Consider the following 44,366-nt stretch of genomic DNA (forward strand, 5'->3'; position numbering starts at 1 on the left):
GGATTATGTGGTATTAATATAGAAACAGGGTGTATAAGTACGATTAATCTAGAAGATGGAAATACAAAAAGAACTATAATTGAATGCTCTAATAAAAGTTATTTAGTAATGGAAAATGAAAAATTCAATTATGATGAATTTTATAAGTTTGCTAATTTGGATGAAGTAACAAGTATAATAACTGAAGATAAAATAATAAATCAAAATTAAATATTTAGAGATTGATATATTTTAATTATTATTAGCTTTTTTATTTTAGTTGATACAAAGATATTATATACAAATATAAAAATGGGGAAAATAAAATAGGTCAACTTAAGAAAAGGGTAGATGTCAAAATTTAAAATATTAGAATAATTAGATAATATGAAAGTTTTAGGTAGGTGTTTATATGGAAATATTTGCGATAGGACATTCTAATTATCCTTATGATAAGCTTATTGAAATGATAAAAAGGTATGGTATAAACTGTGTAGTGGATATAAGAGAGACACCATATTCTACATATAATACTCAATATAATAGAGAAGCATTAGGGGAAAATTTAAAATCTAGTGGATTTACATACGTATATATGGGACATGAATTTGGAGCTAAAAGGCAGACTAAAGAATCATATAACGATGATGGATATGCTGATTTTAAAAAAGTAATCAAAGAAGAATTATTTTTGAAAGGAATTGAAAGAATTACAAAAGGACTACAAATGGGTTATAAGATAGTTTTATTAGGAGCTATGCAAGATCCTATAAGATGTCATAGGAGTATTATGTTAGGTAAATATTTAAATGAAAAAGGTTTTAATGTAAAATATATAATGCATGAAGGTAATATAGTTAATCAAAATTATATTGAAGAAGATTTACTCAATAAGTATTTTAGTGATAGAAACCAATTGAGTATAGATAGTTTGTTAGGAACTGACAAATCAAGAGAGGAAATGATAGAAGAGGGCTATAAGTTAGCTAATAAAGAAATTGGATATAGGACAGAAAATATAGGAAAATAAATTTATATAAAATTAAAGTTTATAGATAAAAGATATAATGATTGGAAAATAAAAAATGAATAAATTTAAGTAAAAAGACTATCTTAATATACTTATGTTAGAAGTAATTATTAAGATAGTCTTTTTTGTTAATTAAGCATGTTGTAAGTTTTCTTTACCTATACCCTTTTCTCCTAATTTTTCTATCATATCAGTAGTCATTTTACTTAAATCATAATCAAATTTAAATCCCCATTCATTTATAGCACAAGATGCATCAATAGAATTTGGCCAAGATTCAGCTATAGACTGACGTACTGGATCTACATTGTATCCAAATTCAAATTCAGGTATATGTTTTTTTATTTCAGCAGCTACCTCCTCTGGAGAGAAGTTCATAGCAGTTATGTTAAATGCATTTCTATGAATTAATTTAGAACTATCAGCTTCAAGTAAATCTACAACAGCTTGAAGGGCATCAGGCATATACATCATATCCATTTTAGTTCCTTCTGCTATAAAAGAGTTATATTTTTTATTTTTTAATGCTTCATAATATATATCAACAGCATAATCAGTAGTACCACCACCAGGAGGTGTTACATAAGAAATAAGACCAGGGAATCGTACACTTCTTGTGTCTACTCCAAATTTATTAAAATAATAATCAGCTAATAATTCACCAGCTACTTTAGTTACTCCATACATAGTATTAGGTCTTTGAACAGTATCTTGAGGTGTTAAATCTTTTGGAGAGTTAGGACCAAAAGCTGCTATAGAACTAGGTGCAAATAAAGTAGCTTTAGTTTCTTTAGATACTTCTAAAGCATTTACTAAGCCACCCATATTTAATTTCCATGCAGATTGAGGCTTTTGCTCCCCAACAGCAGAAAGTAAAGAAGCTAGATGTATTATAGTATCTGCATTATGTTTTTTGGCCATTTTCCCCATAGCTTCTATATCCATAACATCTAGAGTTTCGAATAAGCCATTGTTTGAGACCTCACTATCTTCTAATATGCGTATATCAGTAGCTAAAACATTATCTTTTCCATATTCCTTTCTAAGCTTAGCAGTTAACTCTGAACCTATTTGACCTAAAGCACCTGTTATAAGAATTTTTTTCATTTAATTCACCCCTATAAAATATAATTAAAATATTTATTTTATAACTTCTAATTCTTTACCTACCTTTTCATATATAGATAAAGCTTTATCTAACATTTCCTTCGTATGAGCGGCTGTTGGCATATTTCTAACTCTTCCGGTTCCTTTTGGAACAGTAGGAAATACTATAGATTTAGCATATACTCCTTCTTCTAATAACCTTTTACTAAATAGCTGAGTTTTAGTTTCATCACCTATGATACAAGGAGTTATAGGTGTTTCACTATTTCCTATATTAAATCCTAAAGATTTTAAACCGGCTTTAAGGTAATTTCCATTTTCCCACACCTTATTAACTAAAGTATCATCATTCATTAGTATATGTATTGCTTCAGTACAAGCAGCAGCAGCACCTGGAGTTAAAGATGTAGAAAATAAGAAAGGTCTTCCTCTAACTTTTAACCAATCTATTAGATCCTTAGAACCTGCAACATATCCACCAACAACACCTATAGCTTTAGATAAAGTCCCTATTTGAAAATCCACTTTATCTGACAAACCAAAGTGTTTACAAGTTCCAGCTCCTTTTCCAGTTACTCCTGAGCCATGAGCATCATCGACATAAGTAATTAAATCAAATTCTTCAGCTATTGCAACTATTTCAGGAAGTTTAGCAATATCTCCATCCATTGAGAAAACACCATCAGTTATAACCATAATTTTATTATAAAGTCCACTTTCTCTAGCTTCTTTAGCTTTAGCTTTTAAGTCATTCATATCTGAATGTTTAAATCTTATTACTTTAGAACCAGATAGTTTACAACCATCTATTATAGAAGCGTGATTTAATTCATCTGATAATATTGCATCATTTTTATCCATTACACCTTGGATAGCACCCATATTGCAGTTAAATCCAGATTGAAAAGCTATTACAGCTTCAGTACCTTTAAATTTGGCTATAGTTTCTTCTAAAATATCATGTATTTCTAATGTTCCATTTATTGTTCTTACGGCACCGGCACCGGCACCGTATTTTTTTGTAGCATCTATACTTGAATTTATTAATCTTTCATCTGTAGCTAAACCAAGGTAATTATTTGAAGATAAGTTTATCAATTTTTTTTCATTTATTGTTATGATAGGTCCGTTTGAACTTTGAAGAGAGTCGATTTTATTATATAGGCCTTTGGATTTTAAATCATTTAGATTTTTGTTAAGAAAATTAGACAAAGCTTTATTTTTTACACTTTTATCTGAAATCATTTATTATCCTCCTCAATTTAATTACTATACTAATATAATTTTAAGTTTTAAATTTAATAGTTGTAAATAATAATCGAAAATCAAATAATTGTAAAAAGAAACATAAATGACAATTAAGAAACACAATCATAAAATAAAAGCTAAATTAACAAAAAAAGTATATAAAATATTCATCCTTATACTATTAAAAATATAAAAAATTTGATATGCTATTAATTGATTTGCAAAAGCAACATTAACAATAAAGGAAGGACATTATAATATGAATAAATTTAATTTTATTAAGGGATTAAAAGAGTATGCTATTGTAACTATAGGTGTAATTTTAGTAGCTATTGGAATACAGTATTTCTTTGCACCAAATAATATAGCTGGGGGAGGGTTAAGTGGTTTAGCACTTATAATAAACTACTATATACCGAAACTATCTATAGGTACTATAATATTTTTAGGTAACTTAATATTATTTGCAATATCATTTATAGTAATAGGTGGAGATTTTGGATTAAAAACTATATATGCAAGTTTTATGTTATCAATAGTGATAGAGTTTATGGATAAAATATTAAAATCAACAGCTTTAACAACAAATTTATTAGCTGCTGTTATATTTGGGACATTAGTAACAGCAATAGGTTTAGCTATGGTGTTTGCTATTAATGCATCAACAGGAGGAACTGATATACTAGCTAAAATATTAAACAAATATACAACATTTAACATAGGAATATCACTTTTAATAGTAGATTTATTTGTAGCTATTGTAGGTGGATTTACTTTTGGATTAGAAAAAGGTGTATACTCCCTGCTTGTTATAGTTTTAAATGGATTATTGATAGATAGAGTAATAGAGAAGATAGAAAAAAACAGAAAAAATAAACCAATTAAAGAAGAAGAAACTATAAAAAAAGTAGCATAGTTTAATAACTATGCTACTTTTTTTATAAGTAACTTTTGTTAATTTTAAATTTTCCTGGGAAATATTTAAATAATGAAAGTAAATTTGTTTCACGAAAAACCATAATATAAATAAAAAATTCTTAAGTTAAATTTTAACTTAAGAATCAACATAACTAGTTTTTTGTATAGGAGATATTAAAACTGTGTAAATATGTATTACTTAGTAAGGATATATAAAAGATATTTTCAAGAACGTTAATAAATATATATCTGTATTTAGTATAAATTACACAGTTTTTAATCATAGAATATCTCCGCAAATTAACTAGAATTACTTGAATAAATATTATCACAAAAATTTTAAAAAAAGTGAAAATTGGACTAACATTGCTTTTTTATGGAGTGAAATGATTAAATATTTTTTATCTTATTTTTATCCCATATAAACAATTGATTTGAATTATTTAATGATTTAAATAAATTTCTTTTAACATTAGGTATATCAACATTAAGTTTTTTTATTAATTCTTTTATATTTTGTCTATTAGTATGACCATCAGCAGGGCATGGATTTTCAATAACTGGATAATTAAAATCTCTAGTTACTTTTTTTATCATATACTCATCTATATATACCATAGGTCTTATCACAGTTAAACCTTGTCTATCAAGGTATGTTTTGGGAGAAAAACAACTAACTCTGCCCTCATAAAACATTGACATTAAAAAAGTCTCAACAGCATCATCTTTATGATGACCTAATGCAACTTTATTACATCCTAATTTTTTTGCTGTATCGTTTAAAGCACCACGTCTTAAGTTTGCACATAGTGAGCATGGATTTTTTTCTTTCCTTATGTCAAATATTATTTCCTTTATATTTGTTTGGATTTCATGAAACTCAACTTCTAAATTCTTACATAAATCATGTAATGGAGAATTATCAACTCCACCAGGATTTAAAGTTATTGCTATAAGTTCAAACTTTTGAGGCGAAAATTTTTTATAATTATTTAAAATATGAAGAAGTGTCAAGCTATCTTTACCGCCAGATAGACCTATTGCGATTTTATCTCCATCTTGTATCATGTCAAAGTCATTTATTGCTTGTCTTGTTTTGCTAAGTAGTTTTTGCATTTATATATTCCTCCTAAGAATATAGATTATTCATTAAAAATTTATTATATCAGACTCGAATTTTTATAACAATTTAAATAATATAGATTTAATTTAAAGTATGTTTTTTATTAAATATTAAAATAATAATAGTAAAAAATTAAGACAATTAAATTTATTATAGTATATACAATTCAATAAATAAATTTTTAAAAATATATATCAAAAAAATTAGAAAACGATATCAAAAATTTAAAATAATTAAAATTTTCTAGAAAATATTGCAAAACGTCAAAATATGTGCTTTTTTGTCTAGAAAAGGTATGTATTTTTGTGTTAAAATATGAAAGTGATTCTTATGGGAGGGCGAAAACAAAAATGGCAAATAATACACAACCGTATGCTTTAGTTTTTGGAGTATCAGTATTTGATATCTTCGGATTTACGCATAATAATTATAGATGTAATGATTCAAATCCAGGAAAAGTTAAAACTTCTTTTGGTGGAGTTTGCAGAAATATAGCAGAAAATATGGCAAGAGTAGGAATAAATACAAAGTTCATATCTATATTAGGTGATGATGAAACAGGAAGAAGAATGATGGAACATTCTAAAGTTATGAACTATGACATGCAAGATTCATTGATAATTAAAGGTGAAAGTACTCCTACATATATGGCAGTTTTAAACCATGAAGGAGAATTAGAATCAGCAGTTGTTGATATGAAAATAACAGATATGTTTACTACAGAATTTATAGATTCTAAAGCTGATATAATAAGAAATTCTGAGTATATGTTTTTAGATTCGGATAAACCAGATATACTTGAATATATATTAAAAACATTTAAAGATGAAACTAAGTTTGTATTAGATCCAGTATCTGCATGCAAAGCTAAAAATATAAAACACTTAATAAAATATTTCCATACTATAAAGCCTAACAGATATGAAGCTGAAATAATGTGTGGATTTGAAATAAAATCTGAAGAAGATTTAAGAAGAGCAGGTAAGTATTTTATCGACTTAGGAATAGAAAATGTATTTATAAGTTTAGATGAAGATGGTATATACTACAATAATGGAGTTGAAGAAGGAACTATAAAAGCTAATAATGTTCCTGTTGTAAATGTTACAGGTGCTGGAGATTCATTTGTAGCAGGATTAGGATACGGATATATGAAAAATATAAACTTAAAAGATACTGTTAAATATGCAGTAGCTATGTCTGTTTTAACAATAGCTCATGAAGAGACTATACATCCTGAAATGAATGATGCCATTGTTTTAGAATATGTAGAAAAACTTGATTGGACGGAAAAAGAATACTAAAATTTATATAATCAAAATGATAAAAGCTATAGATTTATGCAATTACATAAACCTATAGCTTATTTATTTATTTACTAAAGATTAAACTAGAATGCCCAGTTTCCATCTTTGAATATTTGAACTTTTTCACCATTAGCTTTTTCACCTATGATATTCATGTCAGCAGAACCTATCATAAAGTCAACGTGAGTTATACTAAAGTTTATACCGTGTTTATCTAATTCATCTTGTGGTATATTTACTCCATTTTCTACACAACTTTTATAAGCTGTACCTATTGCAAAGTGACAAGATGCGTTTTCATCATATAAAGTATTGTAAAATACTATATTTGTATCAGATATTGGTGATTTAAATGGAACTAAAGCTACTTCACCTAAGTAGTGAGAACCTTCATCAGTATCTATTAATTTAGATAAAGTCTCATATCCTTGTTCAGCAGTAAAGTCTACTATTTTTCCATCTTTAAATGTTAATGTAAAGTTATTTATAACATTTCCACCATAAACAAGTGGTTTAGTACTTGCAACAACACCATTAACACCAAATTTATGAGGTAGTGTAAATACTTCTTCAGTTGGTATATTTGGATTGAAGTTTACACCATTAGGGTCTTTAGAAGCACCACTTGCCCATATATGACCTTCTGGTAATTCCATAGTTATATCTGTTTTACCTGATTTAAAATATAAAGTTTTAAATTTACTGTCATTTAAAAAGTTCATTCTAACTTTTAAGTTTTTATTGTGTTGATTCCAAGCTTCTATAGGATTTTCTTGGTCAACTCTTGTACAATGGAATATTGCTTCCCACATTTTATCTATTGCTTCTTCTTCAGAAACACCAGGGAATACTTTTTTAGACCAGTTTGCTGTAGGTACAGAAACTATACTCCATTTTGATTTATCTGATAGAGTATAAGATCTCCATTCTTTAAGTGCTTCAGCAGAAGCTTTTTGGAAATTTGCTACTCTTTGAGGGTCAACATCTTTTAAAAGATCTGGGTCTTGAGCATATATTGTTAAGAATGCTCCTCCATTTTTAGCTATATCAACATATTGGTCAGATACCCACGTTGGGAACTCATTGAAAGTTTCTTCTGGAGCATTTAAATATTTTATAAGAGTACATTCTTCATCAGACCACTCTACAAATACTTCTTTAGCTCCTAAATCATAAGCTTTTTTAACAACTTTTCTTACAAAAGGAGCACATTCAATAGGAGATCTAACTAATAACGTTTGTCCGGGTTGTATATTTACCCCAACTTTAACTGATAATTCAGCATATTTTTCTAGATTTCTTTCTAAATTCATAAAGGTCACATCCTCTCAAAAATTTACATTAATGTAAAAATATATTCATTCAATTTAAGTATAGCACCATTTTTCTATTACTCCAAAATACTTTTTGTGATTAAATAAAATTGTATTTTGGAGTAATAGAAAAAAGAATTCAAAATATTTATTTGTACTATTTAGTAATATACTTTTTTAAATACCCATTTTTAAAAAATTTAACAAAATAAAGTAAATAATGTAACCATTTAAAGGGTAATGAAAGATAGTATAAGGTATTAAATTTTGATATAATATTACTTATTATATTGGTAGTTAGGAGGCAATAGATGGAGTTATATGACGCTATTTTTTATAGAAAATCTACTAAAAAATACTCAAAGAATAAATTAAGTATAAGTATGTTTGAAGAAGTTAGGAATATATGCAATGATATAGAAAGTTTAGATGAAAGTATAAAAGTCAAAGCTTATCCTATATTAAAAGGTGATAGTTTAAAGTTTATAATAAAAAAAGGTCATAGAATAGTAGCACCACACTATATTTTATTAACAGTTCAATTACCAGAGGAAACTAACCAAGAAGAACCAATAAATTACTTTGACAGTGTTGGATTTGCTGGAGAAAAATTAGTGTTAACATTAACTGAAATGGGATTAGCTACATGCTGGATAGGAAATAGTTTTAATAAGGAATTGATTTTAGATTTTGTTATCTTAGAAGAAAATGAAATTCCAGCAATGCTTATAGCTTTCGGATTTCCAGAAGGAAAAGATAGTTTGTTTAGAAAAAAAGAAGAAAAGTTAGATAGAAAACCATTAAAACAAATAGCTAAAAATATAGATGAAAAATGGGAAGATATAATAGAATGTGTAAGATTATCGCCATCATACAAGAATTCGCAACCATGGAGATTTTATCAAAATAATGAATCTCTTGATATATATATGAAAAAAGATTCTAACGAGGATATAAACCGAGTAAATATGGGTATTGCTTTAAAACATTTTGAAATAGGATGTAAATACAATAATATAGATTTTGAATATATAAAGCTAAACCTTAAAGATAAATTAAGAAAAGAATATTATATAAGTGTCGTATAATTAAAAAGTAGCTCTATCGATAATGTAGAGTTACTTTTTAATTTTTTGCATAAATTTATCACAAAATGTAAAAATTTAACAATATTCTAATTTGTGTTATAATATTGTTAAATTAATTAGAAAGGTATATGGGATATGTTTCATTTTTATATACTTTTAACAAGCATTGGAATTTGCTTAAGTTTTATAAATATTTATGATTTTAAAAGAAACAGACTTAAGTTAGCTATATACTTTTTAATTTTATATATAAGTATATGTATGGTATCTAAATGTTTGAAGATATCACCTTTATATGGATTAAATATAATAAATGCTATTTTTGTTTATAAGCTTACAAAGAAAACTTTATTGACTGTTATAATTCCCTTAATATCTACAGTATTATACATAGCAGTTAATATTTTTTGTTACTATATAGTTTTATTTTTAACAGGTGAAAACATATATAAAATAAGCTCAATAGTATATTTAATTTTATACTATTTAATTACATATTTAATTATTATTATTGTTTCAAAATTTTTAAACTGTAAGTTTATGAAAAAACTCGAAGATTTTGAAATGCTATATAAATCTAAAATTAAAATCTTAATTATATTAATAAGTATACTTTCTATATGCATATATTTTGAGACTATTAGACAAATAGATGTATCATGTATAACTGGATTAGAAGTTAAGCATAGCTTAATGTTGTCATTTTTAAATTTTTTAACATTTTTATCAACTATGTCTTTAATTATGTTAATGAATAATCAAAACCGATTAAAAGAGATACATGAATATAATAAAAAATTAGAAGATATGACAAATGAAATAAAAAAATTTAGACACGATTATAAAAATATTATTTTATCTATGAGTGGATATATAGAAGAAAATGATATGGAAGGATTGAAAAAATTTTTTTATTCAAATATAGAATGTTCAACAAAAAATTTGGATTTATACAATCTAAGTCTTGCATCAATTGGAAATATAAAATACATAGAAGTTAAAGGGGTAATAGCTTCAAAATTAATAGAGGCTCAAGAAAAAGGAATAGATATTAAGGTATATATTCCAAATGTTATAGAATATATAAATTTTAATAGTTTAGATTTATGCAGGATTTTAGGGATTGCATTAGATAATTGTATAGAAGCTTCTTTAGAATCTGAAAATCCATTAATAACTTTATCTATTATAGATGAAAAAGATTTAACTTCAATAATAATTTTAAATACATATAAAAGTAATATAAAGAATACATCTAAGTTGTTTAAAAATGGATACTCCTCAAAAGGGGAAGGGCGAGGAATTGGACTTAGTAATTTAAAAGAAATTTTGAGTAATTATAATAATGCTTATTTTACTATAAAAGCAGAAGGGGAATTTATTCAAAAGTTAGACATATATAAATAAGGAGGAGTTAGGGTGAGAATATTTATATGTGAGGACAATGACGATCAAAGGTATAGTCTTGAAAAAGCTATAGTATCTGTTTTAGAAACTGAAAATATACAAGGTGATATAATATTATCTAGTGACTCATCTAAGAAAATTATAGATTATGTATCAGAAAACAAAGGTAGAGGGGTGTACTTTTTAGATATAAACATAGGTGAGGACATAGATGGAATCGAATTAGCAAAGCAAATAAATAATATTGATAAAAATGCAATAATTATTATGATTACATCTCATAAAGATATGAGTCATCTTGTTTTTAAGTATCACATAGGTGCAATTGATTATATTATTAAAGAAGATTACGAAGAAGTAAAACATAGAATAAGAGAATGTATAATATGTGCTAATAATAAAATAAAAGATAGTTTAAATAAAGACTATTTTTTCATTGAGAGATTGGACTGTGTAGATAAGATTAAATATGAAGACATTCTTTACTTTGAAACTTGTAAAAAAAGATTTATAGGACTTAATACTACTAAAAGTTACATAGAGTTTAATGGGACACTAAAAGAATTAGAAAAAAAATTAGATGACAGATTTATAAGATGTCATAAGTCTTATATTGTAAATAAAAATAAAGTAAGCAATATCAATAAAAAACAAAGAATTATTACTATGGAAGATGGAAGTAAGTGTTATGTATCTTTGTTGCTTTTAAAAAAGACAGTAGAGAGTATTGTATCTTAAAATACTAGGACAATTACAATATATAAAATAGTTGACATGTATATAAATAAGTGTAATAATTATACACAAGAGAGGGCTTTAAATTATCCCGAGAGGATACTAAGCAATCTTATTTATAAATTAAAAATAAAAACTTCCTTGAAAGTAGTCCAGAGAGGCTAGTAAGGTTATATAAATAAATTTAATTTGCATACATATAACCTCTAACTGGATTAGTTAGAGGTTTTTTATATATAAAAAATAAAATAAAGTCTTTTAAACTAGTCCAGAGAGGCTGCGAAAGATATCGTCATGACAGAAAGTTATGAAGTATTGAATCCTTATACCTCTAGGTATAAGGATTTTTCTGATATTAGGGGCTTTATATAAAAAGGAGAGAGTAAAATGATAAATGGAAAAGACAAATTAATCGTAGCAATTGATACTAACGACTTTGATAAAGCTAAGGAATTAATAGATAAGTTGGAGGATAGTGTAGATATATTTAAGGTGGGATTAGAACAATATGTAGCAACAAGGGGTAAAACAGTAGATTATTTGAAAGAAAAGAGTAAAAAAATATTTTTAGATCTTAAGTTTCACGATATACCAAATACGATGCAAAGTGCAGTAAGAGCAGCGGTTAGAGATAACGTTTGGTTAATGACAATACATGTTTCAGATATGGAAGGAATGAGACAATGTGCATTAGCTGCGAAAGAAGAAGCTGAAAAATTAGGAATAGAAAAACCAATAATAGTAGGAGTTACAGTATTAACTTCATTAAGTGATAAAGATTTACAAGATATAGGTTGTAATATGACTGCAGGGGAATTAGCAATAAAAAGAGCTAAATTAGCTAAAGAAGCAGGAATAGATGGAATAGTTTGTTCAGCACAAGAGGTTGATAAAATAGTAGAAGCTTGTGGAAGTGAATTTGTAACAGTTTGTCCAGGAATAAGACCTGAAAGTGCCGATAAAGGAGACCAAAAAAGAGTTGTTACTCCAAAAGAAGCAATAAATAAAGGAGCTCATTACTTAGTAGTTGGAAGACCAATAACTAAGGCTGAAAATCCAATTCAAGCAGCAACAAATATAGTAAAAGAAATTGAAAATGCCTAAGGGGGAAGTAAGTTATGAAAGCTAAATTAATATTAGAAGATGGAACGATACTTGAAGGTAAAGCTTTTGGTTACTTAAATGAAAGTGTAGGAGAAGTAGTATTTAATACTTCTATGACGGGATATGGAGAAGTTTTAACAGACCCATCATACTATGGTCAAATAGTAACAATGACTTACCCATTAATAGGAAATTATGGAATAAATCTAGAAGATGTTGAGTCAAGAAGAGTTCATGTAAAAGGATTTATAGTAAGAGAAAAGAGTGATAATCCAAATAATTTTAGATGTGAGATGGATATAGACACATATTTAAAACAAAATAAAGTTATAGGACTTGAAGGTATAGATACTAGAGCATTAACTAAGATATTAAGAAACAACGGAACTATGAAAGGTATAATCACTTTAGAAAATAATACGACATTAGAAAATGTTGTTTCAAAAATAGATAAATTTTCAAATACAGAAGCAGTAAAAACTGTAACTAGAAAAGAAAAAGAATATATAAAGGGGAATGGTCCAAAGGTAGCAGTTATGGACTTTGGAGTAAAAGAAAATATATTAAGATCTTTTAAAGCAAGAGGATGTGATTTAGTAGTTTTACCAGCAACAACAACAGCTGAAGAAATACTAAATGAAAATCCAGATTTAATATTCTTATCAAATGGACCTGGAGATCCAGAAGATTTAGAAGATGTTATAGAAAACATAAGACAATTAATAGGCAAAAAACCTATAGCAGGTATATGTTTAGGACATCAACTTTTAGCCTTAACACTAGGTGGAAAAACAGCAAGGCTTAAGTTTGGACATAGAGGTGGAAATCATCCAGTTAAAGATTTGGAAGATGGAAAAGTTTATATAACATCTCAAAATCATGGGTACTATGTTTCACAAATGCCATCAAATATGAACATAACCCATGTAAACTTAAACGATAACACAGTAGAGGGTATGAGACACAGTGAACTACCGATATATAGTGTTCAGTATCATCCAGAGGCTTGTCCAGGGCCGAAAGACAATGATTATATATTCGATAAGTTCTTAGAACTAATATAATAGATCGTTTAAATTAATTGGATAAGGAGATTGAGAGTATGCCTAAAATAGATAGTATTAAAAAGACGTTAGTATTAGGGTCAGGACCTATAATAATAGGGCAAGCAGCAGAGTTTGATTACTCTGGAACACAAGCGTGTCAAGCTTTAAAAGAAGAGGGAGTAGAAGTTATTTTAATAAATAGTAATCCAGCTACAATAATGACGGATGAAGAGGTAGCGGACAAAATATATATAGAACCATTAACAATAGAATTCATAGAAAAAATAATAGAAAAAGAAAGACCAGATAGCATATTAGCAGGTATGGGAGGTCAAACAGGACTTAACTTAGCGGTTGAACTTTATGATGCAGGTATACTTGATAAATACAATGTAAAAGTATTAGGAACTTCTATAGAGTCTATAAAAAAAGGTGAAGATAGAGATTTATTTAGAGAAGTTATGAAAGAAATAAACCAACCAGTAGTAGTAAGTGATATAGTAACTAACCTAGAAGATGGATTAGCTTTTGCTAATAAAATAGGTTATCCAGTAGTAGTTAGACCTGCATATACACTAGGTGGAACTGGTGGAGGTATAGCTGAAACAAAAGAAGAATTAACAGAAATACTTTCTCAAGGATTACAATTAAGTCCAGTTAGTCAAGTATTACTAGAAAAGAGTATAAAAGGTTGGAAAGAAATAGAATATGAAGTAATGAGAGATGGAAACGGAAACTGTATAACAGTATGTAATATGGAAAACATAGACCCTGTTGGAGTGCATACTGGAGATAGTATAGTTGTTGCACCAAGTCAAACTTTAAGTGACAAAGAATACCAAATGCTTAGAAAAGCATCTATAGATATAATAAATGCCATAGAAGTTAAAGGTGGATGTAATGTTCAGATAGCTTTAAATCCACATAGCTTAGAATATGCAATAATAGAAATAAACCCAAGAGTTAGTAGGTCATCAGCTCTTGCATCAAAAGCTACAGGATATCCAATAGCTAAGGTTGCTGCAAAGATAGCTTTAGGCTATACACTAGATGAAATACAAAATGCAGTTACAAAGAAAACTTACGCATGTTTTGAGCCAACACTTGATTATGTAGTTGTAAAAATACCTAAATGGCCATTTGATAAGTTTAAGCAAGCGAATAGAAAATTAGGCACAAAGATGATGGCTACAGGAGAAATAATGAGTATAGGAAGTAACTTTGAGGCAGCTATCCTTAAAGGTATAAGATCTTTAGAAATAGGAAAATACTCTTTAGTTCATAAGCCTTCTGAAAACAGAAGTATAGAACAATTAAAAGCTAGAGTAGTTGTTCCTGATGATGAAAGACTGTTTGACCTAGCTGAAATGATAAGAAGAGGCTATAAAATAGAAATGATAGAACAAATCACTGGAGTTGATAAGTGGTTTATAAATAAATTTAAATGGATAGTAGAACAAGAAGAAAAATTAAGAGGAATGCATATAGAAGATTTAAGTAAAGACTACTTATTAGAACTTAAGAAAAAAGGATTCTCAGATAAAGGTATAGCTGACTTAATGAAAATAAGCCCAGAAAAAGTTTATGAATTAAGAACTCTATACAATATAACTCCATCATATAAAATGGTAGATACTTGTGGAGGGGAGTTTGATGCATTATCTCCATACTATTACTCAACTTATGAAGAATATGATGAAGTAGTAGTAAGTGATAAAAAGAAAGTTATAGTACTTGGCTCTGGACCTATAAGAATAGGGCAAGGAATAGAGTTTGATTATTGTTCAGTTCACTGTGTTAAGTCATTAAGAGCACAAGGAATAGAAACTATAATAATAAACAATAACCCAGAAACAGTAAGTACAGATTTTGACACATCAGATAAGCTATATTTTGAGCCATTAACAGAAGAAGAAGTATTAAATATAATAGAAAAAGAAAATCCAGATGGAGTTATACTTCAATTTGGAGGGCAAACAGCTATAAAACTAGCTAAGTTTCTAGATGAAAAGAAAATAAAAATATTAGGAACAAGTTGTAAAGATATAGATGAAGCGGAAGATAGAGAAAAATTTGATGAATTATTAGAGAAGTTAGATATCAATAGACCTAAAGGTAAAGCTATATGGTCAGTAAATGAAGGTATCGAAGAAGCTAAGAAGTTAGGATACCCAGTACTTGTTAGACCTTCTTATGTACTTGGAGGTCAAGGTATGGAAATAACTTATGATGAAAATAAGTTAACTCAATATTTAACAGATGCTTTCTTAAGAGATAGCAAAAATCCTGTGCTTATAGATAAGTACTTAACTGGTAGAGAAATAGAAGTAGACGCTATATGTGATGGAGAAGATATATTAATACCAGGTATAATGGAGCACTTAGAAAGAGCTGGAGTTCACTCTGGAGACAGTATAACAATGTATCCAAGTCAAAATATAAGCGATGAAATTAAATCTAAAATATTAGATTATACTAAAAAAATTGCTTTAGAATTAAATGTATTAGGAATGGTAAATATACAATTTATAGAGTTCCATGGAGAACTATATATAATAGAAGTTAACCCTAGAGCAAGTAGAACAGTTCCATATATAAGTAAAGTAAGTAAGGTGCCTATAGTTGATTTAGCTACAAAATGTATGTTAGGAGCTAAATTAAAAGATTTAGGATATGGAACAGGAGTTTATAAAGAACCTAAATTAATATCTGTAAAAGTGCCAGTATTCTCAATGTCTAAACTTGCTAGAGTTGATGTAAGTCTAGGTCCTGAAATGAAATCAACAGGAGAAGTTTTAGGAGTTGGAGAAACACTAGAAGAAGCTTTATATAAAGGATTTTTAGCTGCTGGCAAGAAGATGTCTAATAAGAGAGGTGTAGTATTAGCTACTATAAACAACTACGACAAAGGAGAGTTTATAGAAATTGCTAAAGACATGAATGAATTGGGATATACCTTTGTAGCAACTGAAGGAACGGCAAAAACTTTAAGAGAAAATGGAATAGATGCAGAAGTAGTAAATAGAGTAGAAGAAGCTAGACCAAATATACTAGATGTTATAAGAAACAAACAAGTTGATATAGTTATAAATACACCTACTAAAGGAAATGATTCAACTAGAGATGGATTTAAAATAAGAAGAACTGCTACAGAGTTCTCAACAGAAGTAATGACATCACTAGATACTTTAAAGGCTTTAGTAGAGGTTAAAAAGAAAGAAATAAATAGAGAAAAATTAGCTGTTTATAATATAGCTGATTAATAAGATTGTTTAATTAAAAAGTGCCTCAAAAGTGATTTTTATAATCATTAGAGGTGCTTTTTTGTAAATTTTCAATTTTACTCCATAATATAGACATGTTAGTCCAAAATTATTGTTTTTAATAAGAATAGTGATAATATCATAGGAAAGATAAAGTGGTAAAACCTTTTCATACTATATATTAGGGAGGAAAAGTGATGAAAAATAAGATTTTTAAAAAATCAATTAATGCATTTTTTGTATTAGGGTTATGTACACTTATGGGGGGAACATCTTATGCCTGGGATGGTAAAAAAGATGGAACTGGTACTCATGCACTTATTGCAGAACATGGATTAACTATGTTGAACAATGATTTAAATCAAAATGAACCACAATCAGTAAAACAAAACATAGAAATATTAAATAAATATCTAAAAGATTTGAAATTAGGGTCAACTTTCCCAGATTATGATCCTAATGCATATGATTTATATCAAGATCATTTCTTTGATCCAGACACAGGAAATAACTTCACATTAGATAATAAATGGTATGTAGCGTCACCTATTTATGATACAGCTGAAACACAAGTAAGAAAATTTGCTACTTTAGCACAAAATGAATGGAAAAAAGGAAATTATAAAGAAGCTACATTTTTACTAGGGCAAGGAATGCATTATTTAGGGGATTTAAATACACCATATCATGCAGCTAATGTAACTGCAGTAGATAGTCCTGGACATGTAAAGTATGAAACATTTGTAGAAAATAGAAAAGAAAATTATGCCTTAAATACAACTGGAAATGATACAACTCAAGGTGTATATAAAGATGCAATAGCTAATAAAAATTTTGATCAATGGATGACTCAAAACTCTGTAAAATATGCTAAAAAGGCAAAAGATTTATATTATAGTCATTCAACTATGAAACATAATTGGGATGATTGGGATTACTCAGGAAGAGAAGCAATAAAAAATTCTCAAGTATGTACAGCAGGATTTTTATATAGATTTATAAATGAGGTTTCAGAAGATCAAATAACAAATAGCTTATCAAATGAGTTTAATGTAGTTTTAAAAACAGCAGATAAGGAATATGCAGGAACTGATGATAATGTATACTTTGGATTTGAGACTAAAGATGGAAATAAGTATGAATGGAACTTAGATAATGCAGGAAATGATTTTGAAAAAAATCAAACAGATAATTATATATTAAAAGTAAAAGATGATATAAAAGTTAATACAAATGATATAATAAAATATTGGGTTAGAAAAGAAAATAGAACACCTATAAGTGATGATTGGGAGTTAAGCAATATAAAATTAATATCAAATGGAAAAGTAATTCTTCAAAAAGATATTAATAAAGTATTTAAAGGAAATGAAAGTTATTTTATAAATAAATAAAATAAAAAAGCCGTTTGTAGATTACAAATGGCTTTTTTATTTAACTATGCATTTTGAACTGGTGGAACATAAGCTCTTTGAGCTAGTTCTTGGTCAATCATTAAAAGACCAGCAGGATCATTTTTTAATAATCTTAACTTTCTAACAACCTTTTCCATGTTCTCTTCTTCTTCTGATTGTTCATCGATAAACCATCTTAAGAAAGATGAAGTAGTGTGATCTTTATCAGAAATTGCTAAATCAACTAATTCATGAATTGAATTACTTATAAGTTTTTCATGCTCTAAAGCTGCTTCAAATACATCTAAAGGACTTTCAAAATCTGATTTAGGTTTTTCAATAGCTTGTAGAATAATTTTACCCCCAGCTCTACTTATGTAATTGAAAAATTTGTAGGCATGGTCTCTTTCTTCTTTAACTTGAACATTAAAGAAATTTGCAAAACCATCTAAATTATTTTCTATAAAGTAAGCTTCCATTGACATATAGAAGTACTCAGAGAAAAGTTCCATTTGAAGTTGATTGTTTAATGCATCTATAACTTTTTGACTTGCCATAAAAACCCCTCCTAAAATTTATAGTAATTTTGATTACAATACTATTATACAATAGTATTGCTAAAATTTGATAATAAGTATATAAAGTATTTAAAATACTCAAAATATCAAGTAATAATATGGTATAATACATAAATTGAGATTAAATTTTAGGAGGAAACCAATGTTATTATTAGCTGATAAATGGAAAGATTATGAACTTATAGATATGGGTAACGGAGAAAAATTAGAACGTTGGGGCAAGATTGTATTAAGAAGACCAGATCCACAAGTTATGTGGCCAATATCTGAAGAAAAAGGATTATGGAAAAATCCTCATGGACACTACCATAGAAGTAGTAGAGGTGGAGGTCAATGGGAACATAAAAAGAAATATCCTGAAAGATGGACAATAAGTTATAAAAATTTAAAGTTTAATATAAGTCCAACAGGATTTAAACATACAGGATTATTCCCAGAACAAGCGGCAAACTGGGATTGGGCGATGGATAAAATAAAAAATGCAGGAAGACCTATAAAAGTATTAAATTTATTCGCATATACTGGAGGAGCTACTGTTGCATGTGCATATGCAGGAGCGGAAGTATGTCATGTTGATGCATCTAAAGGTATGGTAACTTGGGCTAAAGAAAATTTACACACATCAGGTCTTCAAGATAGAAAAGTAAGATTTATAGTGGATGATGTTGTTAAATTTGTTGAAAGAGAAATAAGAAGAGGAAATAAATATGATGCTATAATAATGGACCCACCTTCTTATGGAAGAGGACCAAAAGGAGAAGTATGGCAAATAGAAGAAAAATTATATGGACTAGTTGAATTATGCACTAAGGTATTATCAGACAATCCATTATTTTTCTTAATAAATTCATATACAACAGGATTATCTCCAATAATACTTGAACATATATTAGATGCTACAGTTGCTAAGCAAGCAAAAGGTGGAAAGATATATGGAGGAGAAATAGGAATACCTACATCTAAAGATGGAAAAGTTCTTCCTTGTGGAATATTTGGAAGATGGGAGTCTAAATAATGATAAAAGTCATATATGAAGATAACCATTTATTAGTTGTAGAAAAACCTGTTAATGTACTATCTCAAGGTGATGATACTAATGATAAAGATATGGTTAATTTATTAAAAGACTATATAAAAGTTAAGTACAATAAACCAGGGAATGTATTTATAGGTCTTGTTCATAGATTAGATAGACCAGTAGGCGGAATAATGGTTTTTGCAAAAACTTCTAAAGCTGCATCTAGATTATCTGAACAAGTTAGAAATAAAAGTTTCAAGAAAACTTATAGAGCTGTTTTAAATGGAAATATGAGAAAAGATAGTGATACATTAAAAGATTATCTTTACAAGAACAAAAAAACCAATATGGTAAGCGTAGTAAATAAAAATCATAAAGATGCCAAGGATGCAGCATTAAGTTATGAAACAATAGCTAAGAATGAAAAATTTAGCATGGTTCAAGTTGATTTAAAAACAGGGAGACCTCATCAAATTAGGGTGCAATTTTCAAGCAGAAAGCATCCTTTATTTGGAGACCAAAGATATGGTCAAGATATAAATAAAAAAGGAGACCAAATAGCTCTTTGGTCTTATAAAATAGAAATAACTCATCCTACTACAAAAGAAAAAATGGAGTTTATATGTGAGCCTCCAAATAAATATCCATGGAATTTATTTGAGGTTTAAAATGGATAAATATACTGGGTTTTATATAGACAAACCTCTGGGAAATAATGTGTTTTCATATGATGAGAGAAAGAATAAAAAAATTTATGTTCCTAAGCTTATACAAGGAGATTTAAGTGATGTAAAAGTAGGAAATGAGGTAGTATTTAGTGAAATAGATTTTGAAGAAGAAATAAATGCTATAGGTCTAAAGAATATGGTTAAATTTAATTATAAAGACAAAACTGTATATATTTTTGATAACCATAATCATTCTTTCTATTTTTGGATAAAAAGTCTAAAAGAAGGTTTATTCAATAAAGGGTGTAAGTTAGTTCATATAGATCAACATAAGGACATGAGAGAGCCAGAAAATTATGATGTAGATATAGAAAATATAGAAGATGTTTTTATATATACAAACTATGTATTAAATGTAGGGAATTTTATAAAGCCTGCATTATATCATAATATTTTCTCAGGGGCTGTTATAATAGATAGCACTTATGGATTAGAAATGGATGTAGAAGGTGAGATAGTTTTAGATATAGATTTAGATATTTTTTCAAAAGACATGGAGTATATATCTTTTGATTTAAGAGTCAATAAAATTAGAGAATATATAGATAGAGCTAAGGTTATAACTATTGCAAGTAGCCCGTTTTTCATAGAACAAGACTATGCTATAAAAGTATTAAAAGAATTATTCAATTGTGATATAATATAAGAGTTAATTATTTATAAATTAAACCATGACTTAGTCATGAATAGGAGGAAATAAAAATGAGTTTATACACTACATGGAGATCATTAAGTGAAAATCATAATAGCCAAGAAGAAGAAGTTAAGTTTTGGGAAGAATATTTAAAGAAAGAAACAGAAATATATAATGAAATATTAAACACTAAAAAAGACGTTATAGAAGGAAAAGTTAGTGATTTAGCTACAGCTTACAATACATCAGTAGAATATATGATGGGATTCATAGATGGAATAAGCGAAAGTTTAAAAGAAGATTTAACAGAAGAAAAATTAGAAACTATAGAAGCAGATACAGAAGTTAAGTTAGAAATAGATTGGGAAAAGTTATACTACAATATGGTAGCTGTAGAAGCTCACTGGTTATATAACTTACAAGGGTGGAACAACATATTATCAGAAGATAAGAGAAAAGAATTACAAAAAGCTTTCAAAGCTACTAAAACTGTAGTTAAGGACGAAAAAATAGGAAGAAATGAACCTTGTCCATGTGGAAGTGGTAAAAAATACAAAAAATGTTGTGGAAAATAAGGAGATAACATGTTTTTACTAAAATTCATTGATGAAGATGATAATCTATCTACGAAAGAATTTAATTCATTAAGTTCTTTGAAGGATTACGTTAAAGATAACGACATCGATAAGACGTGGCATCAAGTGGAAGAAGTAAAAAAAGTAATTCCTAACCTAAAAGAAGATTAAAAAAAGGAGCTTAAGCTCCTTTTTTATTTATATTATTATTTTAAATTAGATAGATCTTTAGCTATTTGAGCAGCCACTTTGGCATTGTTGTAAACTAATTCTATATTAGCATCTAAACTTTTACCAGCAGTAATAGTTTTTACTTTATCCAGTAAAAAAGGAGTAACTTTTTTACCTGTTATATTTTTCTCATTAGCTTCTTTTAAGGCTGACTCTATAGCATTATTTATAGTACCATAATCCATTTCGAACTCTTTTGGTATTGGATTTCCTATAACCATACCACCTTTTAAATCTAAATCCCACTTAGCTTTTAAAGCATTAGCAACTTCCATAGAAGAATCTACTTTATAATCAACTCCAAATCCACTTTGTCTAGTGTAGAATGCAGGGAACTCTTCTGTGCCAAATCCTACAACTGGAACTCCGTTAGTTTCTAAATACTCTAGAGTAAGACCTATATCTAGTATAGATTTAGCACCAGCGCAAACAACAGCAACGTTTGTATTAGCTAATTCTTGTAAATCTGCAGATATATCAAAAGTTTCTTGAGCACCCCTATGTACTCCACCTATACCACCTGTAGCGAATACTTTAACTCCAGCTAAGTTAGCTAATATCATTGTAGTAGCTACTGTAGTAGCTCCATTTAGTTTTTTTGATATAATGAAAGGTAAATCTCTTCTACTAGCTTTTAAAACATCCTTGCTAGTGCCTAGAAACTCTATTTCTTCAGTTGTAAGACCAACTTTTAAAATACCATCTATTATTGCTATAGTAGCAGGTATTGCACCATTTTCTCTTATTATTTTACTAACATTTTTGGCCATTTCAATATTTTTAGGATAAGGCATACCATGAGATATTATAGTAGATTCTAAAGCAACCACTGGTTGACCTTCGGATAAAGCTCTCTTAACTTCTGGGTGTATATGCAAGTATTTTTCTAACATTAGATCATCTCCTTTAATATTTTTTTAACACTATCAACAGACATACTTGGGTTGATAGTATTTTTGTGTAGTAATGTAAGTATTGAAGCAGCTGTTGAAAACTTAGCCGTATCAGTCAAATTGTAATTTTTTAAATAACTGTAAACTAATGCTGCTATAAAGGCATCTCCTGCGCCTGTAGCGCTCACTATATCTATTGAAACCCCTGGCAGTAGTAAAGATTCATCTTTATTAGCACAGAATACACCGTCATGTCCTAGAGTTATAAATACATTTTGAACCCCTTTATCTAAAAAGTATTTAGCACATGTGTGTAAATCATCATTGTTATTTATTTTTATACCTGATAGTATTTCAGCTTCTAACTTATTAGGCTTTATAGTAGCAAATCTACCTACTATATCTTTTACCTTAAGACTTTTTTGTGTAGAAACAGTATCAATAAATATAGGGATATCTTTATATGTTCTACTTATATAATCTATAACTTCAAATGATAAGTTTGTATCTAGCACGATAGCTAAAGAGTCTTTAATTGAAGTATGTTTAGATACTATATAATCAATATCGATTTTTTCCATAACATCCATATGAGATATAGCTAATTGCATATCATAGTTATTGTTAAGTATTGATAAATACATAGAAGTTGGATATAAATCTGATACATAACAATCAGAAGTATCTATATTTAATTTTTTGCATTCTGATAATATTCTATCTCCATAGACATCATTTCCAACGGCTGATATAAGTTTCGTATTTATACCTAGTTTAGAAATATTTTCACATATATTTCTACTTACTCCTCCAAGTGAAATATCAACTTTGCCTGGATTTGAATCAAACATAGTAAGTTCATCATTAGGTGATCCTTGGATATCAACATTGGATCCACCTATAACAGTGACAAAATTACTTTTACTTATAATGTAACCTTTTCCTTTAATATAGCCTTTTTTCATTAAGTTCGTTATATGTACTGCCACAGATGAACGAGTTATGTTAAGCATATCTGCTAAAGTTTGTTGAGAAACCATAGGGTCATCTCTTAAAATTTCTAAAATTTCTTTTTCTCTATCAGTCATTAATATCACCATAAATAAATATTTGCTTATATAAATAAGCATTTGTTAAGAAAGATAATAACATTTACATAAAATAATTTCAATAGTAAATTTTAATTTTGAGTTACAAAAATTGGACAAATTAGATATGGGAGGAACAATATTTTGTCGACTTTCATAATATAAATTAAGAAAACTAATATTTGTTAGGAGGACATCTATGTTATGAAGATAGGAGACACTGTAGTAAGAAAATCCTACAATAAAGATATTGTTTTTAAAATAATAGGCTTTGAAATAGATGAGAATAATCAAAAAATAGCTATTTTAAAAGGTATTGCGTTTAGAATAATTGCGGATTCTAATATTGATGATTTAGAAAAAACAAATTCTTATGATATGAGAAATGTTCTTATAGATAAGGATGTTGAAAATATTTTATATAAGAGTATAAAAAAAACTAAAGAAAGAAATAAGAAATTAAGTAGAGCTACTCAAAAGGCTCAAAGTTATCCAAAACAAGCTCAAATTCAAAGTCAGGTACAAAATTCATATGGTATGCCGGGAAAGGTACTTCATATAGATGGAGATCCTGAGTATTTAAAGATTTGTTTAGATGTTTACACAAAATTAGGTATACCAGCAATTGGTAAGGCAATACCTGAAAATTTACAATATAAAGAAGTTAGAGCTTTATTAGAACAACATAATCCATCCATACTAGTAATAACGGGTCATGATGCAATTGTTAATAATAAAGGAAGTCTTAAAGATTTAAAAAATTATAGAAATACTTCTAACTTTATAAAAACTGTTAGAGAAGCAAGAAAATATGATCCATCATTAGATAGTTTAGTTATATTTGCAGGAGCATGTCAATCAAACTATGAAGAGATAATTAAAGCAGGAGCAAATTTTGCGAGTTCTCCAAGTCGTGTAATGATACATGCTTTAGATCCATTGTTAGTGGTTGAAAAAATTGCTTGTTCAAGGATAGATAAAGTGGTTCCTTTAGAAGAGATTTTAAGTCACACCGTAACAGGTATCAAAGGTGTTGGTGGAATAGAAACAAGAGGTAAATTTAGACTTACAATGCCTTTATCTATATATAATAACTATTGACAATATTCAAAATTAGAGGTATAAATTATAAAATAAAATTTAGGAAAAAAACAGTATTGACTTTTTACTAAAAAATATATAAAATAATTAGTTTGGTTTGACAAAAAAGGTTAAGTGTGGTAGTATATCATTATGTGAACATATAATGTTAAAGAAGGTGATATAATGGCCACTGTTCAAACTTTGAATAAAATAAGACAGACTTTAGAGAAGCACCTGGGAAAAAAAATTGTATTAAAAGCAAACAAAGGAAGAAAGCAAATAGTTACTAAAAGAGGTATATTAGAAAAAGTATATCCAAGTATATTTGTTGTTAAGTTAGATGATGAGGATAATGGATACTCTAGAGTGTCATATAGTTATTCAGATTTATTGACTGATAATGTTAAATTGAAAGTAATTAAAGAAACAAATAAATTAAATGTAAGCTAAAAAATTATGCCTATTAAAAATAGGTGTAATTTTTTTTTTGTTTCCTAAATATAAATATAGTGTGATATTTATATTTAATTTAGGAGGGGTAACGTATGAATCTAATAAAGGATATATTACAAGTTGACAACAGGATAGATTTTGGGAGATTTCAAACTTTTATAGAAACAGAAGCTGTTGTGTCAGATAAGAAAGATGATGTATATGAAATTATAAAAACTGAAGGGTACATAGCTTTAAAGAAGCAAGAAGTATTAGATGGAAAGATAGTATTTAGAGGAAACTTCAATTACAATGTAATTTATTTAACAGAAGATAAAAATACTGTATCAAATGTAGAGGGAAGAATAGAGATAAATGAAGTAGTAGAAAAAGATAATATAGTTGCAGACATGGAAAATATGCTTTTTTATGATGTAGAACATATAGATTGCACAGTGATAAATGAAAGAAAGATAAGAGTAGGAGCACTTTTAAATATAAGAGGTAGTTTATTTGAAAAAAATACTATAGATATAATAAAAGATGTTTCTCAAATAGAGAATGTTCAAAAGCATAGAAAAGAAGTTCAATATGAAGATATAGTTGGCATAGAAAAGTCAGAAAGTGTTATAAAAGATACTATAAATATAAGTACAGAGGACATAGCTAATATAGTTTCAATAGGACCTAGAATAAAATTAAAGGAAACTAGGGTATCTGATAATAAAGTTATAGTAGGTGGAGTTTTAGATTTAAACCCTGTAGCTTATACTTATGAAGGAGAATTAGTTGAATTAGATAGAGTTGGATTAGATTTTACTCAATTTATAGAAGTACCAGGCGTATCTGAAGGCATGAAAGAAGAAGCTATAGTAGATATAGTAGATTTAAACTATGTATTTAAAAGAAATGAAGAAAATAATACTGGAACTTTAGAAGTTGATTGTACAGCTAGAGCAAAAGTTAAAGTTTCGGAGGATGTTACTAGAGAAGTTTTACAGGATGCATATTCACCTGATAGAACTTTAAAATTTGAAAGTAGAAATGTAGAACTTAATAAAGTTGTAAATAGTGGAAGTGAATTTTTTAATATAAGAGATACAATAAAAAGCAATAGTGACGATATACAAATAAAAGATGTAGTAAGTGTTGATTCAAATATAATAGTAGAAAATTCCTTCTTTGAAGGAGATAAGAATATAATAGAAGGTGTAGTTCGTGTAGATGTTTTATATACTCCGGTAGAAGGCTTAAGACCAGTATATAAAATAACAGAGGAAATTCCATTTACTCATGATATAGAAATTGGAAATATAAAAGATACTACAAATGCATTTAATAATGTAACTATAGATAGAGTAGAATTTGATTTAAATAGAGATCAAATTGATGTAACAGTAAAAGTTAGAAGATATTGTGAAGTATTAGATAAAAAGAAAGATAGTTTTATAATAAAAGGGGAAGATCAAGGTCCTGTAGATTTATCTCAAAGACCAAGTATAACTCTTTATATTGCTAAAGATGGAGATAAGTTATGGAACATAGCTAAAAAATATAATACTACAATAGATGATATAGCTGAAGTTAATGAAATAAAACCGGATGATGAGTTGCTTACAGGTCAATGCCTGATAATAGAGAAAAAGGTTAATGTAGAATAAAAAAATATATGCAAAATAAAATAATAGGGAATTATAATTCCCTATTATTTTATTTTTTGTAGTATAATGTATACTGTAAATATTTATGACCGTTTTAGCATAAGTAAGGAGGTAATAATGAACTCTATAGATTTAAAAAGCAGAGCTAAAATAAACCTATCAATAGATGTACTTGGGAAAAGGGATGATGGATATCATATAGTTGATATGATAATGCAAACCATAGATTTATATGATAATTTGAAAATTACTAAAATAGACGGTGACTTTATAAAAATAAAAAGCAATAGCAAGGATATACCTTTAAATCAAAATAATATTGTTTATAAAGCTGCTGATATCTTAAAAAAGAGATTTAATATAAAAGATGGAGTAGAGATTTATATACAAAAAAATATACCTGTAGCAGCAGGAATGGCTGGAGGAAGTTCTAATGCAGCTGCAGTTTTAGTAGGATTAAACAAGGTTTGGAATTTAGGGTTAAGTGAAAGTCAGCTAAAAGAAATCGGTTTACAATTAGGAGCAGATGTGCCGTTTTGTATAACAGGAGGAAGTGCATTAGCGCAAGGTATAGGGGAAGAATTGACTAACATACATGGTTTAAGTGAAAATGTAAATATATTAGTATGTAAGCCTGATATTTTTGTATCAACTAAAGAAGTATATCAATCTTTAGATATGAATAAAGTTCAAAAGAGACCAAAAAATAAAAAGCTTATAGAGAGTTTAAAAAATGATGATATAAAATATGTATGTGAAAATATGGTTAATGTTTTAGAAGAAGTTACAGCTTCAAAGTATAAAGAAATAAAGCAAATAGAATCTGTTATGATGAAAAATAAAGCATTAGGATCTATGATGAGTGGAAGTGGCCCCACAGTTTTTGGGTTATTTGACAATAAAGAATATGCAATAAAGGCCAAAGAAGAGTTACTAATAAACTATAATCAAGTATATTTAGTTAATAGTAGCAATAAAGGAGTTGAAATTTATGGATAGTTTAACAAAGTTAAATCTAGATAATTACAAACCCCTGCGAGATGTAGTTTTCGAAAATTTAAGGGAAGCTATTTTAGAAGGGCATTTAAAACCAGGGCAAAGACTTATGGAAGTTCAATTAGCAGAACAATTAGGGGTTAGTAGAACACCTATAAGAGAAGCTATAAGAAAATTAGAACTAGAAGGTCTAGTAGTTATGTTACCTAGAAAAGGGGCTTATGTAGCTAATATGTCATTAAAAGATATTATTGATGTATTAGAAATTAGATCAAGTTTAGAGGGATTAGCTGCATATTTAGCGGCAGAAAGAATACATGAAGATGATGCCAAGAAATTAAGGGAAATAGCTGAGGATTTTAAAAAAAGTATAGAAAATAAAGATGATATAGATATACTTCTTAAAAAAGATGTAGAGTTTCATGAGTTTATATTCAATGCTACTAAAAATAAAAAGTTAAGCCAAATTATAAATTCACTTTGGGAACAAGTTCATAGATTTAGAGCTACTTATATATCAGATTTTGATACATCGTATAATCTTGTTATTGAGCACAATAATATATTAGAAGCAATAATTTCTGGAAATAATGAAGATGCTAAAAAATATGCAATAGAACATATAGAAAAAGCAGAACACTTTATAATAGAAAAAGCTATAAATAATAAAGACTTATAAATAAAAAAGAGACTGTTAAATTTAACAGTCTCTTTTTTATTTATATAGATGAGGAATAAAATTGTTTATTTTGGAAATAATCAAGATATTAAAGTATATTAGGGGGATATATATTATGAAAAATTTAAAATTAAGGATAGCTGGATTGAGTTTGTTATTATTATCTATACTTACAATAAGTACAGTATATATATATGGGGAAGTAACTAAAGTAGAGAAGGTTTCAAGTAATTATAAAAATAAATTAATAAGATTTCATGTATTAGCAAATAGCGATAGTGAAGAAGATCAAAAACTAAAATTAAAAGTTAGAGATGAAGTGATAAAGTATTTACAACCACTTTTAAAAGAATCTAACAGTATAAAAGAAAGTGAAAAGATAATACTATCAGAGAGTGAAAATATAAAACGAATATCTAAAAATATTATTTCGAAAAATGGTTATACTTATGAAGTAAAGGTAAATCTTGAATACAGTAAATTTCCTGCAAAACAATACTCAAATATTGTTTTGCCTGCTGGAGAATATAAAGCTTTAAGAATTATTATTGGAGATGGAGAAGGTAAAAATTGGTGGTGTGTTATGTTTCCACCACTATGTTTTGTAGATGAAAATAATGGTGTTATAGATAAAGAAACAGATAAAAAGTTAAAAAATGTATTAACTGAAGAAGAATATAAATTAATATCTGGTAAAAATGCAGATAAAGCTACTAATAAAAAATTTAAATTTAAAATACTAGAGATACTAGAATCTTTTAGTAAAAATGATAAGTAATATTTTAAAAGGAGTGAATTATATAGTATGAAATACCACGCCAAACTTTTTTTAGTAATTTTTACTTTATTATTTGCCAACATTAACTTAAGTAACATATTTGCTGCAAATGAGATAAGATTAAACTATAAAAATTATGAGGAAAAAATAGCAGATAATAAAGAATCTGAAAAGAAATCTAAAGAAGTTATAAGTATTACAAATGATGAATTATATTTATTATCTAAATTGGTATCTAGCGAAGCTAGAGGTGAAAGTTACGAAGGTCAAGTTGCTGTTGCTGCAGTTGTTATAAATAGAGTTTTAGACTCAAGATTTCCTAATAATATAAAAGATGTTATATATCAAAAAAACGCATTTTCAGTAGTAAATAATGGAGAAATATATAAAAACCCTACAGACAGTGCTTATAAGGCTGCTAGAGAAGCTTTATATGGAAGTGATCCTACTAGTGGAGCTATATATTTTTGGAATCCAGAAATTGCAACTTGTAGTTGGATAAAAACGTTAGATCCATATAAAAGAATAGGTAATCATGTATTTGCAAAATAATTAAATATTAAAAAATAAAGGAGTTTATACTCCTTTATTTTTTTTGTCAAATGCACTATAATAATCACTTAGATAATAAAAACGCATATAATTATAAAAAAATATAAGTGAGATAGAAGGGTGAGCAGGATGGAAAAATTAAGTGTAGCATTAATTTTCGGTGGAAAATCTGGGGAACACGATGTTTCTAGAGTTTCAGCTTCATCTATATTTAAGCATATAAATAAAGAAAAATACGATGTTCATACAATAGGTATAACAAAAGATGGAAATTGGATTTATTATAATGGTTCGGCTGAAGATATGGCCAATGGAGAATGGGAAAACTTAGCAGATAATGATGTTAAAATAAATTTAATACCTAATGGGAATTATAAAGTTGGTCTAGAGTTTAAAGATGGAAGTTTTAAAAAGATAGATGTTTTATTCCCTGTGTTACATGGACCATATGGAGAAGATGGCAAGATACAAGGGGTATTTGAAATAAGTAATATACCTTATGTTGGATGTGGGGTTTTAGCATCTAGTGTTGGTATGGATAAGCTTATATGCAAAAAAGTATTTTCACAAATAGGACTGCCACAAGTAAATTATACTTACACGAATAAGTGGGAATTTAATTTAAACAAAGAAAAAGAATTAGATAAAATTGAAAGTGAATTAAACTATCCTATATTCGTTAAGCCTGCTAATATGGGTTCAAGTGTAGGAATATCTAAAGCTTGTAATAGAGAAGAACTTTTAAAAGGTATAAATGAAGCCTTAAAGCATGATACAAGAATAGTTTTAGAACAAGGTATAAATGCTAGAGAAATAGAAGTAGCTGTTTTAGGGAATGATGATGTAAAAGCATCTATAGCTGGAGAGATAATACCTGCAAAAGATTTTTATGACTATGAAGATAAATATGTAAATGGAGCTTCTAAACTAGAGATACCAGCAAAAGTAGACGAAATAACAATGGAAAGTATAAGAAATATGGCAATAAATGCATTTAAAGGAATAGATGGTAGTGGACTTTCTAGGGTAGACTTTTTTATAGATAAAGAAACTGATGAAATATATATAAATGAAATAAATACATTACCAGGATTCACTAATATAAGCATGTACCCAAAACTTTGGGATGCTACAGGAATTCAATATACTGACCTTATAGACAAATTAATACAATTAGCCATTGAAGGTAAATAATAAAGAAGGTGTATATTATATGAATAATAATCCGATTGGAGTTTTTGACTCAGGACTAGGTGGGCTTACAGTTTTAAAAGAAATAACTAGTATATTGCCTAACGAAAATATAGTGTATTTTGGAGATACTGCAAGGGTCCCTTATGGATCAAGATCTAAAGAAACAGTTATAAAATACACTTTTCAAGCTATAAATTTTTTAATATCTAAAAATGTTAAGGCTATAGTTATAGCTTGTAATACAGCTACAGCAAGAACTTTAACTTTAGCTCAGGAAAAGTATGATATTCCTATAATAGGAGTTATCGAAGCTGGAGCTAGAACAGCTGCATATACAACTAAAAACAAATTAGTGGGAGTTATAGGAACAGAAGGAACTATAAACTCTAAGGCTTATGAAAAGGAAATAAATAAGTTAGATAGTGAAATAAAAATCATAGGTAAAGCATGTCCACTATTTGTACCAATAGTTGAGGAAGGGTGGGCAGATACTGAAGTAGCTAGATTAACTGCTAAAAAATATTTAGAAGAATTACAGGCATCAAATATAGATTCTTTAGTTTTAGGATGTACTCATTATCCTCTTTTAAAAAATACAATTAATAAAGTTGTTGAAGGGAAAATAAAACTTGTTAATCCAGCAAGAGAAACAGCAAAAGATTTAAAAGATGTATTAACCCAAAATAACTTATTGGCTGAAAGTTCTTCAGACCAACCTTATTACAAATATTATGTGTCTGATATACCAGAAAGATTTGCAACAATAGGAAGAGAGTTTTTAAATACAGAAATAGAGGACATAAATCAGATTGAAATACAAAAGTATTAAAAATATATAAACTTTAGGATTAATTCCCTAAAGTTTATATTATTATGGAGGTTAAAAATGATAGATGTTAACATATCTATGAACACAAAGCAATATGATAGTTTAGGTAATGAAGATTGTATAGAGGTTGTATCAGTAGGAAATATGTATGAAAAAAATGGAGATACATATATTGTATATAAAGAAGAATTAGAAAAAGGATCAGTTCATGTTACAACCACTATAAAGATATCAGAAAAAGAAATTTTAATAAAAAGATTTGGAGTAGTTAACTCTAATATGAGATTTATTTTAGAAAAAGAAACTTTTACTAACTACAAAACGCCTCAAGGCTTATTTAATATAAAGATAAATACTACTAAATTAAATGTAGAAAAAACAGACAAAGTGATAAATATAGATATAAATTATAATATGGAAATTGTAGGATTATTTGAAGGTGTAAATAAAATAAGAATAGAAGTTGAAAAAAAGAATTAAAAAAGAGCTGACTATATACTTAATTATTATTAGTCAGCTTTTTAAACTTTATTAATTTTAAGTTAGTAAAGAGCTTTATTCCACCAATTCATAGGAGGTTGCTCTTGATTTATAGGTTTACAATTAAAATTATTATCTTTAAGATGAGATAATATATAAGGTAATGAATTTACTGTAACTTGTTTATCATGAAACAGTATAATAGGAGTATTATAATTATTTAATTCTTTTAAAGTGTTTGATACTATTGAAGAGGTAGTACTACCTTTATGAGTATCTGTACTATCTATATTCCAATCCCAAACTTTATAACCATAGTTTATTAGACTATTATACTGAATCTTAGTTAAATGAGGCTTACTTCCGTAAGGAACTCTAACTAACTTTATATTATAACCTATTAAATCTTTTAGGGTATGATTTGTACTATTCATTTCATTTAAAGCGGATGAATTATCAGCATAAAAAACAGTTTTTTCATGACTTTGACCATGTAAGCCAATAGAATGACCTTCACTTAAAATTCTTTTTACTATTTCAGGATAAGCATTAATTCGATCTTCTAATAAGAAAAATGTTGCTTTCATGTTATATTTTTTCAATAAATCTAATATTTTTGGTGTATATTTGTTTGGTCCATCATCAAAAGTAATATAAGCTACTTTACTTTCAGGTATAGGACTTTGAAAACAATAACTGTTGGTTGTCATGAATGAAATAAATATAGACAACATAACTAAGGTTGATATAAATTTTTTCATATTAGATGCTCCTTGTTTATAAATTTTAAAAATTATATTTTATATTGTTATTGTATGATATTATTTAAAATATATTTAGGATAAAGTAATTTTATATAACTAAAATTAAATGTATATAAAAAACTATCCCTAGATTAATTTATTTGGTATTATATTACTTGACGAGGTTATAAAATAAATTAATTTATACAAGGATTTGAGAAGTTTTTATAGAAAGTATACTTGAGTTAAAAAACTAAGTGTAAGAGGTATAGTTTATGATAGTAGATAGAGTACGAAGTACTATAAATAAATATAATTTATTACAAAAAGGCGATAAAATTGTATTAGGTTTATCTGGAGGGCCTGATTCAGTATGTTTATTACATGTACTAAAACAGCTTGAAAAAGAGTATGATATATCAATATATGCAGCTCATTTAAATCACCAGATAAGGGGTATAGAGGCTCAAAAAGATGTAATGTATATATCGAATTTATGTGATAGCTTAGGAGTTAAGCTTTTTGTTAAATCAATAAATGTTCCAGCATACTGTAAAGAAAATAGCTTATCAATTGAAGAAGGTGCAAGAAAATTAAGATATGAAATGTTTTATGAAATAAAACAAAAAACTAAATCAAACAAAATTGCAATTGGGCATAATTTAAATGATCAAGCAGAGACTATTCTTATGAGGCTTATGAGAGGTACAGGTTTACAGGGATTAAAAGGAATAGAATATAAAAGAGATGATACTATAATAAGGCCTATTCTTGATATAGAAAGAAGTAGTATAGAAAAATATTGTGAAGAATATAATTTAAACCCAAGAATAGATAGCACGAATTTAGAAAATATATATACTAGAAATAAAATTAGATTAGATTTAATTCCATATATGCAAGAAAATTTTAATGCTAATGTTGTTGAATCTATATGTAGAATGGGTAATAATTTAAAGCTAGATAGTGATTATATTGAACAAGAGGGTATAAATAAATTTAATGAGGTAACCAAATCAAGTGATAATGAAAATATAGAAATTGTATTAGACAAATATATTAATTTGCATAAAGCAATAAAAACTAGAATAATTAGAAATTCTATTAAGTATATTTTAGGAGATACTAATTTCGTAGATCAAAAACACATAGAAGATATACTAGATTTAGAAGATGATAGTAAAGTAAATAAAAAGTTAGTGTTACCTAGAGGTTTATTTGTTTATAGAAATAGCAATAGCATATTATTTACTAATAAAGAAATAACTTATGAAGAAATTGAGTTTTCTTATAAAGTTCCTAAAGAAGGTATGATAAAAGTAAAAGAATTAGGACTATTTATAGAAACTCAAGTAATGAGTATTGAAAGATTTAAAAGTATGAAGGTTGATAAATCCTCTAAAGGATTTGATTTAGATAAATTTAAAGGAGGGATAATTGTAAGAAATAGAGAATCTGGGGATAAAATAAAGCTTACTGGAGGAAGTAAGAAGCTAAAGAATTTATTCATAGATTTAAAAATACCAAGGGAAGAAAGAAGTAAGATTCCTGTATTGGTGGATGATAATGAAGTTGTTTGTGTTGGAGATTATAAAATCAGTGAAAATTATAAAATTAATGCAAATACAAAAGAAGTCTTAAAGATTACCTTTAAGAAACTATAAATTAAAACAACTTACGAAAGGAGGGCTTCTTTTGAATAAATTTTTAAAGGGAGCAGGTTTTTATCTACTTATATTTATCATTATAGTAGGTATAGTACAGTTCTCAGGTAGTTCTACAGATAAAGTAGAAGAAATGAAGTTTTCAAGCGTCTATAGAGAATTAATGAAAGAAAATATATCTAGTATAAAGATTGTAGAAGACACAGTTCTAGAAGGAACTATAAAGAGCACTAACAAAAAGTTTAAAACATACATACCAGAAGAAATTCAGTCTCAACAACTTGCAAATGAGCTATTAAAGCAAGCTGACGAAGGTAAATTACAGTTAACAGGAGCGCCAAAACCAACTACACCATGGTTCTTTGAGATATTACCATCATTATTCATGCTATTCTTTGTATTAATATTATGGTTTGTTTTCATGAATCAGTCTCAAGGTGGAGGCGGAAAAGTTATGAACTTTGGGAAATCTAAAGCTAAAGTTCATAAAGATGATGAAAAGACAAGAGTTACATTTAAAGATGTAGCTGGACTTAATGAAGAAAAAGAAGACTTACAAGAAGTTGTTGACTTCTTAAAAAATCCAAAGAAATATATAGATTTAGGAGCTAGAATTCCTAAAGGTATATTAATGGTTGGACCTCCAGGGACAGGGAAAACATATTTATCAAGAGCAGTTGCAGGAGAAGCGGGAGTACCTTTCTTTAGTATAAGTGGTTCAGATTTCGTTGAAATGTTCGTTGGGGTAGGGGCTTCAAGAGTTAGATCTTTATTTGAAGATGCTAAAAAGAATGCTCCAGCTATAATATTTATAGACGAGATAGATGCAGTTGGTAGAAAAAGAGGAGCAGGTCTTGGTGGAGGACACGATGAAAGAGAGCAAACTCTTAACCAGTTATTAGTTGAGATGGATGGTTTCGGTGTTAACCAAGGTATAATAATAATGGCTGCTACAAACAGACCAGATATATTAGACCCAGCACTTTTAAGACCAGGTAGATTTGACAGACAGGTAGTTGTAGGAGCTCCAGATGTCAAAGGTAGAGAGGCTATATTCAAAGTTCATTCTAAGAATAAGCCATTAGAAGATGATGTTAAGGTTGATGTATTAGCAAGAAGAACTCCTGGATTTACTCCAGCTGATATAGAAAACTTAATGAATGAAGCTGCAATACTTACAGCTAGAAAAAGAGAAAAGAAAATAAAAATGGAAACTATAGAAGAAGCTATAACTAAGGTAATAGCAGGTGTTGCTAAAAAATCTAGAGTTATAAGTGAACCTGAAAGAAAACTTACAGCTTATCATGAAGCAGGGCATGCAGTTTGTGCTCATGTACTTGAACATGTAAGTCCAGTTCATCAAGTAACAATAGTTCCAAGAGGTAGAGCTGGTGGATTTACAATGCAACTTCCAGTAGAAGATAAGTTCTATGCTACTAAGAATGAAATGAAAGAAAATATAATTGTTTTACTTGGTGGTAGAGTTGCAGAAGAATTAACTTTAGATGATATATCTACAGGAGCTTCAAATGACTTAGAAAGAGTTTCTGCTACGGCTAGACAAATGGTTACTAAGTATGGAATGAGTTCTAAGTTAGGTCCTATGACTTTCGGTGATAGTGAAGAAGAAGTATTCTTAGGTAATAGTATAGGAAATAAGAGAAACTATTCTGAAGAAGTTGCATTTGAAATAGATAGTGAAGTAAAAGATATAGTTGAGGTAGCTTACAAGAAAACTAAGAAATTACTTCAAGATAATATGGATAGATTAGAGTATGTAGCTCAAGCTCTATTAATATATGAGACTTTAGACGCAGATCAATTTATAAAAGCATTTAATAAAGAGTTACCTTTAGATGTTAAATCAGAAAATGCAACAACAGAAGAAGTTGTTGATACAAAAGAGGAAAAAATAGATTTATCAAAAGATATAAATAAAGATCAAAATGATGATCAAATAAATGATTAATAAAAAATCAAAGGCTAGGGTTTACCCTAGCCTTTAGTTTAATTATTATTAAGACAGAGGTGTTATTGTTGAGAGAAAAAATTATTAATATATTACTAGATAATAATTTGGGGTTTATATCAGGGGAAGAAATATCTAAACGATTAGATATTTCTAGAACTGCTGTATGGAAGCACATAAAAGCTTTAAAAGAACAAGGTTATGATATAGAATCTGTAAACAGAAAAGGTTACAGATTAAAAGAGATACCTAATGACATTCTTAGCAAAGAAAATATTATGTATGAAATAAAAACTGAATTTATTGGAAAAGATATAATTCATTTTGATTCTATAGATTCAACAAATAATTATGCTAAAAGTGTTGCAGTTGATAAAGAAAATGGAACGATAATTATAAGTGAAGAACAATTAAATGGAAGAGGTAGAATAGGAAGACAATGGCAATCTAAAAAGTATGACGGTATATGGATGAGTATTATATTAAAACCTGATATACTTCCTATGGATGCGCCATTTATAACATTAATCGCTGGAGCAAGTATAGTAAAAGCTCTTAATAATTTAGGGATAGATGCGAGTGTAAAATGGCCAAATGATGTAATAATAAATGGAAAAAAAGTATGTGGTATATTAACAGAACTATCAGCTGAAATTGAAAGAGTAAATTATATAGTTTTAGGTATAGGGATAAATGTTAAAACATTAGATTTTTCTGAGGATATAGTTAATATTGCGACATCGATTCAAAAGGAAGGCTACAATATATCTAGAGTAGATATAATTAGAAGTTTTATATTAGAATTTGAAAAAAATTATATAGATTATATATATCATAATGATAATAGTAAAACTTTAGATATTTGTAGAAAATACTCTGCAATTATAGGACATAATATATATATTATAAAAAATAATAGAAAAGAAAAAGTTAAATGTATTGATATAAATCAAGATGGAAATTTAGTTATAGAAGATGAAAAAGGAGATATAAAAGAGATTATATCTGGAGAAGTATCTATAAGAGGGGAGAATGGATATGTATAATAATATTTTAGATGTAAAAGGGATTAAAGTAGGACAAGTACAGCAAATGGAAGGCCTAACTGGGTGTAGTGTTATTATATGTGAAGAAGGTGCAGTATGTGGTGTTGATGTTAGAGGTTCAGCACCTGGGACAAGAGAAACTGATTTGTTAGATCCTATTAACATGATTCAAAAAGTGCATGCTGTAGTATTATCTGGTGGTTCTGCGTTTGGATTAGAAGCTACATGTGGTGTAAGTAAATACTTAGAAGAAAATGGGATAGGCTTTGATGTTGGAGTTGCAAAGGTACCTATTGTAACTGGTGCAGTATTGTTTGATTTAGGGGTTGGAGATTCAAAATGTAGACCAGATATTGATATGGGATATGAAGCTTGTAGGGTAGCTAGTTATACAAAGCTTGAACAAGGTAATTTTGGTGCAGGGTGTGGAGCCACTGTTGGGAAGATAAAAGGTGGTGATTATTGTACTAAAGGTGGGATAGGAAGTTACTCTATTAAGTTAGATAATGGATTGGTTGTAGCTGCTTTAATAGCTGTAAATGCTTTTGGAGATGTATATGAAGAAGGAAAAGTAATAGCTGGAGTTTTAAATGATAATAAAGATGGATTTTTAAATACTTATGACCTTATGAAACAAGGTGTAAACAAAGGTGGATTTAATATTGATAATACAACTATAGGTGTTGTGGCCACTAATGCTAAGTTGGACAAAGCTCATTGTAAAAAAGTATCTCAGATGGCACATAATGGATTTGCAAAAACAATATTTCCGATACATACTCCACATGATGGGGATACTATATTTACGCTAGCAACTGGTGAGATTGAAACAGATATAACATTACTAGGTTCTTTAGCTACGGAAGTAGTTGAAAAGAGTATAATAAATGCAATTAAAAATGCAAAATCAATTAATAATATACCTTCATACAATGAAATTAATTTAAAATAAGAATTATTGACAATGTTATTACCTATTGATAAAATTGTTTTTGTTGCAGCTGGCATCCTTATAAATTAGGAGCCTGACTGATTATGATATAGATAAATAACAACTAAAAATTTTAATGAAAAGTCCGGCATCTTTTAAGAGCTGGAACGGAGGTGTATTTTAGAAATGAAAACACAAGTAGGAGTAGAGAAAAAAATTAATGTTAGGCAAATGGCTATAATAGGTATGTTATCAGCTATATCTATAATGTTATCTATGACGCCGCTAGGGTTCATACCGATCGGACCTGTTAATGCAACTATAATGCATATACCAGTTATAATCGGATCTATAATTGAAGGGCCTATGGTTGGGGGAATATTAGGATTAATATTTGGGCTAACTAGTTTCATGAGAGCCATAACTACGCCAAGTCCAACTAATTTTATGTTTATGAACCCGATAGTTTCGATACTTCCAAGAGTTTTAATGGGTATTGCTACATATTATATTTATAAAAGTGTATTTAAAGTAACCAAAAATCTTTCTGTTTCAGGTTTATGCTCAGGTTTTTTAGGTTCAATTATAAATACATTTGGAGTTTTGGGGCTTGTATATTTACTGTATGCACAAAGATATGTAGAAGTTATAGGAGGAGATACATCTACAGCTGGAGCTGTAATATTAGGAATTGCTGCTACTAATGGTATACCTGAAGCTATTGTTGGAGCTTTAGTTGTATCTGGAGTTGTAATTATACTAAAGAAAAGCAAAAAATAGAAAGAAGGTTAGATTAGATGCTTTTAGTATTTGACGTTGGAAATACCAACATGGTATTAGGTATATATGAGGGAAAAGAACTAAAAAAGTATTGGAGAATTAGTACTGATAAAGCAAAAACATCAGATGAATATGGAATGTTGATAAATAATTTATTTCAATATGATAATGTAGACATAAAATCAATAAAAGATGTAATAATATCATCAGTTGTACCTAATGTTATGCATTCTCTTGAGAATTTTTGTATAAAATATTTCAACAAACAACCATTAGTAGTTGGGCCTGGAATAAAAACAGGATTAAATATTAAATATGATAATCCTAAGCAAGTTGGGGCAGATAGAATAGTAAATGCCGTGGCTGCAATAGAGAAGTATAAAGCACCTATGATAATAATCGATTTTGGAACAGCTACAACTTTTTGTGCTATATCAGCAAAAGGTGACTATTTAGGAGGAACGATAGCACCTGGTATAAAAATATCAAGTGAAGCTTTATTCCAAAGAGCATCAAAACTTCCTAGAGTAGAACTTTTAAAGCCTGGAATGACGATTTGTAAAAATACAGTTTCGGCTATGCAATCTGGGATAATATATGGATATGTAGGTTTAGTAGATAAAATTGTAAAGATGATGAAGGAAGAGTTAGGCAATGAAGATGTGAAAGTAGTCGCTACAGGAGGACTATCATCATTAATAGCATCTGAGACTAATAGTATAGATTGTGTAGATAAGTTCTTAACTTTAGAAGGATTAAGAATAATCTATGATAAAAATAAAGAATAGTAACAAGGAATTGGATATTAAATCCAGTTCCTTTTTTATGATAAGATATTATAGGAAAATGGGTATAGATATAAGTAAAACTTTAAAAGAGGAGACTATATATGAAAATAGGAAATGTTACACTAGACAATAAGGTATTTTTATCTCCTATGGCAGGAGTAACAGATTTACCATTTAGATTAATATGTAAAGAACAAGATTGTGGTATGTTATATACAGAAATGATTAATGCAAAAGCTCTTTGCTATGATGATAAGAATACTAAAAAAATGTTAAAGATAGAGAATGAAGAACATCCTGTTGCTGTTCAAATTTTTGGTTCAGATCCAGAGTTTATGGGAGGAGCAGCAGAAATATTAAATGAATATCCAAATGAAATATTGGATATAAATATGGGATGTCCAGCTCCTAAAGTTGTAAAAAATGGAGACGGATCCGCTCTTATGAAAAATCCTAAATTAGCTGAAGAAGTATTAAAATCTGTTGTTAAAAAATCTAAAAAGCCTGTTACTTTAAAAATAAGAAAAGGCTGGGATGATAATAGTGTGAATGCTGTTGAAATTGCAAAAATTGCAGAAGCATCAGGTATAAGTGCATTAGCTATACATGGAAGAACGAGAGAACAATATTATTCAGGAAAAGCTGATTGGGATATAATAGCTGAAATAAAGAAAAATATAAATATACCTGTAATTGGTAATGGTGATGTATTTGAAGTAGAAGATGCTATAAATATGATAAATAAAACTAATTGCGATGCAATAATGATAGGTAGAGGTGCTCAAGGTAATCCGTGGATATTTAAAAGAATAAATCACTATATGAAAACAGGAGAAATATTACCAGAACCTACATGTGAAGAAAGAATAAATACAGCTTTAAAGCATTTAAAATTAGCAGTAGAGGAACATGGAGAATATGTTGCTGTAAGAGAGATGAGAAAGCATATTGCATGGTACCTAAAAGGGCTTAGAGGATCAGCTAGATTAAGAGATGAAATTAACAAGATAGAAAGCTGTGAAGAAGTAGTAAACAAGCTAAGTGACTACCTGGACCACTCCTTGACATAAGGGTGATAGTAATTTATAATATAGCGCATAAATGCTTAAGATATAAAATAAATTTTGTTTAAATTAAATAATAATCAAAGAGAAGGAGTTGTAGGGGTTATGGAAGATAATAAGGAAATATTATTAACTCAAGAAGGTTACCAAAAGTTAGAGGACGAGGTAGAGTACCTAAAGTCAGTTAGAAGAAGAGAAGTTGCTGAAAGAATAAAGATAGCTATATCTTTTGGAGATATATCAGAAAATGCTGAGTATGATGAAGCTAAAAATGAACAAGCTCAAGTTGAAGAAAGAATAATAAAGCTTGAAAACATGCTAAGAAAAGCAGTTATAATAGATGAATCTAAAATAGATTCAAATATAGTAACTATAGGATCTATAGTTAAAGTTAATGATATGGAATTTGAAGAAGAGGTAGAATATACAATAGTTGGTTCTGCTGAAGCTGATCCATATGAAGGTAAAATATCTAATGAATCACCTGTAGGGAAAGCTCTTTTAGGTAGAGCAAAAGGCGAAATAGTAGATGTTCAAGTTCCTGACGGGATTGCTAAGTTCGAGATATTAGAAATAAGAAGATAATCTGGAGGTATACAAATGAACAATGATCAACAACATGCTAATGATCAAGCAAAAGAAGAACTTACTGAAGTACTTAAAGTAAGAAGAGATAAATTAGCTAAGTTACAAGAGATGGGAAGAAATCCATTCCATGTAAGTAGATATGATAGAACTAATTACTCTACAGATATAAAAGATAATTTTGAAGCTTTTGAAGGAAAAGTTGTAAAATTAGCTGGACGTATAATGAGTAAAAGAATCCAAGGTAAAGCTGGATTTATAGATATACAAGACCAAGAAGGTAGAATCCAATGTTATGTAAGATTAGATAGAATAGGTGAAGAAGAGTATGCTGTCTTTTCTACATATGATATAGGTGACATAATAGGTGTTGAAGGTGAAGTATTCAAAACTAAAAAAGAAGAGATATCTATAAAAGCTAATGATGTAAAATTATTAACAAAATCTCTTCAAGTACTTCCAGAAAAGTATCATGGACTAAAAGATCAAGATTTAAGATATAGACAAAGATATGTTGATTTAATAGTTAATCCAGAAGTTAAAAATGCTTTCGTTACAAGAACTAAAGCTATGAAGGCTTTAAGATCTTACTTAGACGAAAGAGGATTCTTAGAAGTTGAGACTCCTATATTAAATACTATAGCTGGTGGAGCTAATGCTAGACCATTTATAACTCACCATAATACTTTAGACATACCTATGTACTTAAGAATAGCTAATGAGCTATATTTAAAGAGACTTATAGTAGGTGGGTTTGATAAAGTTTATGAAATGGGTAGAATGTTTAGAAATGAAGGTATGTCTATAAAGCATAACCCAGAATACACAGCTGTAGAATTATATCAAGCATATGCAGATTATACTGATATGATGGAAATAGCAGAAAATATGATAGCTTACATGGCAGAAGCTGCTACTGGAAGCATGAAGATAAACTATCAAGGAACTGAAATAGACTTTACTCCTCCATGGAGAAGAATGACTATGGAAGAATGTGTTAAGGAATATGCTGGAGTGGATTTCTCTACTATTAACACAGATGAAGAAGCTTTAGCTGTAGCTAAGGAAAAAGGTATAGAAATAACTCCTGGAATGAGAAGAGGAGAAGTTATAAATGCTTTATTTGAAGAGTTTGGTGAAGATAAATTAATCCAACCTACATTTATAACTCATCATCCAGTTGAAGTATCTCCATTAGCTAAGAGAAATGTGGAAGATCCAAGAAGAACTGACAGATTTGAAGCTTTCGCAAATAAATGGGAATTAGCAAATGCTTTCTCAGAACTTAATGACCCGATAGATCAAAAAGAAAGATTTATGGATCAATTAAGAAAGAAAGAATTAGGAGACGACGAAGCTTGTGATATGGATGAGGACTTCGTAAATGCCTTAGAGGTAGGTTTACCACCAACAGGTGGTCTAGGAATCGGTATAGACAGAGTTATGATGTTATTAACTAACTCTCCATCTATAAGAGATGTTATATTATTCCCTACAATGAAACCTATAAAAGAAACTTCTAATGATGAAATAGAAGAATAATATAAATAAAAACCTTTCTGATTTTAAAATCAGGAAGGTTTTTTTATTATTAATTCAACATTAAAATTATAATAATGATATAAAAATATGTAGTCTAAAATTAAATGTTGGGGTAAGGTGATAAATAAAAATATAAAACCAAAATGTATGGGGAAAAACAAAGAGAGGAAGTATGAATAAAAAATAGAAATCTATAATAAATAAAAATATTGGAGGTAATTAAATGAAAAATTTAATAAACTGGATGTGTTTAATTTCTATAATGATTTTAGTTTTACAAGTTATGATTTATATAAATAGTGAAGTTATAAATGATTATAATAAAATTTATAGAAAAAGAAAGTTAGTAAAGAAAAAGAATGTAAGTGTTGGAAATCCTAGATTTGTAGAATGTGAAAATTATTATACACAAAAAATTGCAAAATAAAATGAAAAAAGTTTGAAAAAAGTATTGACGGTATTAAAATGAGATGGTATAGTATTACTTGTCCTTAAGAAAAGGGCAAACGAAATAACAAAAAAGAGTTGACAAGAAAGAAAAAACTTGTTAAACTAATGAAGTTGTTAAATGAACTTTGAAAATTAAACAGTAGGTTAATTATAAAAATTCTTTTTAAAGAATTAAACAATAAACAACCAAGCCAGATATTCAGATAATGATTAACTGAGCGATGGACAACTTTTATTTGAGAGTTTGATCCTGGCTCAGGATGAACGCTGGCGGCGTGCCTAACACATGCAAGTCGAGCGAACCCTTCGGGGT

General features: G+C 28.2%; 43 protein-coding genes and 1 rRNA gene (1 of these 44 only partly in view). 36 read left to right on the forward strand and 8 right to left on the reverse strand.

The window, feature by feature from the left end:
- Together ABFX13_RS10375 and ABFX13_RS10380 are read left to right on the forward strand one after the other, a co-directional pair.
- Nucleotides 1-210: the 3' end of a DeoR/GlpR family DNA-binding transcription regulator gene (locus ABFX13_RS10375; RefSeq protein ID WP_346045650.1), read on the forward strand. Its footprint begins 516 nt before the window's first position; only the last 210 of its 726 coding nucleotides appear in the window; the start codon falls outside the window, past its left edge; the stop codon is at nt 208-210.
- A 181-nt stretch (nt 211-391) separates the two neighbouring features.
- Nucleotides 392-1,009: a DUF488 domain-containing protein gene (locus ABFX13_RS10380; protein ID WP_147547592.1), complete on the forward strand. Its 618-nt coding sequence runs from the start codon at nt 392-394 to the stop codon at nt 1,007-1,009.
- 132 nt (nt 1,010-1,141) lie between these two features.
- On the opposite strand, the gene ABFX13_RS10385 is transcribed toward ABFX13_RS10380, so the two are convergent.
- Together ABFX13_RS10385 and ABFX13_RS10390 are read right to left on the reverse strand one after the other, a co-directional pair.
- Nucleotides 1,142-2,116, reverse strand: a complete 975-nt coding sequence (locus ABFX13_RS10385) for an L-threonine 3-dehydrogenase (RefSeq protein WP_346045653.1) — start codon at nt 2,114-2,116, stop codon at nt 1,142-1,144.
- Between the two features lie 33 nt (nt 2,117-2,149).
- Complete coding sequence (locus tag ABFX13_RS10390; protein ID WP_346045655.1) at nt 2,150-3,361, reverse strand: glycine C-acetyltransferase; 1,212 nt, start codon at nt 3,359-3,361, stop codon at nt 2,150-2,152.
- A 262-nt stretch (nt 3,362-3,623) separates the two neighbouring features.
- Between ABFX13_RS10390 and ABFX13_RS10395 the strand changes: the two genes are divergently transcribed.
- Nucleotides 3,624-4,280 carry a YitT family protein gene (locus ABFX13_RS10395; RefSeq protein WP_346045657.1) on the forward strand — a complete coding sequence of 219 codons (657 nt, stop codon included), beginning with the start codon at nt 3,624-3,626 and terminating at the stop codon, nt 4,278-4,280.
- Between the two features lie 392 nt (nt 4,281-4,672).
- On the opposite strand, the gene ABFX13_RS10400 is transcribed toward ABFX13_RS10395, so the two are convergent.
- Nucleotides 4,673-5,398 (reverse strand): tRNA 2-thiocytidine biosynthesis TtcA family protein, encoded by a 726-nt coding sequence (locus ABFX13_RS10400; protein ID WP_346045659.1) that lies wholly within the window; start codon nt 5,396-5,398, stop codon nt 4,673-4,675.
- A gap of 357 nt (nt 5,399-5,755) precedes the next feature.
- On the opposite strand from ABFX13_RS10400, the gene ABFX13_RS10405 reads away from it, so the two are divergent.
- Entirely contained in the window at nt 5,756-6,709 is a 954-nt protein-coding gene (locus tag ABFX13_RS10405) for a carbohydrate kinase family protein (protein WP_346045661.1), read from the forward strand.
- Between the two features lie 86 nt (nt 6,710-6,795).
- On the opposite strand, the gene ABFX13_RS10410 is transcribed toward ABFX13_RS10405, so the two are convergent.
- A complete protein-coding gene (locus ABFX13_RS10410; RefSeq protein ID WP_346045663.1) occupies nt 6,796-8,025 on the reverse strand; it encodes an aminopeptidase in 1,230 nt (409 codons plus the stop codon).
- 311 nt (nt 8,026-8,336) lie between these two features.
- On the opposite strand from ABFX13_RS10410, the gene ABFX13_RS10415 reads away from it, so the two are divergent.
- The 7 genes from ABFX13_RS10415 (at nt 8,337) to ABFX13_RS10445 (ending at nt 18,062) form a co-directional block, all read left to right on the forward strand.
- Complete coding sequence (locus ABFX13_RS10415; protein WP_346045665.1) at nt 8,337-9,113, forward strand: nitroreductase family protein; 777 nt, start codon at nt 8,337-8,339, stop codon at nt 9,111-9,113.
- A 540-nt stretch (nt 9,114-9,653) separates the two neighbouring features.
- On the forward strand, nt 9,654-10,520 hold the full coding sequence (locus tag ABFX13_RS10420) for a sensor histidine kinase (protein ID WP_346045667.1): 867 nt from the start codon (nt 9,654-9,656) through the stop codon (nt 10,518-10,520).
- Nucleotides 10,521-10,532: 12 nt separating this feature from the next.
- Nucleotides 10,533-11,258 carry a LytR/AlgR family response regulator transcription factor gene (locus ABFX13_RS10425; protein WP_346045668.1) on the forward strand — a complete coding sequence of 242 codons (726 nt, stop codon included), beginning with the start codon at nt 10,533-10,535 and terminating at the stop codon, nt 11,256-11,258.
- A gap of 384 nt (nt 11,259-11,642) precedes the next feature.
- A complete protein-coding gene (gene pyrF / locus ABFX13_RS10430) occupies nt 11,643-12,359 on the forward strand; it encodes an orotidine-5'-phosphate decarboxylase (RefSeq protein ID WP_346045670.1) in 717 nt (238 codons plus the stop codon).
- A 14-nt stretch (nt 12,360-12,373) separates the two neighbouring features.
- A complete protein-coding gene (carA, locus tag ABFX13_RS10435; protein WP_346045672.1) occupies nt 12,374-13,423 on the forward strand; it encodes a glutamine-hydrolyzing carbamoyl-phosphate synthase small subunit in 1,050 nt (349 codons plus the stop codon).
- 38 nt (nt 13,424-13,461) lie between these two features.
- Complete coding sequence (carB, locus tag ABFX13_RS10440) at nt 13,462-16,668, forward strand: carbamoyl-phosphate synthase large subunit (RefSeq protein ID WP_346045675.1); 3,207 nt, start codon at nt 13,462-13,464, stop codon at nt 16,666-16,668.
- Between the two features lie 197 nt (nt 16,669-16,865).
- Nucleotides 16,866-18,062 (forward strand): phospholipase C, encoded by a 1,197-nt coding sequence (locus ABFX13_RS10445; protein WP_346045678.1) that lies wholly within the window; start codon nt 16,866-16,868, stop codon nt 18,060-18,062.
- Between the two features lie 44 nt (nt 18,063-18,106).
- On the opposite strand, the gene ABFX13_RS10450 is transcribed toward ABFX13_RS10445, so the two are convergent.
- The gene (locus ABFX13_RS10450) at nt 18,107-18,619 is read right to left on the reverse strand and encodes a ferritin (protein ID WP_147547562.1); all 513 of its coding nucleotides are present in this window, start codon (nt 18,617-18,619) and stop codon (nt 18,107-18,109) included.
- Between the two features lie 163 nt (nt 18,620-18,782).
- On the opposite strand from ABFX13_RS10450, the gene ABFX13_RS10455 reads away from it, so the two are divergent.
- From ABFX13_RS10455 to ABFX13_RS10470, 4 genes are read left to right on the forward strand one after another with little or no spacing between them, the layout of a single operon-like run.
- The gene (locus tag ABFX13_RS10455; RefSeq protein WP_346045680.1) at nt 18,783-19,655 is read left to right on the forward strand and encodes a class I SAM-dependent methyltransferase; all 873 of its coding nucleotides are present in this window, start codon (nt 18,783-18,785) and stop codon (nt 19,653-19,655) included.
- Nucleotides 19,655-20,326, forward strand: a complete 672-nt coding sequence (locus ABFX13_RS10460; protein WP_346045682.1) for an RluA family pseudouridine synthase — start codon at nt 19,655-19,657, stop codon at nt 20,324-20,326. The genes ABFX13_RS10455 and ABFX13_RS10460 overlap by 1 nt, the downstream gene beginning before the upstream one ends.
- A gap of 1 nt (nt 20,327) precedes the next feature.
- Complete coding sequence (locus ABFX13_RS10465; RefSeq protein WP_346045684.1) at nt 20,328-21,032, forward strand: peptide arginase family protein; 705 nt, start codon at nt 20,328-20,330, stop codon at nt 21,030-21,032.
- A gap of 56 nt (nt 21,033-21,088) precedes the next feature.
- The gene (locus ABFX13_RS10470; RefSeq protein ID WP_346045686.1) at nt 21,089-21,595 is read left to right on the forward strand and encodes an SEC-C metal-binding domain-containing protein; all 507 of its coding nucleotides are present in this window, start codon (nt 21,089-21,091) and stop codon (nt 21,593-21,595) included.
- A 206-nt stretch (nt 21,596-21,801) separates the two neighbouring features.
- On the opposite strand, the gene ABFX13_RS10475 is transcribed toward ABFX13_RS10470, so the two are convergent.
- On the reverse strand, nt 21,802-22,719 hold the full coding sequence (locus tag ABFX13_RS10475; RefSeq protein WP_346045689.1) for a pseudouridine-5'-phosphate glycosidase: 918 nt from the start codon (nt 22,717-22,719) through the stop codon (nt 21,802-21,804).
- Complete coding sequence (locus ABFX13_RS10480) at nt 22,719-23,807, reverse strand: PfkB family carbohydrate kinase (protein WP_346045691.1); 1,089 nt, start codon at nt 23,805-23,807, stop codon at nt 22,719-22,721. The genes ABFX13_RS10475 and ABFX13_RS10480 overlap by 1 nt, the downstream gene beginning before the upstream one ends.
- Before the next feature lie 204 nt (nt 23,808-24,011).
- On the opposite strand from ABFX13_RS10480, the gene yabG reads away from it, so the two are divergent.
- The 10 genes from yabG to ABFX13_RS10530 all read left to right on the forward strand — a co-directional run bounded on the left by yabG (nt 24,012) and on the right by ABFX13_RS10530 (nt 32,491).
- Complete coding sequence (gene yabG / locus ABFX13_RS10485; RefSeq protein WP_346045694.1) at nt 24,012-24,908, forward strand: sporulation peptidase YabG; 897 nt, start codon at nt 24,012-24,014, stop codon at nt 24,906-24,908.
- Nucleotides 24,909-25,073: 165 nt separating this feature from the next.
- Nucleotides 25,074-25,340, forward strand: a complete 267-nt coding sequence (locus ABFX13_RS10490) for a Veg family protein (protein WP_147547546.1) — start codon at nt 25,074-25,076, stop codon at nt 25,338-25,340.
- Between the two features lie 95 nt (nt 25,341-25,435).
- Complete coding sequence (locus ABFX13_RS10495; protein ID WP_346045697.1) at nt 25,436-26,983, forward strand: DUF3794 and LysM peptidoglycan-binding domain-containing protein; 1,548 nt, start codon at nt 25,436-25,438, stop codon at nt 26,981-26,983.
- Nucleotides 26,984-27,100: 117 nt separating this feature from the next.
- Nucleotides 27,101-27,982, forward strand: a complete 882-nt coding sequence (gene ispE / locus ABFX13_RS10500; protein WP_346045699.1) for a 4-(cytidine 5'-diphospho)-2-C-methyl-D-erythritol kinase — start codon at nt 27,101-27,103, stop codon at nt 27,980-27,982.
- On the forward strand, nt 27,975-28,658 hold the full coding sequence (locus tag ABFX13_RS10505; protein WP_346045701.1) for a GntR family transcriptional regulator: 684 nt from the start codon (nt 27,975-27,977) through the stop codon (nt 28,656-28,658). The genes ispE and ABFX13_RS10505 overlap by 8 nt, the downstream gene beginning before the upstream one ends.
- A 115-nt stretch (nt 28,659-28,773) precedes the next feature.
- Nucleotides 28,774-29,436 carry a stage II sporulation protein R gene (spoIIR, locus tag ABFX13_RS10510; protein WP_346045703.1) on the forward strand — a complete coding sequence of 221 codons (663 nt, stop codon included), beginning with the start codon at nt 28,774-28,776 and terminating at the stop codon, nt 29,434-29,436.
- A gap of 27 nt (nt 29,437-29,463) precedes the next feature.
- On the forward strand, nt 29,464-29,988 hold the full coding sequence (locus ABFX13_RS10515) for a cell wall hydrolase (RefSeq protein WP_346045710.1): 525 nt from the start codon (nt 29,464-29,466) through the stop codon (nt 29,986-29,988).
- 129 nt (nt 29,989-30,117) lie between these two features.
- Nucleotides 30,118-31,182: a D-alanine--D-alanine ligase gene (locus tag ABFX13_RS10520; RefSeq protein ID WP_346045712.1), complete on the forward strand. Its 1,065-nt coding sequence runs from the start codon at nt 30,118-30,120 to the stop codon at nt 31,180-31,182.
- A 19-nt stretch (nt 31,183-31,201) separates the two neighbouring features.
- Complete coding sequence (gene murI, locus ABFX13_RS10525) at nt 31,202-32,011, forward strand: glutamate racemase (RefSeq protein ID WP_346045714.1); 810 nt, start codon at nt 31,202-31,204, stop codon at nt 32,009-32,011.
- Between the two features lie 57 nt (nt 32,012-32,068).
- Nucleotides 32,069-32,491, forward strand: coding sequence for a YwiB family protein (locus tag ABFX13_RS10530; protein ID WP_346045716.1), 423 nt, complete (start codon nt 32,069-32,071; stop codon nt 32,489-32,491).
- Nucleotides 32,492-32,553: 62 nt separating this feature from the next.
- Here ABFX13_RS10530 and ABFX13_RS10535 read toward each other — a convergent pair whose 3' ends face one another.
- On the reverse strand, nt 32,554-33,252 hold the full coding sequence (locus ABFX13_RS10535; RefSeq protein WP_346045718.1) for a polysaccharide deacetylase family protein: 699 nt from the start codon (nt 33,250-33,252) through the stop codon (nt 32,554-32,556).
- 257 nt (nt 33,253-33,509) lie between these two features.
- On the opposite strand from ABFX13_RS10535, the gene tilS reads away from it, so the two are divergent.
- From tilS to ABFX13_RS10590, 11 genes are all read left to right on the forward strand, one after another.
- On the forward strand, nt 33,510-34,898 hold the full coding sequence (tilS, locus tag ABFX13_RS10540) for a tRNA lysidine(34) synthetase TilS (protein WP_346045720.1): 1,389 nt from the start codon (nt 33,510-33,512) through the stop codon (nt 34,896-34,898).
- A gap of 31 nt (nt 34,899-34,929) precedes the next feature.
- Complete coding sequence (gene ftsH / locus ABFX13_RS10545) at nt 34,930-36,867, forward strand: ATP-dependent zinc metalloprotease FtsH (protein WP_346045725.1); 1,938 nt, start codon at nt 34,930-34,932, stop codon at nt 36,865-36,867.
- A 59-nt stretch (nt 36,868-36,926) separates the two neighbouring features.
- Nucleotides 36,927-37,913: a biotin--[acetyl-CoA-carboxylase] ligase gene (locus ABFX13_RS10550; protein ID WP_346045727.1), complete on the forward strand. Its 987-nt coding sequence runs from the start codon at nt 36,927-36,929 to the stop codon at nt 37,911-37,913.
- Nucleotides 37,906-38,865 (forward strand): P1 family peptidase, encoded by a 960-nt coding sequence (locus ABFX13_RS10555; protein WP_346045729.1) that lies wholly within the window; start codon nt 37,906-37,908, stop codon nt 38,863-38,865. The genes ABFX13_RS10550 and ABFX13_RS10555 overlap by 8 nt, the downstream gene beginning before the upstream one ends.
- A gap of 165 nt (nt 38,866-39,030) precedes the next feature.
- Nucleotides 39,031-39,624, forward strand: coding sequence for an ECF transporter S component (locus ABFX13_RS10560; protein WP_346045731.1), 594 nt, complete (start codon nt 39,031-39,033; stop codon nt 39,622-39,624).
- Between the two features lie 17 nt (nt 39,625-39,641).
- Nucleotides 39,642-40,412, forward strand: a complete 771-nt coding sequence (locus ABFX13_RS10565; RefSeq protein ID WP_147547517.1) for a type III pantothenate kinase — start codon at nt 39,642-39,644, stop codon at nt 40,410-40,412.
- A gap of 101 nt (nt 40,413-40,513) precedes the next feature.
- On the forward strand, nt 40,514-41,482 hold the full coding sequence (dusB, locus tag ABFX13_RS10570) for a tRNA dihydrouridine synthase DusB (protein ID WP_187006634.1): 969 nt from the start codon (nt 40,514-40,516) through the stop codon (nt 41,480-41,482).
- Between the two features lie 99 nt (nt 41,483-41,581).
- Complete coding sequence (gene greA / locus ABFX13_RS10575) at nt 41,582-42,061, forward strand: transcription elongation factor GreA (protein ID WP_187006633.1); 480 nt, start codon at nt 41,582-41,584, stop codon at nt 42,059-42,061.
- A gap of 15 nt (nt 42,062-42,076) precedes the next feature.
- Nucleotides 42,077-43,603: a lysine--tRNA ligase gene (gene lysS / locus ABFX13_RS10580; RefSeq protein WP_346045736.1), complete on the forward strand. Its 1,527-nt coding sequence runs from the start codon at nt 42,077-42,079 to the stop codon at nt 43,601-43,603.
- A gap of 223 nt (nt 43,604-43,826) precedes the next feature.
- A complete protein-coding gene (locus ABFX13_RS10585) occupies nt 43,827-44,030 on the forward strand; it encodes a hypothetical protein (RefSeq protein WP_147547508.1) in 204 nt (67 codons plus the stop codon).
- A gap of 255 nt (nt 44,031-44,285) precedes the next feature.
- Nucleotides 44,286-44,366 (forward strand): 16S ribosomal RNA (locus ABFX13_RS10590); the annotation flags it as partial.

The organism is Paraclostridium tenue (genome assembly GCF_039521565.1).
In the GTDB taxonomy this organism is placed as follows: Bacteria; Bacillota; Clostridia; order Peptostreptococcales; family Peptostreptococcaceae; genus Paraclostridium; species Paraclostridium tenue.

Coding starts and splice junctions, on each gene's coding strand:
- ABFX13_RS10390 (WP_346045655.1), bottom strand. CDS start 3,361: ATGATTTCAGATAAAAGTGTAAAAAATAAAGCTTTGTCTAATTTTCTT.
- ABFX13_RS10380 (WP_147547592.1), top strand. CDS start 392: ATGGAAATATTTGCGATAGGACATTCTAATTATCCTTATGATAAGCTT.
- ABFX13_RS10495 (WP_346045697.1), top strand. CDS start 25,436: ATGAATCTAATAAAGGATATATTACAAGTTGACAACAGGATAGATTTT.
- greA (WP_187006633.1), top strand. CDS start 41,582: ATGGAAGATAATAAGGAAATATTATTAACTCAAGAAGGTTACCAAAAG.
- ABFX13_RS10405 (WP_346045661.1), top strand. CDS start 5,756: ATGGCAAATAATACACAACCGTATGCTTTAGTTTTTGGAGTATCAGTA.
- ABFX13_RS10400 (WP_346045659.1), bottom strand. CDS start 5,398: ATGCAAAAACTACTTAGCAAAACAAGACAAGCAATAAATGACTTTGAC.
- pyrF (WP_346045670.1), top strand. CDS start 11,643: ATGATAAATGGAAAAGACAAATTAATCGTAGCAATTGATACTAACGAC.
- ABFX13_RS10395 (WP_346045657.1), top strand. CDS start 3,624: ATGAATAAATTTAATTTTATTAAGGGATTAAAAGAGTATGCTATTGTA.
- ABFX13_RS10560 (WP_346045731.1), top strand. CDS start 39,031: ATGAAAACACAAGTAGGAGTAGAGAAAAAAATTAATGTTAGGCAAATG.
- carB (WP_346045675.1), top strand. CDS start 13,462: ATGCCTAAAATAGATAGTATTAAAAAGACGTTAGTATTAGGGTCAGGA.
- ABFX13_RS10505 (WP_346045701.1), top strand. CDS start 27,975: ATGGATAGTTTAACAAAGTTAAATCTAGATAATTACAAACCCCTGCGA.
- ABFX13_RS10520 (WP_346045712.1), top strand. CDS start 30,118: ATGGAAAAATTAAGTGTAGCATTAATTTTCGGTGGAAAATCTGGGGAA.
- ABFX13_RS10530 (WP_346045716.1), top strand. CDS start 32,069: ATGATAGATGTTAACATATCTATGAACACAAAGCAATATGATAGTTTA.
- ABFX13_RS10385 (WP_346045653.1), bottom strand. CDS start 2,116: ATGAAAAAAATTCTTATAACAGGTGCTTTAGGTCAAATAGGTTCAGAG.
- ABFX13_RS10460 (WP_346045682.1), top strand. CDS start 19,655: ATGATAAAAGTCATATATGAAGATAACCATTTATTAGTTGTAGAAAAA.
- ispE (WP_346045699.1), top strand. CDS start 27,101: ATGAACTCTATAGATTTAAAAAGCAGAGCTAAAATAAACCTATCAATA.
- ABFX13_RS10470 (WP_346045686.1), top strand. CDS start 21,089: ATGAGTTTATACACTACATGGAGATCATTAAGTGAAAATCATAATAGC.
- dusB (WP_187006634.1), top strand. CDS start 40,514: ATGAAAATAGGAAATGTTACACTAGACAATAAGGTATTTTTATCTCCT.
- ABFX13_RS10450 (WP_147547562.1), bottom strand. CDS start 18,619: ATGGCAAGTCAAAAAGTTATAGATGCATTAAACAATCAACTTCAAATG.
- ABFX13_RS10565 (WP_147547517.1), top strand. CDS start 39,642: ATGCTTTTAGTATTTGACGTTGGAAATACCAACATGGTATTAGGTATA.
- yabG (WP_346045694.1), top strand. CDS start 24,012: ATGAAGATAGGAGACACTGTAGTAAGAAAATCCTACAATAAAGATATT.
- murI (WP_346045714.1), top strand. CDS start 31,202: ATGAATAATAATCCGATTGGAGTTTTTGACTCAGGACTAGGTGGGCTT.
- ABFX13_RS10585 (WP_147547508.1), top strand. CDS start 43,827: ATGAAAAATTTAATAAACTGGATGTGTTTAATTTCTATAATGATTTTA.
- ABFX13_RS10475 (WP_346045689.1), bottom strand. CDS start 22,719: ATGTTAGAAAAATACTTGCATATACACCCAGAAGTTAAGAGAGCTTTA.
- carA (WP_346045672.1), top strand. CDS start 12,374: ATGAAAGCTAAATTAATATTAGAAGATGGAACGATACTTGAAGGTAAA.
- ABFX13_RS10480 (WP_346045691.1), bottom strand. CDS start 23,807: ATGACTGATAGAGAAAAAGAAATTTTAGAAATTTTAAGAGATGACCCT.
- ABFX13_RS10415 (WP_346045665.1), top strand. CDS start 8,337: ATGGAGTTATATGACGCTATTTTTTATAGAAAATCTACTAAAAAATAC.
- ABFX13_RS10515 (WP_346045710.1), top strand. CDS start 29,464: ATGAAATACCACGCCAAACTTTTTTTAGTAATTTTTACTTTATTATTT.
- ABFX13_RS10410 (WP_346045663.1), bottom strand. CDS start 8,025: ATGAATTTAGAAAGAAATCTAGAAAAATATGCTGAATTATCAGTTAAA.
- ABFX13_RS10555 (WP_346045729.1), top strand. CDS start 37,906: ATGTATAATAATATTTTAGATGTAAAAGGGATTAAAGTAGGACAAGTA.
- ABFX13_RS10420 (WP_346045667.1), top strand. CDS start 9,654: ATGAAAAAACTCGAAGATTTTGAAATGCTATATAAATCTAAAATTAAA.
- spoIIR (WP_346045703.1), top strand. CDS start 28,774: ATGAAAAATTTAAAATTAAGGATAGCTGGATTGAGTTTGTTATTATTA.
- ABFX13_RS10455 (WP_346045680.1), top strand. CDS start 18,783: ATGTTATTATTAGCTGATAAATGGAAAGATTATGAACTTATAGATATG.
- ABFX13_RS10490 (WP_147547546.1), top strand. CDS start 25,074: ATGGCCACTGTTCAAACTTTGAATAAAATAAGACAGACTTTAGAGAAG.
- lysS (WP_346045736.1), top strand. CDS start 42,077: ATGAACAATGATCAACAACATGCTAATGATCAAGCAAAAGAAGAACTT.
- ABFX13_RS10465 (WP_346045684.1), top strand. CDS start 20,328: ATGGATAAATATACTGGGTTTTATATAGACAAACCTCTGGGAAATAAT.
- ABFX13_RS10535 (WP_346045718.1), bottom strand. CDS start 33,252: ATGAAAAAATTTATATCAACCTTAGTTATGTTGTCTATATTTATTTCA.
- ABFX13_RS10445 (WP_346045678.1), top strand. CDS start 16,866: ATGAAAAATAAGATTTTTAAAAAATCAATTAATGCATTTTTTGTATTA.
- tilS (WP_346045720.1), top strand. CDS start 33,510: ATGATAGTAGATAGAGTACGAAGTACTATAAATAAATATAATTTATTA.